The organism is Flavobacterium sp. C3NV (assembly GCF_046825355.2).
Classification (GTDB): Bacteria; Bacteroidota; Bacteroidia; order Flavobacteriales; family Flavobacteriaceae; genus Flavobacterium.
Genome location: NZ_JBKQBJ020000022.1, coordinates 1 through 57,671, shown reverse-complemented (window position 1 = coordinate 57,671; position 57,671 = coordinate 1). Strand labels below are relative to the sequence as shown.

At 35.0% G+C, this 57,671-nt stretch carries 36 protein-coding genes and 1 pseudogene (1 of these 37 running past the window's edge); 33 read left to right on the top strand and 4 right to left on the bottom strand.

Going from position 1 to position 57,671, the window contains the following annotated elements:
* The 3 genes from ACIDC4_RS23130 to ACIDC4_RS23120 form a co-directional block, all read left to right on the top strand.
* A protein-coding gene (locus ACIDC4_RS23130) for a bifunctional 4-hydroxy-2-oxoglutarate aldolase/2-dehydro-3-deoxy-phosphogluconate aldolase (protein ID WP_230039419.1) crosses the window boundary here: on the top strand, positions 1–241 show its final stretch. 431 nt of this gene lie to the left of the window's left edge; the window shows 241 of its 672 coding nt (coding positions 432–672); its start codon lies beyond the left edge, outside the window; it ends in the stop codon at positions 239–241.
* A gap of 205 nt (positions 242–446) precedes the next feature.
* The gene (locus ACIDC4_RS23125) at positions 447–1,889 is read left to right on the top strand and encodes a tagaturonate reductase (protein ID WP_412043549.1); all 1,443 of its coding nucleotides are present in this window, start codon (positions 447–449) and stop codon (positions 1,887–1,889) included.
* Between the two features lie 88 nt (positions 1,890–1,977).
* Positions 1,978–3,591, top strand: a complete 1,614-nt coding sequence (locus tag ACIDC4_RS23120; RefSeq protein WP_412043550.1) for a UxaA family hydrolase — start codon at positions 1,978–1,980, stop codon at positions 3,589–3,591.
* Between the two features lie 227 nt (positions 3,592–3,818).
* Here ACIDC4_RS23120 and ACIDC4_RS23115 read toward each other — a convergent pair whose 3' ends face one another.
* Positions 3,819–4,847 carry a LacI family DNA-binding transcriptional regulator gene (locus tag ACIDC4_RS23115; RefSeq protein ID WP_412043551.1) on the bottom strand — a complete coding sequence of 343 codons (1,029 nt, stop codon included), beginning with the start codon at positions 4,845–4,847 and terminating at the stop codon, positions 3,819–3,821.
* Positions 4,848–5,182: 335 nt separating this feature from the next.
* On the opposite strand from ACIDC4_RS23115, the gene ACIDC4_RS23110 reads away from it, so the two are divergent.
* The 13 genes from ACIDC4_RS23110 (at position 5,183) to ACIDC4_RS23050 (ending at position 25,839) form a co-directional block, all read left to right on the top strand.
* A complete protein-coding gene (locus tag ACIDC4_RS23110; RefSeq protein WP_230039415.1) occupies positions 5,183–6,571 on the top strand; it encodes a glycoside hydrolase family 28 protein in 1,389 nt (462 codons plus the stop codon).
* A gap of 36 nt (positions 6,572–6,607) precedes the next feature.
* Complete coding sequence (locus ACIDC4_RS23105) at positions 6,608–9,784, top strand: SusC/RagA family TonB-linked outer membrane protein (RefSeq protein WP_412043553.1); 3,177 nt, start codon at positions 6,608–6,610, stop codon at positions 9,782–9,784.
* Positions 9,785–9,795: 11 nt separating this feature from the next.
* Positions 9,796–11,502: a RagB/SusD family nutrient uptake outer membrane protein gene (locus ACIDC4_RS23100; RefSeq protein WP_412043554.1), complete on the top strand. Its 1,707-nt coding sequence runs from the start codon at positions 9,796–9,798 to the stop codon at positions 11,500–11,502.
* 116 nt (positions 11,503–11,618) lie between these two features.
* On the top strand, positions 11,619–12,551 hold the full coding sequence (locus ACIDC4_RS23095; protein WP_412043555.1) for an alpha/beta hydrolase fold domain-containing protein: 933 nt from the start codon (positions 11,619–11,621) through the stop codon (positions 12,549–12,551).
* 11 nt (positions 12,552–12,562) lie between these two features.
* On the top strand, positions 12,563–13,528 hold the full coding sequence (locus ACIDC4_RS23090; RefSeq protein ID WP_412043556.1) for a DUF4861 family protein: 966 nt from the start codon (positions 12,563–12,565) through the stop codon (positions 13,526–13,528).
* Positions 13,529–13,642: 114 nt separating this feature from the next.
* Positions 13,643–14,857 (top strand): glycoside hydrolase family 88/105 protein, encoded by a 1,215-nt coding sequence (locus tag ACIDC4_RS23085; protein ID WP_412043557.1) that lies wholly within the window; start codon positions 13,643–13,645, stop codon positions 14,855–14,857.
* Positions 14,858–14,879: 22 nt separating this feature from the next.
* A complete protein-coding gene (locus tag ACIDC4_RS23080) occupies positions 14,880–16,100 on the top strand; it encodes a glycoside hydrolase family 88/105 protein (protein WP_412043558.1) in 1,221 nt (406 codons plus the stop codon).
* A 119-nt stretch (positions 16,101–16,219) separates the two neighbouring features.
* On the top strand, positions 16,220–17,818 hold the full coding sequence (locus tag ACIDC4_RS23075; RefSeq protein ID WP_412043559.1) for a glycoside hydrolase family 43 protein: 1,599 nt from the start codon (positions 16,220–16,222) through the stop codon (positions 17,816–17,818).
* Between the two features lie 91 nt (positions 17,819–17,909).
* Positions 17,910–19,919, top strand: coding sequence for a pectate lyase (pelA, locus tag ACIDC4_RS23070; protein WP_412043560.1), 2,010 nt, complete (start codon positions 17,910–17,912; stop codon positions 19,917–19,919).
* Between the two features lie 230 nt (positions 19,920–20,149).
* On the top strand, positions 20,150–21,499 hold the full coding sequence (locus tag ACIDC4_RS23065) for a glycoside hydrolase family 28 protein (RefSeq protein WP_412043561.1): 1,350 nt from the start codon (positions 20,150–20,152) through the stop codon (positions 21,497–21,499).
* A gap of 253 nt (positions 21,500–21,752) precedes the next feature.
* On the top strand, positions 21,753–22,496 hold the full coding sequence (locus ACIDC4_RS23060; protein WP_412043562.1) for a rhamnogalacturonan acetylesterase: 744 nt from the start codon (positions 21,753–21,755) through the stop codon (positions 22,494–22,496).
* Positions 22,497–23,501: 1,005 nt separating this feature from the next.
* The gene (locus ACIDC4_RS23055; RefSeq protein ID WP_412043563.1) at positions 23,502–25,421 is read left to right on the top strand and encodes a hypothetical protein; all 1,920 of its coding nucleotides are present in this window, start codon (positions 23,502–23,504) and stop codon (positions 25,419–25,421) included.
* Positions 25,422–25,440: 19 nt separating this feature from the next.
* The gene (locus tag ACIDC4_RS23050) at positions 25,441–25,839 is read left to right on the top strand and encodes a hypothetical protein (RefSeq protein WP_412043564.1); all 399 of its coding nucleotides are present in this window, start codon (positions 25,441–25,443) and stop codon (positions 25,837–25,839) included.
* Between the two features lie 115 nt (positions 25,840–25,954).
* Here the strand turns inward: ACIDC4_RS23050 and ACIDC4_RS23045 are convergent, their stop codons facing one another.
* Positions 25,955–27,079, bottom strand: a complete 1,125-nt coding sequence (locus tag ACIDC4_RS23045) for a glycoside hydrolase family 88/105 protein (protein ID WP_412043565.1) — start codon at positions 27,077–27,079, stop codon at positions 25,955–25,957.
* Positions 27,080–27,101: 22 nt separating this feature from the next.
* Positions 27,102–29,903: a glycosyl hydrolase gene (locus ACIDC4_RS23040; RefSeq protein ID WP_412043566.1), complete on the bottom strand. Its 2,802-nt coding sequence runs from the start codon at positions 29,901–29,903 to the stop codon at positions 27,102–27,104.
* Positions 29,904–30,345: 442 nt separating this feature from the next.
* Here ACIDC4_RS23040 and ACIDC4_RS23035 point away from each other — a divergent pair, with 442 nt between their 5' ends.
* The 8 genes from ACIDC4_RS23035 (at position 30,346) to ACIDC4_RS23000 (ending at position 42,270) form a co-directional block, all read left to right on the top strand.
* A complete protein-coding gene (locus ACIDC4_RS23035) occupies positions 30,346–33,489 on the top strand; it encodes a SusC/RagA family TonB-linked outer membrane protein (RefSeq protein ID WP_412043567.1) in 3,144 nt (1,047 codons plus the stop codon).
* A gap of 6 nt (positions 33,490–33,495) precedes the next feature.
* Positions 33,496–35,022: a RagB/SusD family nutrient uptake outer membrane protein gene (locus ACIDC4_RS23030; RefSeq protein WP_412043568.1), complete on the top strand. Its 1,527-nt coding sequence runs from the start codon at positions 33,496–33,498 to the stop codon at positions 35,020–35,022.
* A gap of 162 nt (positions 35,023–35,184) precedes the next feature.
* Positions 35,185–36,717 (top strand): sialate O-acetylesterase, encoded by a 1,533-nt coding sequence (locus ACIDC4_RS23025; RefSeq protein ID WP_412043569.1) that lies wholly within the window; start codon positions 35,185–35,187, stop codon positions 36,715–36,717.
* A 260-nt stretch (positions 36,718–36,977) separates the two neighbouring features.
* On the top strand, positions 36,978–38,048 hold the full coding sequence (locus tag ACIDC4_RS23020) for a glycoside hydrolase family protein (protein WP_412043570.1): 1,071 nt from the start codon (positions 36,978–36,980) through the stop codon (positions 38,046–38,048).
* A gap of 160 nt (positions 38,049–38,208) precedes the next feature.
* Complete coding sequence (gene rhaM / locus ACIDC4_RS23015; protein WP_121320836.1) at positions 38,209–38,538, top strand: L-rhamnose mutarotase; 330 nt, start codon at positions 38,209–38,211, stop codon at positions 38,536–38,538.
* A 36-nt stretch (positions 38,539–38,574) separates the two neighbouring features.
* Entirely contained in the window at positions 38,575–39,864 is a 1,290-nt protein-coding gene (locus ACIDC4_RS23010) for a DUF4861 domain-containing protein (RefSeq protein ID WP_412043571.1), read from the top strand.
* Positions 39,865–40,446: 582 nt separating this feature from the next.
* Complete coding sequence (locus ACIDC4_RS23005; RefSeq protein WP_412043572.1) at positions 40,447–41,775, top strand: rhamnogalacturonidase; 1,329 nt, start codon at positions 40,447–40,449, stop codon at positions 41,773–41,775.
* A gap of 318 nt (positions 41,776–42,093) precedes the next feature.
* Positions 42,094–42,270: a histone H1 gene (locus tag ACIDC4_RS23000; protein WP_055095391.1), complete on the top strand. Its 177-nt coding sequence runs from the start codon at positions 42,094–42,096 to the stop codon at positions 42,268–42,270.
* Between the two features lie 196 nt (positions 42,271–42,466).
* On the opposite strand, the gene ACIDC4_RS22995 is transcribed toward ACIDC4_RS23000, so the two are convergent.
* Positions 42,467–43,966, bottom strand: a complete 1,500-nt coding sequence (locus ACIDC4_RS22995) for a rhamnogalacturonan acetylesterase (RefSeq protein ID WP_412043573.1) — start codon at positions 43,964–43,966, stop codon at positions 42,467–42,469.
* A gap of 533 nt (positions 43,967–44,499) precedes the next feature.
* Between ACIDC4_RS22995 and ACIDC4_RS22990 the strand changes: the two genes are divergently transcribed.
* From ACIDC4_RS22990 to ACIDC4_RS22950, 9 genes and pseudogenes are all read left to right on the top strand, one after another.
* Positions 44,500–47,907, top strand: coding sequence for a DUF4450 domain-containing protein (locus ACIDC4_RS22990; RefSeq protein WP_412043574.1), 3,408 nt, complete (start codon positions 44,500–44,502; stop codon positions 47,905–47,907).
* Positions 47,908–48,327: 420 nt separating this feature from the next.
* The gene (locus ACIDC4_RS22985) at positions 48,328–50,454 is read left to right on the top strand and encodes a hypothetical protein (protein WP_412043575.1); all 2,127 of its coding nucleotides are present in this window, start codon (positions 48,328–48,330) and stop codon (positions 50,452–50,454) included.
* A gap of 324 nt (positions 50,455–50,778) precedes the next feature.
* Entirely contained in the window at positions 50,779–52,632 is a 1,854-nt protein-coding gene (locus tag ACIDC4_RS22980) for a rhamnogalacturonan lyase (protein ID WP_412043576.1), read from the top strand.
* 278 nt (positions 52,633–52,910) lie between these two features.
* Positions 52,911–53,372, top strand: a complete 462-nt coding sequence (locus tag ACIDC4_RS22975; RefSeq protein ID WP_412043577.1) for a hypothetical protein — start codon at positions 52,911–52,913, stop codon at positions 53,370–53,372.
* Positions 53,373–53,387: 15 nt separating this feature from the next.
* Complete coding sequence (locus ACIDC4_RS22970) at positions 53,388–54,086, top strand: hypothetical protein (RefSeq protein ID WP_230039348.1); 699 nt, start codon at positions 53,388–53,390, stop codon at positions 54,084–54,086.
* A 6-nt stretch (positions 54,087–54,092) separates the two neighbouring features.
* Complete coding sequence (locus ACIDC4_RS22965; RefSeq protein WP_412043578.1) at positions 54,093–54,806, top strand: DUF1266 domain-containing protein; 714 nt, start codon at positions 54,093–54,095, stop codon at positions 54,804–54,806.
* A gap of 1,204 nt (positions 54,807–56,010) precedes the next feature.
* A complete protein-coding gene (locus ACIDC4_RS22960) occupies positions 56,011–56,610 on the top strand; it encodes an REP-associated tyrosine transposase (RefSeq protein ID WP_412043579.1) in 600 nt (199 codons plus the stop codon).
* An 81-nt stretch (positions 56,611–56,691) separates the two neighbouring features.
* Positions 56,692–56,904, top strand: coding sequence for a hypothetical protein (locus tag ACIDC4_RS22955; RefSeq protein WP_412043580.1), 213 nt, complete (start codon positions 56,692–56,694; stop codon positions 56,902–56,904).
* A 467-nt stretch (positions 56,905–57,371) separates the two neighbouring features.
* Positions 57,372–57,671, top strand: a pseudogene (locus ACIDC4_RS22950) (hypothetical protein); the annotation flags it as partial.

The following is a 57,671-nucleotide window of genomic DNA, read 5'->3' as shown; positions in this document are numbered from 1 at the left end:
TTACGGACCAGAGTTTATAAAAGCTATAAAAGGACCTTGCCCTTGGACGAATATTATGCCAACAGGCGGTGTTTACCCAACCGTAGAAAGTTTGTCATCCTGGTTAAATGCAGGCGCAACTTGTGTGGGATTAGGTTCACAATTAATTTCGAAAGATATATTAGATAAAGAGGATTATGATGGCTTAAAAACGAAAGTAAGCCAGGTTCTTGATATCATCAAAAATATTAAAAATAAATAAGGAGTAATCATACCGATCCTTATTTACAAGCGTTTTTTTAGATTTTAGAGATTGTAATTGAGCATTACACTTGAAAAATAAATTTTGTCATTCCTCACAGCAAAATTTACTTTCCTCACACAAGTGTAATGTTTCTTTTACAATGGAAGATTTAAAAGCTAATAAGGTTTTAATGTGGTTATTTATAACACTTTAAAGATTTAAAATGAAAGAGTTAAACAGAAAAAATACAGGATTAGAAAAATTACAGCCAATAAAAGTAGTTCAGTTTGGAGAAGGAAATTTCCTGAGAGCTTTTGTTGATTACGCATTTCACAAACTAAATAAAGAAGTTGATTTTAATGCCGGTATTGCAATGGTGCAACCTTTGAAAGACGGTATGGTACACCTGATTAACGATCAGGATGGTCTTTATACTTTGTTTATGAATGGTATTAAAAAAGGCGAAAAAATACAGGATATTGAGTTGATCACAAATATTGTAAAAGCTATAAATCCGTATACTGAATTTGCAGATTATTTGGCTTTAGCCAAAGAAGAAGAACTTCAGTTTATTGTTTCAAATACTACTGAAGCCGGAATTGAATTCATCGAAAGTGATACTCCGGATATGCAGCCGCCGGTTTCATTTCCTGCAAAGTTGACGGTTTTATTATATGAAAGATTTAAACATTTCAATGGAGATGCTTCTAAAGCAGTAACCATAATTCCTTGTGAATTGATTGATTATAACTCAGAGACGCTTAAAAAATATATTTTACAATATGTTGATTTATGGAAATTAGAGGATAAATTTAAAACTTGGGTATCAGATGCTTGTACGTATCACAGTACTTTGGTTGACAGAATTGTTCCCGGATATCCAAGAGCTGAAATTGAAGAATACAATAATAAATTAGAGTATAAGGACAATTTAATTGTTGCTGCAGAACCTTTCTTTCTTTGGGCTATTGAAGGTGGCGATGCTTTAAAAGCAAAATTACCTTTTGATAAAACAGATTTGAATGTAAAAATCGTTGATGATATACGTCCTTTTAAAATGATTAAAGTTCGTATTCTAAACGGTGCACACACGGCAATGGTTCCTTTTTCACTATTATATGGTAATAAATTAGTAATGGAAACGGTTAACGGAGATTTTACCGGAAAATTCGTAAACAGCGTTATTAGTGAAATTAGTGAAACGCTTGATATGGACAAAAATGAAATTACAGCTTATTCTGAAGAGGTAATGGACCGATTTAAAAATCCATTTATCAAACATGCGCTGGCTGATATTGCATTAAATTCTATTTCAAAATTCAAAGTAAGAGTTTTGCCTAGTTTATTAGGATATTATCATGCTAATAAAAAATTGCCTGTTAACTTAACTTTTTCATTAGCAAGTTTAATTCAGTTCTACAAAGGAACCTGGAATAACGAAGCATTACCTGTAAAAGATTCTCCGGAGATAGTTGAAGCATTTAACAACGCTTGGCAATTAAAAGATACAGATTTAGTTGTAGCTAAAATATTGGCTAATACTGAATTCTGGGGTGAAGATTTAACTCAGGTAAAAGGTTTATCTGAAGCTTTGGTACTGGCCTTAAATGAAATTGAAGAAAACGGAATAGAAAAAGGTTTTGCTAATTTTAGCAAACAGTATTAATTGGAATAGTTTCTAAAATTCTAAGTTTTCGGGACGCATCTTAGCGACTTAGCACCTTAGAAACTTAGCTACTTTAAAAAAAACGATCATGCAAAAAAAATTAATAAAAGTCAACCCGGCAGATAACGTAATTGTCGCTTTAACCGATTTGGTACAAAACGAACAAATTATATTTGAAGGAACTACCGTTTCGCCAACAACTGATGTTAAAGCAAAACATAAAATCGCAGAGAAAGATTTTGCAATTGGTAATGATATTATAATGTATGGTGTTTTGGTTGGAAAAGCTGCTAAACCTATAAAAAAAGGAGAAGTAATTACCACCGAAAATGTAAAACATCAAAGTGAAAAAGTTTTTGGTAAAAACGGAAATTTAGGTTGGACTCCACCAAATGTAGATCGTTGGAAAGACAAAACTTTCAACGGATACCACCGTACTGATGGACAAGTTGGAACCAAAAACGTTTGGTTGTTTTTTCCATTGGTTTTTTGTGAAAACAAAAATATCGAAAAACTGAAAGATATTTTTGAAAACGAATTAATGCCCAAAAAAGAAGTTTCTTATAAAAATTTGTTACGCTCTTTAATTGAAGAAAAAAGCGTAGAAGAAGTTTCGGATAAAAATTTAAATGAAAATCTTTTAGATAATGTCGAAGTAAAATTTATCAATCATCAAGGTGGTTGTGGAGGGATTCGACAAGATTCAGAATTGTTGGCAAAACTGCTTGCAGGCTATGTGAACAATCCAAATGTTGCAGGTGCAACTGTTTTAAGTTTAGGTTGCCAAAATTTGCAAGTTGATATTTTTAAAAAGGCATTGAAAGAAATGAGTCCGAATAGTGATAAAGAAATTTTGATCTATGAGCAACAACAAATTGGAACTACTGATCAAATGTTTCAAATGGTGATTAAAGATTCTTATGAAGCCATTAAAAGAGCCAACAAAATTGAACGCAAACCTGCTCCTCTTTCAAAGCTAAGTATTGGTTTAGAATGTGGAGGGTCTGACGGATTTTCAGGAATTTCTGCTAATCCGGCATTAGGAATTGTTTCAGATATTTTTGCAGCTTTGGGAGGGAAAACAATTTTGGCAGAGTTTCCGGAATTATGTGGCGTTGAGCAAGAATTGATGAACCGATGTGTGGACGAAGAAAAAGCAGATAAGTTTTTAACTTTAATGAAAGCTTTTGAAAAATCAGTTGTTGATGCAGGTTCAGGGTTTGATATGAATCCATCTCCGGGAAACATCAAAGACGGATTAATTACAGATGCAATGAAATCTGCTGGTGCGGCTAAAAAAGGTGGAACTTCACCTGTTGTAGATGTTTTAGATTACGGAGAATATATTTCAAAACCAGGATTAAATCTTTTAAATACGCCAGGAAATGACGCAGAATGTACCACAGGATTGGTTGGGTCGGGCGCAACAGTTGTTTTATTTACCACAGGTTTAGGAAATCCGATGGGAAATCCGATTGCACCGGTTGTAAAAATTTCTTCGAACACGGCATTAATTAATAGAATGTCTGATATTATCGATGTAAATGCCGGAACGGTGATTACTGGTGAAAAAACCATTACCGAGGTTGGAGCAGAAATAGTAGATTACATTATAGAATTGGCGAGCGGAAACGTGGAAACAAAAGCAGACCAGTTGAAACAAGATGTATTTATTCCTTGGAAAAGAGGAGTTTCGCTTTAATTAAAAGTTAACGATATAACAAAAAGCTCACCTGAACAGTGAGCTTTTTTGTTTTTTGCCATTAAGATATTAAGATAATAAAGCTTTGTGCTTATTGGTTTTTAATTTTTTCTAAGAGAATAAAACTTAATCTTTACTATGAAGATATAAGCTTTGAACTTAATTTTCTTAATATCTTAATGGTAAAAAAAAAGTTCATTATTAAATGAACTTATAGAGTAAAAAAATTATGAGTTAGATCTTGACGACGATTTACGGATGTGTAATTCAGGAGCGAGAACTACCTTTTTTTCAATTTTTATAGTGTCGGTTTTATCTACTTGTTCTAAGAAAACACGTGCTGACATTTTTCCCATTTCCAGTGGTGACTGATCTACTGAAGTAATAGATAATTCCATGAATTTGGTGAAAGGTTCGTTACTGAAACCTGCAACACAAAAATCTTTAGGAATATTAATATTTCTTGATCGTAGCTCTTGAATTGCCCCTAAAGCAGCGAAATCACTGGATGAAAATATAGCATCCGGTGGAGTTTCTAATTGTAATAAAATATCAACTGCGTCTTTTCCTGCATCAACAAAACTTTTAACGGGGATTACATATTCCTCTTTAAATTCCATTCCGTTGTCCAATAAAGCTTGTTTATAGCCTAAAAACCTGTTTTTGAAAATTTCGAGGGATTGATCTCCGGATAAATGAGCAATAGATTTACAGCCTTCGTCAATCAAATGCTTTGTAGTGATATATCCTCCTTTAAAGTCATTGATGGTTACTGAGCTAACGCCATCAATATGTTTGCTTCTGTCAAAAAAGATAAGAGGGACATTTTTTTGTAATACATTATGAAATGCACCATCGTTTTCTCCGGTCACATCGGTAACAGACATTAATATGCCATCTACCTGAGCATCTATTAAGGTATACAAGTTTTCGTTTTCTCTTTTCGTGCTTTCATGAGTCTGGCAAATGATTACCTGATAACCATGAGGATGAAGTTCCTCTTCGATTCCTCTAATGACAGATGCAAAAAAGTTGCTGTCTATACGAGGAACAATAACGCCAATATTATTACTACGTCCGCTTTTTAATGCCAACGCCAGTTTATTTTGCTTATAGTTCATCGAAGCAGCGGTTTTAATAACCAGCTCGCGTGTGCTTTCTTTTATTTTAGGATTGTTGTTTAAAGCCCTTGAAACAGTAGCGGCAGTGATATTCAGTTTTTCAGCAATATCGTAAATAGTTATTTTTTCGCTCATTAAAAAAGGTTTTCAGATTAATCTCAGACAAAAATACATTTTTTTTTATAACGTTACACAAATTGTTATCGATTACCATAATTTATAATTAAAACGTTTTCGGATCAACAATGATAATAAATTATAGGTTTTTTTACATTAAGTGTAATTATATTTCATAATAAAAATTAAATATATAAATTTTTTGCTAATTAATTTGGTGTGTAAGAACTTATTTTATACTTTCGTGTAATCGATTACATATATGTAATGGTTTGAAAGACTAAACAATAAATCCTTCACAAATGTTTGTAAATAAGATTATAGCACTTAGACCTTTTTTAATCTCCAGTATAATGGCTATAACAGTGTTGTCATGTGCAAAGCATGCTACTGTAGTTTCTGATTCAGATCCTTGGAAAAAGATGGAATTAATTATAAAGAGTATTCCTCAGACTCAATTTGCTGATAAAACTTTCAATATAAATGATTTTGGTGCCATAGCTGACGGAAAAACTTCAAATACACTGGCCTTCGAAAAAGCAATTAAGGCATGTGCAGGCAATGGCGGTGGAAGAGTTTTGGTGCCTAATGGAAAATATCTGACAGGTCCTATACATTTAGAAAGTAATGTGAATCTGCATCTAGAAGACAACGCCGAAATTCTTTTCAGTATAAATCCAAAAGATTACCCGATGGTTCATACTTCATGGGAAGGAACCGAACTCATGAATTATTCTCCTCTTATATATGCCAAAAATAAAACCAATGTTGCTATAACAGGAAAAGGAACTCTTAATGGTCAGGCTGATAATACGAATTGGTGGATTTGGTCCGGAGGAAAAGATTATGGCTGGAAGAAAGGAATTCCTTCTCAAAATGATCCTCAAAATCGCGAAGTTTTAATTGAAATGGCCGAAAAAGGTGTTCCGGTTGGGGATCGTATTTTTGGTGAAGGACGTTATTTACGCCCCAATTTTATTGAGTTTTTTGAATGTAACACGGTTTTAGTAAAAGATATTACCGTAATAAATGCTCCGTTTTGGATTTTACATCCCATAAAAACAAATAACATCATTATTGATGGCGTAACAGTAAATAGTCACGGGCCTAATAATGATGGCTGCGATCCTGAATATTCTCAAAATGTACTCATTAAAAACTGCACTTTCAATACTGGTGATGATTGTATTGCTATAAAATCCGGACGCGATGCTGATGGAAGAAGAGTGGCCATACCAAGTAAAAACATCATTGTTCAGAATTGTAAAATGATCGATGGTCATGGCGGAGTGGTCATGGGAAGTGAAATTTCGGCTGGTGTAAATAATGTTTTTGTAGAGAATTGTGTAATGGACAGTCCTAATCTGGATCGTGCAATTCGTATTAAAACCAATTCAAAAAGAGGAGGAATTGTAGAGGATATCTATGTGAGAAATCTTGAAGTGGGAACTGTAAAAGAATGTGTTTTGCGTGTAACGATGTTCTATAACGTATACGGTTCTCAAACAGGAAATTTTATACCTACAGTACGAAATATAAATCTTGAAAATATAACCGTAAAAAACGGCGGGAAATACGGAGTTTGGGCCGAAGGATATGAGGAATCTCCTGTCGAGAATATTACGCTAAAAAATGTAGTAATAGCCAAAGTAGGGGAACCTTACTTATTGAAAAATGTAAAGAATATCAATTTTATAAATACAAATGCGAATGAAAAAAGAGTAGAAACGATTAAAAATTAAAAACTATCAATTTAACCAAAACTATTTAACCAAACTATGAATTTTAAACAATTATCGAAGAAAAAAATAAAATACAATCTTGTATTTTTATTTTTCCTGAATTTCCTGTTGAGTACTACAATCTACGCTCAATCTACTGTGGTAGAAGGGAAAATTACAGATGCTGCAGGATTATCACTACCAGGTGTAAATGTCCAGGAGAAAGGAACTAAAAATGGTACCTCTACAGATTTTGAGGGAAGTTTTAAAATTAATGTAACCAGTAATAAAGCAATTTTAGTAATTAGCTATCTGGGTTTTCAAACACAAGAAGTTAGCGTTGCCGGAAAATCTAAAGTAAACGTAAGTCTTTCTGAACAATCGAACTCACTTAATGAAGTTGTTGTCGTTGGGTACGGTACGGCAAAGAAAACAGATTTAACAGGTGCAATTAATACTTTATCTGCCGCAAAAATTACCGAAAGAAATGTAACCAACCCTATGGAAGCTATTCAGGGAGGAATTGCAGGGGTTCAGGTAACTTCGAATTCAGGTCGTATTGGTGATGGTTTTAATGTCATTATTAGAGGTGCAAACTCCATTAATAAAGACGGTTCTAAACCTCTTTTTGTTGTCGATGGTGTGCCTACCGATAATATTGACTTTTTGAATCCACAGGATATCGCCAGAATGGACGTTTTGAAAGATGCTTCGTCTGCGGCAATTTACGGTTCCAGAGGAGGAAGTGGAGTTATTATCGTTACCACTAAAAGTGGAACAAATGCAAAGTCAGGAGTAACAGTTTCATTCGACAGTTCGTACGGTAATAAACAAGCGGTAAGATTACCTAAATTAATGAGCCCGGAAAAATGGTGGTATTACCATCAATCTGCATTTTTAGCGACTACGATTTCAACTTCAAATCCAACTTATAATGATATCGACGCAGCAGAACTAGAAACTGCTGTAGGTCAGGCGGGTTCTAATCCTCTTTTGTTTCAGAGAGTAGTAAAAAACAAAACTTACAATTGGCAGGACGGTATTCTTAAAGGAGGTATGACGCAGAATAACTATTTAAATGTTTCTGGTCGAGCTGATAACGGATTATCTTATAATGTAGGTTTGGGAGTACAAAAAGAAACAGGAGTTATTGATAATGAAGGTATTGATAAGTACAACTTTAAAGCAGGTTTGAATCATAAAGTAAATGATAAAATCTCATTTGGTGTAAACCTTACCATTTCTAAAACAAGTGAGCAGTTAGGAAGCCCAACTGCAATGCAGGAAGCTTTTAGGCAAAATCCATTTACTTCACCTTGGGCAATTGATGCAGCCGGTAACGACATTGTAGGTACTTATGCGCAACAGCCAGGTACATTAAAATATCCAAACGGAACATCTGCCATTAATAAAACAGGATCTTATAATCCGTTTTTAGAAATCGCTAATTCTTCTGATGAAATTGAAAGATTCACCACAATCGGTAACGTATTTGCAGAATACAAAGTGAATAGCTGGTTATCTTTTAAATCTACTTTTTCAGCAGGGAAAATGGATGCGAGAGAAGGAAGATCATTCGGTGCGCAAACAGATTTTGGACTTAAAAATAAAAGTTTGCCATCTGGTGACGTAACCAATGTGCAAAACTTTAATTATACCTGGGACAACCAGTTTAATATCAATTATACATTAGCAAAGGATCATGTTTTTAGTTTCTTAGGACTTCAGAGTTTTTATTCTAATACCACAGAAACTTATTTTGCAGCATCAAGAGAAAATCCTTTCGAAACCAGTTTTTATAATTTAGGATCGGGAGCTCAGTCTACTTATACCCTGACTCCGGGAAGTGGTACAATTGCGATAATACCTTCAGGAGCATTTGTCCCTTATTCTAAAAACACATTAGAATCGTATGCAGCTCGTTTTAATTATGCATACAAAGGACGTTATTTATTGACAGCTTCGGTAAGGTATGATGGAGCATCTGTATTATCAGAAGGCAATAAATGGACTTCATTTCCTTCGGTTGCTTTGGGGTGGAACATTCATGAAGAGTCATTTATGAAGAGCGTAAGTTTTATTTCTAATTTTAAACTAAGAGGAAGTATTGGATATACAGGAAATAATAATGTTAAACCTTATTCAAGTTTAAGTCTTTTAAAAACACCTGTTTATTATGATTTTAATGGTACGGTTGCAAATGGTTTTACAGCATCCAATTTAGCTAATACCGATTTAACTTGGGAAAAAACAAAAGAAGTGAATTTAGGTTTGGATTTTGGATTTTTTAATAATAGAGTTTCAGGTAGCGTTGATGTGTACGACAGAAAGTCCGAGTCTTTATTATTTCAACAAGCACTTCCTTTAGAAATAGGTGTTCCTATTGTTACGGCAAATGTTGGCTCTGTAAGCAATAAAGGTGTTGAAGTTGGTTTGGTTACTAAAAATATTCAAACTAAAAACGTTTCTTGGGAAACAAGCTTCACCTTTACTAAAAACGTAAATAAATTAGAGTCTATTTATGGACAAGATAAAGTTGATGATGTTGGAAACAACTTATTTATTGGTGAAAATGTTCACTCTTATTACAATTTTGTTTTTGATGGTGTATGGCAGGAAAATGAGGCTGCTAAAGCACTTTCTTACGGTCAGAAACCAGGTGAGGCAAGAGTAAAAGATTTGAATAATGACGGTAAAATAGATGCCAATAATGACAGAGCTATTTTAGGAAACTATGATCCTAAATGGTCAGGAAGTTTTTCTACGACATTAAAAGTAAAACAATTTGATTTATCATTGTCTTTAATCACCAATCAGGGAATGACTGTGTTTAGCGGATTCCACGATAATTTTGCTGATGTTACAGATAGAGGCCGTCAAAAATTAGATCTTGGTGACTGGTATGTTCCGGCAAACGGAGCAGGCCTTCCTTCTCAATATTCTAATACAAATCCGTTGCCACGTGGAGCAGGAGTTTATTATGATACTAACAACGTAGCGTTTTATAAAGATGCATCGTTTGTAAAAGTTCAAAACATTGCTTTAGGATATAGTTTTGATCAGGACTTAGTTAGTAAGTTAAAAATTAAAAGTTTAAGATTATATGTTAATGTCTTAAATCCTTTTGTATTTACGGATTATGAAGGATATGACCCTGAATGGGCAACTGCAGCTTTAGCAGTTAACCGCGTGTCTACAATGACGGTTCAGATGGGATTAAGTTTAAAATTTTAAATTAAAGAAAAATGAAAAAATTAATAATAGTTATAGCACTTCTGGCAACGACACTACATTCTTGTTCAGATTTTATTGAAGAAGAAAATCTTGCTTTTGGTTCAGCAGAACAATATTTTCTTACCTCTGCCGGGTTTGAATCATTGGTAAATACAAATTATTCAACCTTAAAAGATATTTATGGTGGTGATCCGTGGTTGTTTGAAGCAGGTACAGATATGTATTCTGAAGGAAGAAATCAGGAACCTGAAGGATTAGCCAAATATTTAACTTTATCCTCATCATCTGCAGGAGTTGATTTATTGTACAGAACTTGTTATATGGCCATTCAACAAGCCAATAAAGGGATTTATTATTCGACCCTTACAGAAAAAACAAGTACACTGGATACTAGAGTTGGTGAACTTAAATTTTTAAGAGCAAATGCTTATTTTCTTTTGGTTCAGACTTACGGAGGTGTGCCAATTGTATTAGATAATATCAATACAGCAGTAACCTCTTTTGACAGAAACACAGCAGAAGAAGTATATACTCAGATTTTTAAAGATCTTAACGAAGCCCTTCCGGCAGTTGCTGCAGGTGCCTACACAGGAAGAGTGAATAAAAGAGCGGTTCAGGATTTATTGGCAAAAGTGTATTTGACTAAAGGTTACGAAACTTTTGGAACACCAACAGATTTTACAACGGCAGCAACTTTGGCAGATCAGGCAATTGCAGGTCAGGCATTAAATGTATCTTTTGAAGATGTGGTAAAACCAGGCAATGAAATGAATGCTGAGACAGTATTTTCGGTTCAGTTTTCTTCAGCTTCTAATGCAACTGGAACAACTTCTCTTGGGAATTCTCAAAATTATTGGTTTGGCCCTTATTTAGGAGCTGCAGCTGCAGGAAATCCTTATCCTAACAGAAGTTATACACTTTGCCCTACTGTTTACGCTATTTCATTATATGAAAAAGGAGATAAACGTTGGGAAAGTACTTTTATGACAGAAATCTTTGCGAGATATTACGATTTGTATAGTACAACAGCAGATAAATCAGCTTCAAAAGTGACTCATTTCTATGAGCCAAAATGGTTTACTCCGACAGAAAGAGCTGCATATATTGCTTCTCATTCTAGTTTAGGAAAAATTACAGCTCCTTCAACAGTACCGGCAGGTTATCATATTTGGGGATCTTATTCTTCATCAGCTCCTTCAGGAGGAGATTATAATCTTATTCCGGTTAGAAAATTTGATGATCCTAGTGCTCCATATAGCGGCGCTACAAGTGCCAACTACAATACAACGCCAATTACTGCTGCTACAAACAGAAGCAGTACACGTGATTTTATTATTGCAAGACTTGGGGAAACTTATTTAGTTGCTGCCGAAGCTTATTTTAAAGCAGGTCAGCCTACACTTGCATTAGCACGTTTAAACGAAGTAAGAAGAAGAGCAGGTGGTGGTGTAGTAGGAGCAATTCCGGTAGTAACCACTATTGATATTAACACAATATTAGACGAAAGAGGAAGAGAGTTATTAGGAGAATACCACCGTTGGTTCGATTTAAAACGTACAGGAACATTAGTTGACAGAACTGTTTTGTACAATCCTAAAGTTACTAGTACAGCAGCTTTTGCAGGACAAAATGGTCAACAGAAAATTTTAAGACCAATACCACAATCTGCATTAGATTTAAATAGAAATAAAGATTTCCCTCAAAATCCGGCTTATTAAAAATCTGGTGTAATTAGTAATTTAAAAATTTTTGAGGTTTTGTTTTTTTGAAGAAGTTAGGAGGAGTTCGATCATGAATCGGACTCCTTTCTTAACGAAATAATAGTTCGCTTGAAATGAAAAGAATGTTGTTGGTATTATTGTTTGTTTGTCAGGGTATTATAGCACAAGGTTATAGTATTGATACGTCATATACCGTAAAAAGTACTTATGTCAAACTAATTAAGAAATATCCTTTTATAAAAATTGCCGAAGCAAATAAAGGAGAAGATGATGTTCAGATCGAGAATATAGTGTATTACAAGGAAAAAAACCGGGCATTACATTTAGATGCCTTTTTTAATAAAAAGGAAAAAAATAATCCAGGCGTAATCATGATTCATGGAGGCGGATGGAAATCAGGAAATAAAAATCAAATGCAGGTTTTAGCACAGGAAATAACTTCAAAAGGGTATTCTTGTTTTGCAATTGAATACAGATTATCGCTCGAGGCAAAATATCCGCAGGCGATTTATGATGTAAAAAACGCGATTAAATTTATAAAAGATAATGCAAAGAGATTTCATGTAGATCCAGACAAAATTGCGGTTTTAGGATGCTCCTCAGGAGGCCAAATGGCAGCTTTGATTGGTACAACAAATAGAGATTTAGTTTTTGAAGAGGCAAAATACAAGAGTAAGTCTTCTTCGAAAGTACAGGCAATTATCGATATAGATGGAATATTGGCTTTTAAACATCCCGAATCAGAAGAAGGAGAAATGGCCGCTTTTTGGTTGAACGGAACTTATGAGGAAAATCCGGAAAACTGGAAACAAGCGTCGGCATTAAGTCATGTTGATAAAAATACACCGCCAACACTGTTTATCAACAGCAGTTTTGACCGGTTTCATGCAGGGCGAGATGATATGATTGCGATTTTAAATCAAAATAAGATTTATAATGAAGTCAAAACAATCAAAAATTCACCTCATTCCTTTTGGTTTTTTCAGCCTTGGTTGGACGAAACAGTAGAATATACCACACAATTTTTAAACAGAATATTCAAATAATTTATAATAAAATGAAAACAAAGATCACATTAGCAACCTTATTTTTAGTTGGAGTTACAGCGGTTAATGCTCAAAAATACGACATTAAAACAGCGAAAACATATGCCGAAATATCTGCCAAGACTGATGGGAAATGGGAAGGACGTAAATATATTGGAGGAACTGTTTTTAAAAATGTCGACCGACTAAAATTAGCTCCGGAACATACAGATCATTCCTTTGATATTCGTTACGAAGGCCCGGGCTGGGAGAGTAACCGCATTGGATATCGTTTGTATCTGGACTGGAGAAATGCCATTGATATTTTTGGAAAGAAAACTTCAGCAAACATTTTGCCATTAGTAGGTCAGGATAATTTTGATTCATATCATGAGATGAGCGATTGGGGTGCAGATATTCTTAAAGCCGGAAAAGGAATCGGAATTGGGTCTATCGATCGTTATTTAAATGATGAAAAATTACACTTCCGTGAAGTAGACTCAACCATTGCAATTGTGGTAAACAAAACGAACGAATCTGGTGTAAAAGTGAATTACTACGGATGGAAAACGGCTTCTGATAAAATCGATTTTACATCGGTTTTAACCATTAAACCAGATCAGCTTTATACGCAACACACGATTCAGGCATCAAAAGAAATTAAAGGAATTTGTACCGGAATTGTAAAGCAAAAAAATGCTGACTTACTTAAAAAAGAAAGTAAAAATAAAAAATGGGCTTATTTAGCTACTTATGGTGAGCAATCATTAGTTCCGGATAAGTTAGGAATGGCTATTTTTTATCAAACCAATACAATCGAAAATGTTGCTGATACCACTTTAGATTACCTTTTGGTTTTTAAACCTACTACAAAAGCAACTTCTTTTTACTTTTTAGGCGCCTGGGAACAAGAGCCTAACGGAATTAAATCAAAAGAAGAATTCGTAAAGTATTTAGATCAAAAACTAGAAGTGCTGAACAAAAAAGGTAAAATGTAGTTTTGAAGAAATTAAAAATTAAAAATCTGCTTGATCTGCGAGAACAAGTATTAATCTTTTATCCGATAGCTATCGGGGTTTGTAAAAAGATATCCAGTGCTAAAAATTGAATATATGTCTAAGTTAGCTTTCATAAAAGAAAATTTCAATAAAGTTGTATTTACATTGCTACTCATTTTAAGTAGTAAAGCAATAGCGCAAGAAAATAAAACTGCTGTTCTTCCTGGCAATTTAAAATGGTCAGAGAGAACGGCACTTACTATTTTAAATACCTATCCTAAAGCTTCGCAGATCGACGGAACTAAAAAGCCAAAATGGGATTATAAAATGGGATTGGTATTGTTTGCTTTTGAAAAATTATATCAAAAAACAAACGATAAAAAATACTTTAACTATATAAAAGAATATGCCGATGAATTAATTGATGCTGAAGGAAATATTGCCGATTATAACATCAAAGATTACAATATTGATTGTGTAAATCCGGGAAAATTATTGTTTAATTTATATCATGAAACCAAAGACAATCGTTACCAAAAAGTAATAGAGCAATTGAGAGTTCAGATTGAGAGCCAGCCAAGAACGGCAAGCGGGGGATTTTGGCACAAACAAATATATCCCAATCAAATGTGGATAGATGGTTTGTATATGGCTGAACCTTTTTATACACAATATACAGTCAAGTATGAAAAAGGTAAAGCTTTGGATGATATTGCCAAACAATTTGAATTGGTGCAAAATCATTTGGTAGATCAAAAAACAGGTTTGGTGTATCAGGCCTGGGATGAAAGTAAAGAAATTGCATGGGCAAATCCCGAAACAGGAAACTCGCCAACCATTTGGGGACGCGGTATAGGCTGGTATATGATGGCTTTGGTAGAAACATTAGATTATTATCCAAAGACAAATCCAAATTATAAAAAGCTGGCAGACTATTTGAACCAGATAGCAAAAAGTGCAGTCGAACATAAAAGCGCATCAGGTTTATGGTATCAGGTAGCAGACAAACCTGATTTGAAAGGTAATTATTTAGAGTCATCTTCTTCGGCGATGATTATTTATAGCTTAGCAAAAGGAGCAGACAAAGGATATTTATCTTCAAATTATAAAAAAATTGCCCAAAAATCCTTTGATGCCTTCCGTACAGCGTTTGTAAAAAAAGATAAAAATGGCGAAATAATAATCTCAAATGTATCGTCGAGTGTTGGTTTAGGAGGAAAACCTTTTCGTGACGGAACAAATGAATATTATACCAATAGCAAAGCAAAAGACAATAGTTCACCGGCTTTGGCAACATTTTTACTGAGTGCAATAGAATTAAAAAAATAATAAAATTTAAATATATTTTAAAATGAAAAATACTAAAAGACATAGTTATTTTACATCGGTTGTTTTAGTTTGTTTAATAGCCTTTACAAGTTGCAAAGTGACTTCTCAGGAACCTGCAAAAAAAGAAATTGTAATTTCTAAAAGTTTAAAATGGTCTGATAAAATGGCTTTGACCTTAATGAAACGTCATCCTGAAGCCTATATGATCGACGATTCTAAAAAGCCGAAATGGGATTATGTTCATGCTTTGGTTTTGCATTCGATCGAAGAATTGTACAAGAAAAATCCGGATTCAAGATACAAAACGTACATAAGAGGTTATGTAGATGAGTTAGTACAAAATGACGGAACTATAAAAACCTACGAATTAGATAAATACAATATTGATTTGGTAGTACCCGGACGTTTGCTTTTTAATATTTATGCCGAGTCGAAAGAAGAAAAATATCTAAAAGCAATGCAGTTAGTGCGCAAGCAAATTTCGGAGCAGCCACGTACACAAAGTGGAGGATTCTGGCATAAAAAAATATATCCAAACCAAATGTGGTTAGATGGTTTATATATGGGAGAACCATTTTATGCACAATATACACTAACGTTCGAAAATGGAGATAAATTTGATGATATCGCAAAACAATTTGAGGTAATTCAATCTCATGCAACAGATCCAAAAACCGGTTTATTGTACCATGCCTGGGACGAAAGTAAACAAATGCCATGGGCAAATAAAGAAACGGGTAATTCGCCAAATTTCTGGTCAAGAGCTTTAGGTTGGTATGTTATGGCACTTGTGGATGTTTTAGATTATATGCCAAAAGATCATCCAAAACAAAAAGAATTGGTAAAATACCTGAACAATGCATCGGCTGCTTTGGCCAAATATCAGGATAAATCAGGTTTATGGTATCAGGTAACAGACAAAGGCAATAAAGAAGGAAATTACCTTGAAGCTTCTGGATCATCAATGTTTGCTTATGCTTTTGCAAAAGGCGCCAAAAAAGGATACCTTCCTGCCAGCTATAAAAAATTAGCGAACAAAGCTTTCGACGGTTTGACGAAAAAATTAATAAAAGTAGATGCCGATGGCGGAATTACTCTAACGCAAGCTTGCCAGGTTGCCGGTTTAGGCGGAACTCCATATCGTGACGGATCATACGAATATTATGTAAACGAAAAGAAAAAAGACAATGATCCTAAAGCTACCGGACCTTTTATTCTGGCTGCTTTAGAGTTGAATAGATAATTTCTATTAAGGTTAATCAACCAGTTTGTCTCTTTCGTCGAATTGACAAAAAAACGCTATAAACCCGACAGGTTTTAGAAACCTGTCGGGTTTAATTGGAAAGCATAATATATACCAAAATGAAAAATATAAAAGCCCTCTTTCTTTTATTAGCCCTATTTTCGATACAAAAGAATTTCGCTCAGGTTTGGGTGCCGGATAATGGAGACGGAACGTATACAAACCCTATAATTCATGCCGATTATTCGGATCCTGATGTGGTACGCGTAGGGGATGATTTTTATATGACAGCATCATCTTTTAATTGTATTCCCGGATTACCAATTTTGCATTCTAAAGATCTTGTAAACTGGAAGATTTTAAGTTATGCTTTGCCCAAACAGCCTCCGTTTGACTTTTTTAATAATGTACAGCATGGCAATGGCGTGTGGGCTCCAAGTATTACTTTTCATAATAATGAATTTTATATTTACTATCCTGATCCTGATTTTGGAATTTACATGATTAAAGCCAAAAAAGCAGAAGGACCATGGTCTGAACCTCTTTTGGTAAAAGAAGGTAAAGGACTTATCGATCCTAGTCCTTTGTGGGATGATGACGGGAAAGTATATCTTGTTCATGCCTTTGCCGGAAGCCGTGCGCAAATTAAGAGTCTGATTGTAGTTTGCAGTATGAATGCCGAAGGAACAATTGCCAATAATGACGAAGTAATGGTTATTGACGGTCATGAAAGTGAAGGTACAATCGAGGGACCTAAATTTTATAAACGAAATGGTTACTATTACATTTTTGCTCCTGCCGGTGGGGTTTCTACAGGTTGGCAAACTGTTTTAAGATCAAAAAATGTTTTTGGACCTTATGAAAAAAAGAAAGTTCTTGAGCAAGGAAAAACAACCGTAAATGGTCCGCATCAGGGTGCATGGGTACAAACACAAACAGGAGAAGACTGGTTTATTCATTTTCAGGACAAAGGTGCTTACGGAAGAATTGTACATCTTCAGCCTATGAAATGGGAAAAAGACTGGCCGGTTATGGGACAGGATTTTGACAAAAACGGAATTGGAGAACCGGTTACAACATTCAAAAAACCAAATGTAGGCAAGAAATTTCCAATAGAAACTCCTGCAGAATCTGATGAGTTTAATGAACCAAAATTAGGTTTGCAATGGCAATGGCAGGCGAATTCTCAAACCAATTGGGGTTTTCCGACAAGTTTAGGATATCTTAATTTATTTTGTTTACCAACAATTAAAGAAAGCAATAAGATATTTGACGCGCCTAATTTATTGCTGCAAAAATTTCCTGCCGAAGAATTTACCGTAACGACAAAAATGACATTTAATACCCGTTTAAATGGCGAATCGACTGGACTAATTATTATGGGATTGGATTACAGTTATTTGAATTTAAGAAACGATAACGGCAAATTATATTTGAACCATAAAACGGGAACTTTCGATAAAAAAGTTGCTGAAAGCGAAACCACTCCGATTTTAATAAAAAACAATATTATTTACCTTAGAGTAAAAATTAAAAAGGGCGGAATCTGTAATTTCTTTTATAGTTTAGATGATAAAAAATATGAATCGATTGGTTCTGAATTTATATCGAAAGAAGGGAAATGGATTGGTGCCAAAGTAGGACTTTTTGCCTTGAGCGAAAAAGTAACAAACGATTCGGGAAATGTTGCGGTAGATTGGTTTAGAGTAACAAAGTAATAAAAAGGTGCAAAGGTGCAAAGGGACAAGGTTCAGAGGTTTTTTTTAAGTGTTGAGATAAAATCGATCCAACGAAAATAAAAATATACAAATGGTTTTATTAAAAAAATATATAGTATTAGGGCTTTTTAGTATTTGTTTTGCTGTAAACGCGCAAAACACCTACAAAAACTGGCCGGATATTATTCGCAAAAACGATGCTGGCTGGTTTGGTACAGAAGAAGCAAAAAAAATAGCAGAGAATGTTTTGTTGTATCAAAGAGATATTGGCGGATGGCCAAAGAATATACAGATGCAGCAAGAGTTAACCCCGCAGCAAAAAAAGGATTTACTGGCGCTTAAAAAGTCAACAAAAGAAATTACTACAGACAATAGTGCAACCTGTCAGGAAATGCTTTTTATGTCTAAAATGTACGCACAGATTAAAGATGAGCGTTATAAAGAATCTTTTTTAAAAGGTTTGAACTATTTATTTGAGGCGCAATATAGTAATGGAGGCTGGCCTCAGTTTTATCCATTAAAAAAAGGATATTACACACACATAACCTACAATGATGATTCGATGGTGAATATTTTAAACATCATGAAACATGTAAGTGAGGATACTGATTTTTACAGCATAAAACCATCAGCAGCAATTGTAGAAAACGCTAAAAAATCTTTCGATAAAGGAATTGATTGTATCCTAAAAACGCAATACAAACAAAACGGAGTTTTAACGGCCTGGTGCGCACAACACGATGAAGTCACTTTTGCTCCGGCAAACGCAAGAGCTTTTGAACTGGCATCTTTAAGCGGTTATGAATCGGCTAAAATTGTATTGCTTTTAATGTCGATAGAAAAACCTTCGGCAGAAATAATTACAGCGGTTAAAAGCGCTCACGCATGGTTCGAAAAAACAAAAATCACCAATCTTGAAGAGAAACGTATTTTAAACGATGAAGGGAAAATTATAGACAAGAATATGATTGTCACTCAAAATGCTGCACCAATTTGGGCAAGATTTATGGAGCTGGATAACAATGAACCATTTTTTAGTGATCGGGACGGAGTTAAGAAAAAATCTCTTGATGAAATTGGTGCAGAACGCAGAAATGGCTATTCCTGGTATACTGATGCACCAAAAGAAGTATTGAAAAAATTTCCTGCATGGGCAATCAAAAACGGAGTAAAACTTACTTCTGCAGCGTCTGTAGATAAAAAAAAAGCTAATTTCTTTACCGTTGCTTTAGACGGTTCAGGCGATTTTACAAAAATTCAGGAGGCTATAAATGCTTGTCCTTCTTTTCCGTATGAAAAAGTTACTGTATTTGTAAAAAACGGAATTTACAATGAAAAGATCCGAATTCCCGAGTGGAATACTCATTTAGCACTAGTGGGAGAAAGTAAAGAAAATACCATTATTACTTTTGATGATAATTTTTCGAAAATCAACACGGGAAGAAACAGTACTTTTTTTACCTATACAATTTTGGTTGAAGGGGATGATTTTTCAGCATCAAATTTAACGATAAAAAATGCTTCAGGTGATAATGGTCAGGCTATTGCATTATCTCTTGTAGCCAATCGCGCTCAGGTATCAAATTGTAATATTTTAGGCAATCAGGATACTTTGTATTTGTCTGGAAAAAATGCCAAACAATATTTTAAAGATTGTTATATCGAAGGAACAACAGATTTTATTTTTGGAAGTGCTACCGCTTTATTCGAAAATTGTGAAATTAGAAGCATCAAAAACTCTTATATCACGGCAGCTTCGACACCACAGGATACCACTTTTGGATTTGTTTTTAAAAATTGTAAACTTACGGCTGAACCGGCTGCAACGGCAGTTTATTTAGGAAGGCCGTGGCGTATTTATGCTAAAACCGTTTATATCAATTGTGATATGGGAAAACATATCAGACCTGAAGGCTGGCACAATTGGTCGAAACCGGAAGCTGAAAAAACTACTTTTTATGCGGAGTATAATGGCAAAGGCGAAGGATTTCAACCCACAAAAAGAGTTTCATGGTCACATCAGCTTTCAAAGAAAGAATCTGCAAAATATACAATAGAAAATATCTTAAAAGATTCGATTGCTAATTGGTATTCGAAGTAAAAAAATATTGCCCACGGATTTTAACGGATTAAACGGGTTTTCGCTGGTTTCTTTTCTTGTTTTTTTTATCAAAAAAAAGCGAAGATCTGCTTAATCTGCGAGACTATTTTAAACGTTAGCTTTTTGACTAATTAAACAAATTTAGTTTGCGTTATGTAATAAAAAAAATCTGCGAAAACCCGTTTAATCCGTTACAACCCGTGGGCCAAACCAAAATAAAATATAAAATTATGAATTTTAAGTATCTCATTTTTCTATTGGTTTCCTGGACTTCTTTTGCGCAGCAGACTGAATTTCCATCGGCAAAAGTAGATGCTATTGTCAGTAGAATTCAGCTTCCTGTAATTCCTTCTTATCAAATAAATGTTTTGAAGTTGGGTGCCAAAGGTGATTCTGTTACCAATAACAAAGCTGTATTTGATAAAGCCATGGCTTTGTGTAAAAAGAATAATGGCGGAACTATAATTGTGCCTAAAGGGATTTATAAAATTAATGGTCCAATTCATTTTGTCAGTAACGTTAACCTTAAAATTGAAAAAGATGCCAAGATTAAATTTAGCGACAAACCTGAGGATTATCTGCCAATGGTTTTAACGAGTTGGGAAGGGACAATGCTTTACAATTACAGTCCGCTAATATACGCTTACGAATGTTCGAATATTGCCATAACTGGCGAGGGAACAATTGATGGAGAGGGAGGTAAGACCTGGAAAAGCTTTAAAGCCAAAGAAGGAGCAGGAAAGAACTTAAGCCGCGATATGAATCATAATAGTACTCCAATTATGGACAGAAAATTTGGAGATGGTTATTTTTTGCGTCCGCAGATGATTCAGTTTTTTAATTGCAGGAATATTTTAGTCGAAAATATCAGGATCGAAAATTCACCTTTCTGGTGTTTACATTTATTAAAATCACAAAGTATTACAATTCGCGGAGTGAGTTATAAATCATTAAATCATAATAACGACGGGATTGATCCTGAGTATGCAAAAGATGTTTTAATCGAAAATGTAACCTTTGATAATGGCGATGATAATGTAGCTATTAAAGCAGGACGAGATCATGAAGGAAGAGCAAATGCAGCCACACCAAGTGAAAATATTGTGATAAGAAATTGCAATTTCAAAGGATTGCATGGCGTTGTAATAGGAAGCGAAATGTCTGCCGGAGTTCAAAATGTTTTTGTAGAGAATTGTAAAACAGTTGGCTACTTAAAAAGAGGAATTTATTTGAAAACCAATGCGGATCGGGGTGGTTTTATTAAAAATATTTTTGTTCGGAACATTCAGCTCGATGAGGTAGAAGATTGCTTGTATATCACGGCAAACTATCATGGAGAAGGAAAAGGTTTTCAGTCTGAAATATCAAATGTTTCCTTTTCGAATATTACCTGCAATAAAGCCATGGCATCAGGAATTGTCATTCAGGGATTTCCGGATAAAAAAGTTCGAAATATCTCTTTAAACAACATAGATATAAAATGGGCAAAAAATGCCATTTCAAGTTCAAATGCTGAAAATGTAGTATTGAACGAAGTTTTTATAGGAGAAAAAGCTACGGTTCCTTCGGCAGCAAAATAGTTTTTTTTTGAGGTTCAAAGGGACAAAGGTTCAGAGTGGCAAAGGGTTAAATGTTTTCTTTAGAGTCGCACTGAAGTGCGTCTATTGTAACCGTAAAACAACCACAATATTGTCATCCTGAGCGAAGTCGAAGGACACATAAGTAGCTCGACAAAGAAGAAAAACAATAACAGTGAAAATCCGTATAATCTGTGTGGCATTAACCATATAGTAACCAATTCAGCACAATCTAACAATCCAACAATCCAACAAAATGAAATATTATCTATTTATTATCTGCTTGATTACCACAGCAAGTTTCGCCCAAAAAACAACTTTATACACTATTGGAGATTCTACAATGGCGAACAAAAAGGACCCGGACAAAAATCCTGAGCATGGATGGGCACAAGTTTTACAACCCTTTTTTAAAGATAATTTTGTTGTCGAAAACAAAGCGGTAAATGGCAGAAGTACCAAAAGTTTTATCAACGAAAAGCGTTGGGATTCTATTTATAAAAAGCTTAAAAAAGGCGATTATGTTTTTATTGAATTTGGACATAATGACGAGAAAATAGAGGATTCTACACGATACACAAATCCGCATACGAGTTACCGTTATAATTTAATTCGGTTTGTAAAAGAAAGTCGTGAAAAAGGAGCAACGCCTATATTGCTAACCTCTATTGCAAGACGTAATTTTAATGAAAAAGGTGTCTTAGTACCAACACACGGAGATTATCCGTTAGAAACAAGATTAGTTGCGCAGGAATACAAAGTTCCTTTTATTGATCTGGAATATTATACAGAATTATTAGAGCAATCTTATGGTCCGGAAAAATCAAAGCAATTGCATTTGCATTTTAAGGCAGGAGAAAATCAATATTATGATAAAGACAAGGCAGATGATACACACCTTTCATTAAAAGGAGCAACGGCTATTGCTCAAATTGTTATTAATCAGATTAAAAAGTTAGAAGATCCTTCTTTAGAAAAGCTTAAAAAAGGAATTAAATAATAAGCTAATTTAAAGATTGTCTTAAACTGTAATTCTAAAATCTTTTAGGGGCAAACTCTTTTTATATTGATTACGAAATTTGTAATCAATATTAAGAAACTTTTGTTAGAAGTAAATTGTTTTTGTTTATTCTTAGTATTCTATTTTAAATATTTTGATGATTTTTTTTAAGAAAGAGAAAGCGAAAGTTTTCTCTTTTTTTATTGGTCTCAGATTCGCGTTTAAAACCCTGCAATTTATTGCAGTACTTTAGTAATTTGAAAAAATATAATCTTGCGACTTTTTTAGTATTGATAAAAAAGTTTTTAAAAGGTGAAAGACTTTTTTGTCAGTCAAATTCTTCAATAATATCTTTTTAACTTCCAAGAAAACACATTTTCTGTCGTTTAAAACTAAATTTAACATTTTAAATTTAATCTGGTTTAGTCAGTTCATTTTTGTTAAATGTTTAATTAATGAATATTTCCGAGCCCTTGTGATTACAGAAAAAGCATGTTAATTTATTTTCTTATTATAATTAAAAAATATTGAAAGTGAGAGTGAATTTTTATAATAAAATTAGTTCGAATTAACAAATTTTTTTATTTTATTCTGTTTTTAATTGAAATTCAGTAACTTAGCTATTGTGAAAGCACCAGTACTATTTATATTTAATTAAATAGTTTTTTTTTCTAAGATAATTATCTACGTTATCTTATCTATCCGCCGTGTTAAATTTATTTTAAACAGTGATGCCCTTTTTAATCAATAGCAATTTTTTATAAGATGTTTTTTTAAATTAGTACCTACTACTAATTATGCGACATGATTTTGTAAGGCAAATTTAATAGGTTTCATGAGGAACCTGGCAAAGAGATCTCTGTTACATTGTCATGAATAGTATTGAAGATTTGTAAACAGACTGATTTTTTTTAAATGTTTTTCTTTCCTTCTTGTTTTCTTGTCTGTTTTTAAATAGAATTATTGTGTTCAGATTTAAATTGTTTAATTTAATTGAGAATGATTATGAAATTAAAAATTACTCTTCTTTTATTATTAATTACGGCTCCTTTTATCAATTATGCGCAAACAGTATCCGGTGTGGCGACTACTACAGGTTGTCCAAATGGAGGTATTGTAACAGCCAGTAATTCGGCTTCATGGACAACACCCCAATACCAATTGCTGAAATCTGGTGTAGTAGTAGCTCCGGTTCCTAATGATGCCAATCAATTTACTACCAATGCAGTTTTTACTGGTCTGGCTACGGGTAGTTATACTGTTAAGGGTCGGGACACTAATGTGGGAACCATTTTTACCAGTACTGCAATTACAGTCAATGATGGGTATACAGCCATGATTATTTCAACTCCAACAAAAGTTACAGGTTGCGTGGGAGGTACAACCCCTCTTACTACAACAATTACAGGAGGTAAACTGCCTGTAACTTATAATATTGCCTTGCAATCCAGCCCTGGAGTTAGTTTACAAAATAGTGGGGCAATAAATGTAAATAGTTTTTCTTTTAATGCTCTGCCTGTTGGTAATTACATTGTAAGTGTTACCGATGCTTGTAATCAGACCGTTACAGGAGCGACTTCAATTGCTAGTCCCACAACATCTATAAATGAAATTAAAACCTATCTTACTCCTTATCCAACCCGTGTAGGGCTTTCCTGCACTCAGGCAATTCGATTAAAAATTGAAGGAGGCTTTAGATACATTGCATCAAATAGTCCGGTATCAACGGCTGATGCAGCATTATTTACCTGGAAGATAAAATATGAAGGACAATTATACGGACAAGATATTAATGGGGACGGTTATGCTGATTTAGCCGGTCCCGGATTTCCATTATCCAGTACAAATCCTGTCATGCCGCTTGTTGCTACCAGAGATGGAGTGACAGCAGATATACCCAATATGAAAGTCGTTTTACTGGATAATTGTGGTAATTCAAAAGAGTTTTCTGTTTTAGATTATAACAAACAAATATCCTATTTGTCTCTTGGTAATTGTGGAGGAACAGGAATACTAAAATCCTCTATAGCAGAGGGATTAGATTGTCTGCCTATTACCTTAACGCTTACAAATCAAAGCAATGCTGCCGAGGTTCATAATTTTACAGTAACAGGTAGCGGGCAAACGTTTACAGAAGCTTTAACACCTGGAGCGTTTTATAATGTAACTTATGTGGATGCAGAAGGCTATACAACCGGGTTGTATATGCCCTCATCTAGTTTATTGCAATTTAGTGCGACATCCACTTTTACAGTAGCTCAAAATTTCTCGGCAGGATACACGGTTAGTTTAAATGACTTAGATTATGGGTATCTTCAATTAAAACTTGATCCTATACAATCTACTGATATTTTGACATATACAGTTTCGGCTTCGGGTAATTCAAAAGTTCCTGTGGGATATACTTATAGTGCCGCATTGAGTACGTTTCAAAATGGGACAACAGGATTTCCTTTGCTTCCAAGACCAAATCCGTCAGATCCTGCACCATTTTGGCCTAAAGGTAATTATACGCTGCAAGTAACCACTCCTTGCGGTACAGCGCCGGTTGATGTGGTGGTTCAGGGACGAACAGCGAGCTTAAGTGGTAATACTATAACGCCTATTTGTGGAGGATTTAATTATGTAATGAATGGCTCATTTGATGTACAAAGTGCTTATCAGGTAATTGTGGTATCCGGACCTTCTAGTGTTGGTCAAACAAGAGATCTGGCAAGTACAACAGCATCTTTACCTTTTAATGGCTTGCCTTTTGGAACCTATGTTTTTGGACTACGCATTAAAGGAGGGGCGACCAATGTACTAACACAAACCGTAACCTATGATGCTAGCAATGCTATTCAGGTAAATAAAACAAATACAGGAGGTTATGTGTGTTCTGTAGGAGCTACAGATGGTACATTGACTATTACGGCCACTCGATAATAAAGGAGTTTTTTTAAAGATGTTTAAAAGAAGGTTCAAAAATGAATTTGATTTTTTTGAAAACTCATTTTTGTATAAAAATGAAAATGAATCAACAGAATTCGACCGATCTATATTTGTAGTTTATGAGAAGTCTGAACTGGTAAATTTTTTGCAATTAGATAAAAAAGGAACAAACGATTTAGTATGCTTATTTGATAAGCAGCTGTATGATAGCTTATCTTTTTTAGAAGACGTCAAAAGTTTAATTTTATTAGATAGTTCTAAAACAAGGTTCGAAATCATCAAAGAATTAAAACAATATTTTACAGGAAAGCCCGATGCAGTAACAGAAAAGTCAGAAATGAATTTTCAGGCCTCGGCTATACTTTCAGCAAAATTTGATAATTTTTATAAAGCTTTATTTTTTCTAATGTAAATTAGGTTATTATAATTCGATTTTCAACTAAGTAGATGTAGTTGGAATAAAAAAATGCAGGAATCTTATTTAAGATATCCTGCTTTTTTTATGAAAAATAGGTAGTAAAAAGAAATTACTTCATTTTATATATTTCTGAACCAGCCAGTAAAAAACAACCTAATCCGTAATCTTCAAAATCAGGAATTTTATCATAAGATAAAGGCTGACCATCTTTTGGTTCTTTTCCCGTCGATTGCAAATAGCCCAAAAAGCCATTGGTGTGCAAACTCTCCGTTGTCATAGCATTCCATGCTTTCTGAATTACAGGCAGGTAAGTCTCTTTTTTCAAAATGCCGCTGTTGATTCCGTATGCCATTCCATACACAAATAATGCTGTTCCTGAAGTTTCTTTTTCTCCAAAATTAGTAGGATCATGTAAACTTACATTCCAGAAACCATCAGCTCTCTGGATAGGCACCAAAGCTGCGGCCATAGCTTTTAAATCTTTTACATATTGCGCCCTGTGAGGTGCGTTTTCAGGAATAATAGTAAGCACTTTGGCCAGAGCTCCAATTACCCAGCCATTTCCGCGGCTCCAGTAGCAATCTTCTCCGTTTGGTTCTTTGTATGGAGGATCAAAATCGGCATCACGCCACCATAAACCATCTTTAGGATTATAAAGTCCGTGATCGCCATGTTTGTCTCTAGAGTACATATACATTTGATACATTTTCTCGAAATAGCGATTGTCTTTTTCTAAAACGCCTAATTTTGCAAAAACCGGCATACCCATTTGTATCGCATCAATCCACGACCAATCGTCTAATTGAGGCGTATTCAAAAGCATGTTGATATTCGCTTTTGTATTCTTCAATTTTTTGGCATCCGGCTCCAGATTATACAAATCGATATAAGTTTGTGCAGCACAATAGTTATCGGCATTTCGGGTTGTATTTCCGCCATTAAAACCCCATTTATGAAATTCAGACCAGGCAAAGGCATAATCGTAATAAGCTTCTTTAGGATAAATTTCGTGTAATGCCATCAATCCTTCATAATAAACCCCGCGCGTCCAGATATTACTGGGACGTTCCTTATTGGTAATTATCGTTTTGCCGGTCTCAGGCCATTTTTGCATGAAATAATCATTGGCAAGCATCATTTGTTTTAATACTAATTTTTTATCAAATGCTTGTTGTGCACTTGCGGAGTTAGTATAGGAAAGGCATATAGCGAAAAATAAAAGCAGCTTTTTCATTTTAATATTCGTTATTTAATAATTAGTTTTCTTGTTTTAATGGCGTAATCGTAACAGGGCCTAATAATCCCGAAGGCATAGGTTCCCATTTTGTGGCATCGAATTTTTTATAATCTTTATCGACCATATTGATTTCATAAAAAATCTTCCATTCTTCGCCTTTTAGTTCTTTATCCCTGATCCTGTTGGCAGAGAGATTCGTAACCTGAATCTTCAAAGTGTTTTTTCCGGATTTTAGTTTCTTAATATTCAATTGATAAGGAACAGACCAGGCTGTACCAATAAATTCATCATTGATCCAGACCTTGGCACTTTCGCGAACATCTCCCAAATTGAGACTCCATTGATCTGCTTTAGAATTAGGTTTGTCAAATTCTAAAGTATAAGTCGCAGTTCCGGAGAAAGCTGCTGCCTGAGGACTTAATTTGGTCCAGGATGCTAAAGAAGATACTGTTGCATTTGCAGGAAGCTCCGGACCGCCTTTGTCAAAAGCTATTTTCCAGTTTCCTTTTAAAGAGATAGCATCAGCAGTAGGCTCATAATAGTGCCATTTTTTTTGTGATGCCGTATTTTCTGTTTTTAAAAAGTACGATTGTCCCGGTTCTATTTTAAGTTTAACCAATGTATTATTGGCATTTTTCGTAACAACAGCATTGCCATATGCACGGGTTAACGGATCGAAAATGACAACTTCTTTATTCCCAATTTGAAGCGGGATAAAGGTATCTATCGTTTTTGGGGTATGATTGACCAAATAATAAATTTTTTCCCCATCAATATCTCTTCGGGTATATTTTAAACCTGTATCTACAAGTGATTCAGGATACAGTTTTATATTTTCTAAAGCCTTAAAAAGATCTGATGCAGGCTCTACCAATGCTGCATTTGCTGTTAAAATATTTTGGAGCTCTTTTTCCTGTTTTTTATAATCATTAAATCCCGGAACCGATTCAGGTAATCCTTCAAAGATTATAGCTCCGCCGGCTTTTTTGAGTTCAATTAGTTTTTGCAGAGTAGCAAGTGGCATTTTTTTACAAGACGGAATAATCAGCGATTTAAAACTGCCGCCGGGTAAAACAATTTTGCCATTAACCACTTTTGCATCTGCTATAAAATTATCAGAGATAAAATCTACGCCATATCCTTTTTTCATTAAACTTTTGGTAGTGTCATAAAACGAGGTATCGTACAGCCATTCTGATAAAGAATGTATTTTGAACTGAAAGAATAAAGTACCTTTTTGATATTTGTCCCATGTATCAAAAATAGGCCAGTACAAAAGGATTTTGTTATCAGATTTCCCCTGTTGCAAAAGCGACTGACAGTTTGAGATATAAGAGAAAAGGGCAGGAGCATCTTCCCAAATGTTATTATTGGCATTAAAATTTACAGAAGCATAAAATTGCCATCCCGGCCATGCAGCTCTGGTTGGCGAATACGTCGATCCATGAAGAAAAACATGATTGACTCCGTTGAGCATTAAATCTTCGACCTCAGGTTTACATTGCGATAATGCTGTTTTAAAATGTTCTCTCAGCCAGGTAAAAGTCTCTGATGAAACTAAATTTTTGCCTGCTATATGAGCCGCTGATGACGAAAACTTTAACATTACCGGATCAGCATCGCCTTCGCGAATATCCTCTTTCTCACGTCTGAAACCCGGAATATCAAAGGGCATCGAGCCAAAAGTTTCGCATTCCGGAATATCTGCGGAAGCGTATAAATCGATAAGGTTTCCGGGAGATCCGTGCGCCTGAAGTTTGGTTTTAAAGTTTTTAGAATGCGCCCATTTGGTCCATGATTTGTCAAATTTATTCAATAACAAATCACTAATCGTTTGCCTGTAATCACTTCTTATTCGGTTAGCTTGTTCATTATCTGTTTCATTCAGTAAAAGAGGTAATTCTTTTTTAAGATCATAACCACGAAGGGCTTTAAATTCTTCGAAAAAATTGGGTGTAAAATCAGTTCCGTATACCTCAAAACTATCATTAAAAATGGCTCTTATTTTTCCTTCACGACCTTTAAAAGCGGTATTAAAAGGAACCACGTAAGCATTCAGAGCTTCCTCAGAATAATGGTCTAAAGTATAGCCTTTTCCTCCCGGAGCAGCTCTTTTTACCTCTTGTCCCGTTTTTCCGCTAAAAACAGCATAAATAGTATAATCAGTTTTAGTGGCTTTCCAGTTTAGTTTATTAGGTTCTGCCTGATTCGGCAAGGCAACAGGATTGCCTTCGATACCTTTATCTTTAGTAGTAACTTTATTCTTTTTTAACTGATCGGTTAAGTTGATGTAAGTACCGTCGCTGGCGTAGGCTACAACATATAAAAGTTCTGCTGGTATTTTTTCTTTACTGTTGCTAAGGGTAATATTTTTATCGAAAGTTTCATTCTTTTTAAGCGGATATTTCTCTACAATGAGCTTTGAGGCAGCATAAGGCAATGTTACATGCGAGCCTCCATAAGGCCAGCCAGTTCCTAATACCATATCAACCTGCATATTAAGACTATCGGCAATATGAATCGTATAATCTAACATCTCCATCCATTTTGGAGATAGATAATCGATAAAGTTATTTTCTTCGCCTTTTACACCATAGATTGGCGTAATCTCAACACCGCCAATTCCGGCTTTATAAAAGTCAACAAGGCTCTTTTTCAGGTTGGGTTTATCAACGGCGCTTCCCATCCACCACCAACGCGTCCAGGGCTGATTTATATTGGTAGATTTTGGCCAGGGAGAACTCGGGCTTTCTTGCGCAAAAGTACTAAGAGCGCAGGAAAAGAATAAGGTAATAAAGAGGCTGGATTTGGTTAGTTTCATTATTTACTCAAAAAGTTTTAGTGGTTACTAAATTAATCACTTCACATCATTAAAAAATTATGCAGGACAATTTTTTAGTAGCAGTAATGAAGTAAAAGTATTAGTAACGTATTAAAAGGCTATCCTGTAGCATCCTGTTTTTGGTAATTATATTAAAAAACAGAATGTTTAATCAATGTAGTTACTTATTTTATAATTCTCTGTTTTTTGTAAAAATAAATATGAAATGATAAAAAATGGTTTAATTAAAATTTTAATATGATATTTATTAATCTTTCATTTTTTTTAAGGATTGTAAATCAATCAGTTGTGAGATTTTTGTCTTAAAATAAATATAAAAACAGTATAATGTGTTGAAATCTAACAGGATACTACAGGATGCCACGCAAACAAGTTCTGGATAAATTTGAAAAACTATTAAACTAACCAAAATTTAACTTTTATGAAAAATAAGCTTAATCTTTTGCTGATTATAGCCTTCTTTGCTTTATTGCACGGATCGGTTTATGGGCAAGAAAAAACGGTTACAGGAACAGTTACTGATCCGTCCAAACTCTCCATTCCGGGAGTTAACGTAATCGTGAAGGGAACCAATAGAGGAGCGAGTACTGATTTTGACGGGAAGTTCAGCATAAAAGCATCCGAGGGAGAAACTTTGGTTTTTTCTTTCGTAGGATTTTTAAAGAAAGAACTAAAAATTGGAGCTTCAACTACTTATAATGTTTCTTTAGATGCAGAGAGTTCAAACTTAAATGAAGTCGTAGTTATTGGGTACGGAACCCAAAAGAAAAAATTAACTACAGGAGCTATTTCAGGAATTAAAACTGAAAACTTTACCGAAAGACCTATTTCGAGAATCGATCAGGGTTTAATTGGGCAGGTAGCCGGTGTGCGTGTAAAACAAACAACAGGTTTGCCAGGTCAGCCTTTTAGTATCGAAATCAGGGGATCAGGATCGATTACAGCGGGAAATGAACCGTTGTATGTTGTAGATGGATTTCCTATTTATACCGAAGGATCAAATAGCAACGGAGGATTTTCAAGCGGAAGCCCTTTAGACAACATGAACCCAAATGATGTAGAATCGATAGAAGTATTAAAAGATGCTGCGGCAGCTTCTATTTACGGATCAAGAGCCTCAAACGGAGTTGTATTGATTACCACTAAAAAAGGAAAAAAAGGCAAAACAAAATTTACGTTTAATATGTATGGCGGTGTAAACAAAGAAGCCAACAGGGTAGATATGTTATCAGCTCAGGGATGGATCGACAGGGCAAAAACCATGATCGATTCGCAATGGGTAGGATCAGGAATTACAGGGGCTTCTGCGAGCCAGAACAATGCCGAAAGAATTGCAGCTTATAATGCGAAAAATCCAACAGCACCTCTTAATACAGCCAATACAAGATATTATACTTATTTGTATGATGACAGATGGGATATGCCGGGACATCCTGGATTAGATTATATCGACTGGCAGGATAAAGTTTTCCGTACAGGAGAATTCAATAACTATCAATTATCAGCTTCGGGAGCTACAGATGTGGTGAATTATTATGTGTCTGCCAATTATCAAAAAAATACAGGATATATTGTTGGTACAGATTACACCTTATTTTCAGCAAGAGCTAATGTTGATTTTAAATTATCAGAAAACTTTAAAACAGGAATAAACATTGCGCCTTCATATTCGATCAAAAATGATCCGGGTGTAGAAGGAAAAGACAATACTTTATTTAAAGCTCTTACAGCAACACCGGTTTTTGAAAGTGTCTCTAATGCAGCAGGAGAAAAATATACCACAAGATATGCCTGGGGTAGCAGCACCACAAATATGCTAAATGCATTGGCCAGAACTGGAAAAAACTCGATGTACAGAACTTTGATTTCTACCTATGCAAGTTATCAGTTTGCAAAAGGATTTACCTGGAAAACGACATTGAATTTTGATAACTCAGACAATACAACAGAGAGTTATACTCCAAATGATGTTCAGGCAAGTATTAGAGGAGCTTATAACACGTACAGAAGACAAAATTTAGTAAATGAAAATACTTTGAACTGGGATAAATCATTCGGAAATCATAATTTCAATGTGCTTTTAGGACAGTCTTTCAGTTCCTATGAAATCATGAGATCAAACTTATCTTCGGGAGCATTATATAACAGTTCAACTGTAGAAACATTGCCAACAGGATCACTAGGATCTACAAATGCAGAAAAAAGTACCTTACTATCTTATTTCGCAAGGCTGCAATACAATTACAAAGAAAAATATATTTTATCTGCAAGTGTAAGACGTGATGGTTCTTCAAAATTTGGATCAGACAGAAAATGGGGAGTTTTCCCTTCGGTTTCCTTAGCATGGAGAGTAAAACAGGAAGCGTTTATGCAAAATATCGACTGGCTTAGTGATTTAAAACTAAGAGCAAGCGGTGGACTTAACGGAAGTAATAACATTGGCAGTTACGCTTCTTATGCAACATTGGCTACGTATAATTATTCTATTGGCGGAGCAGCTGCAATAGGGCAAGGTGCATCATCAATAGCAAATCCTGACTTGCACTGGGAAGAATCAAGAAGTGTCGATTTTGGATTGGATTTCGGAATTCTTAAAAACAGGGTTTCAGGAACATTTGAAGTATACAGAAAAAACAACAGCGAATTATTATTAAGAGTGCCTATCGTTGGGGCTACAGGATTTACAAGTTATTTGACGAATGTAGGTGAAGTACAAAATCAGGGTTGGGAATTTGAATTGAGTTCATTAAACGTAAAGACACCTAATTTTGAATGGAGAACATCAGCGAATTTAAGTCACAACGAAAACAAAGTTTTGGCGCTTGGACCTGGCCAGAGTAAAATTGAAATTAGTAATGCCTATGATGGTGGAGTTCCTTTTGTAAAATTAGAAGTTGGAAAACCAATGTATACTATTTTTGGATTACAGCAAAACGGAGTAGTGAGTCAGGCAGATATTGATGCAGGAGGAACTACAATTGGAGGTAACAAATTAGTTTTGGGAGATCCAAGATATATTGATCAGAATGGAGACAAGAAAATCAATGCAGATGACCGTGTAGATTTGGGTAATCCAACTCCAAAATATACCTGGGGAATCACAAATACTTTCAAGTATAAAGATATCGATGTAAACATTTTGGTTCAGGGACAAAACGGAGGAACAGTTTACGGATTAACCGGAAGAGCGATTGACCGTACCGGAATGGGATCAGTTGAAAATTCATTAAATGTAGATCCTTCTGTAAGAGGAAACTGGAGAACATCTTTTGGATATCAGGCCAATTCAGACTGGTTGTACAAATCAGATTATGTGAGTGTTAGAAATATCACCATTGGATATAACCTGAGACAAGCCATAAAAGGTTTAAGCCGAATCGATAATATGAGATTGTACGTAACAGGAGAAAACTGGTTCTACTGGAACAAATATAAAGTAGGTTTTAATCCTGAAGCGGTAAATACGTCAGGAAGTTCAAACAGCGATTTTTCTGTACCGGTAGATTATGGAGGAGCTCCTTTGGCAAAATCTTTAGTGATAGGACTTAACATTAATTTTAATTAAAATAAAATGAAAAAATATATTTATTTACTAACAGTAGTATTGGCAATGACATCCTGTACAGATGAATTGGATCAATTGCCATTATCTCAGGGAACAATTGAGAATTTCTATGCTACACCAGGCGATTTTGTTCAGGCGAGAAACGCAACGTATTCTGTAGCTTTTCACGGAATGGGAACGTACGGTTATGCCAACAGGGTTTTGAATTTAAGCGAAGTAAGATCAGATAATTTGCTGGCAACCACTCAGGCTTCAAGAGATTGGGAAGGAATTAATAGTTTTTATACCTCGATAAGTTCGAACACTTACGTGAAAGAAGCCTATTTGAGTAATTATAATGCTATTAATAAAGCCAATCAGTTATTAGAAAAAATAGCCGAAAAAGGAGATCAGATTTTTACCGATCCGGCTGAGAAAGCTTCTATGATTGCCGAAACTCGTTTTCTTAGAGCATTCTGTTATTTTGATTTAGTAAGATGGTTTGGAAGAGTTCCGTTAATGGAAAAAACAATGACCGCTACCGAAGCTGCAAAAATACCAAGAACGCCGGTGGTAGATGTTTATAAACTGATCATTTCAGATCTTGAACAAGCTATTCCTAATCTTGCTCCCTCATACGACGCTGCAAATTTTGGTCGCGTTACGAAATATGGAGCAAAGGCATTATTAGGTTTAGTGTACATGACACGCTCAAGCCCAACATACAGCATTGATGGTGCTACATTAGGATTGAACGAATGGGACAAAGCGTATCAGCAATTAAATGATATTAAGTTAAGTGGTTTATATGCGTTTAATACAGATTACGAACCCATTTTTAAAGTAGAAGGAATTACCAATAAAGAAAATGTATTAACGATTGCTTATACTCAAAGTTTACCGCTTGCCGTAGGAGGTAATTTTATGGTAGAGTTAGGTTACGAGCCTTATTTTGCCTCATTAAATTTATCAGCGCAGGGAGCTCTTGAAGCAAAACCAATTTCGACTGGCTTTTTGAACTTATTTGAAGCAACAGACAAAAGAAAAATTTATGGTATAGCAACCAGTTATACCGTTGCGACAGGAACCTATAAAGGAAGTTATACATTACCTGTTTTCAAAAAATATATTGATGCCGCGAGATACGGAAACGGTCGTGAAGACTGGGGTGTAGATTTTATGGTAACACGTTATACAGATGTATTGATGCTAATGGCCGAGTGTACGCTTCACGGCGGAGGTGGATCGCAGGCAGAAGTAGATGAGATTGTAAATAAAATAAGAACAAGAGCAGGTGTTGCAGCAAATGCATCTAATATTACGCTGGATGAATTGTTTACAGAAAGAAGAAAAGAATTCTTCTCAGAAGGAACAAGATGGTTCGACCTTATTAGATCAGGAAAAGCAGTAACTACAATGAACGCCTGGAAAGCGGCAGAAGATACCGAAGGAAAAATTAGAACAATCGACAACAACTCATTGTTATACCCAATTCCGTTATCAGAAATCTTAGCAGTTCCTGGTCTTTATACTCAAAATCCGGGTTACGATTAAGAAATATTTGCTCCCAATTTTTTTTATTTTTTTTAAAGGAGTTGTCTTTTTTTTAGACAGCTTCTTTTTTTATTTTTAATTTAAAAATAAACAGGAAAGCACAGGATAGATTCACCGTTTAACTGTTTTAAATTTAAAGTTTTAGTATTTAAAAATATTCCAATGATATACTTCAAAAGACTTCTCTTAATTCTACTGATTTTTAGTGTAAAATACTCCGTATGGGCACAGGTTAAATTGCCCGCTTTAGTCGCTGATAATATGGTATTGCAGCAAAACGCAAAAGTTAATTTGTGGGGATGGGCAGCTCCAAACGAAAAAATAACCATTCATTTAGGATGGAATAATCTTCCCGTCGAAATATTGGCTGATGCCAATGGAAACTGGAAAACAGCAGTAAACACACCAAACGGAAGTGACAAAGCCTACGACATTACCATCAATGCATCAAATAATATCTCTTTAAGAAATATTTTAATCGGCGAGGTTTGGCTTTGTTCAGGTCAATCGAATATGTTTTTTCCTGTGGGAAGAGAAGATAAAACCTGGAAAACCGGAGTTAAAAATTACGAAGAAGAAGTAAAAAACGCTTCTTCCCCTAATATCAGATTGTTTACCGTTGCCGTAAATGCGACACAAACACCACTTGAAGATGTTACCGGAAGCTGGAAAGTGTGTACGCCTGAAAGTATTCAGACATTTTCTGCCGTAGCCTATTTCTTTGGCAGGGATTTATATCAAAAACTAAATGTACCCATCGGATTAATCTCGACTTCATGGGGCGGAACAAAAGCAGAAGCCTGGACCGCGCAAAGCGTTTTAGAACAAGATGTTGCCTTTTTGCCCATTTTGCAGGAAGATGCAAAAAACGAAAAAGTATATCAGGAAAAACTTGAAACCTATTATTTAAGTCTTACTAACGAACGAATTGCGGCTGCTCAAAACGCTGAGAAAGGACAATTGAAAAAGCCTAAAAAAGAAGCCAACAAAACCTCGTATGTATTGTACAATGCAATGCTTCATCCTCTGGTAAATTATACGATAAAAGGTGCTATTTGGTATCAGGGCGAAAGCAATTCAGGAAAAGCCTATTTGTACCGGTCTTTATTTCCTGCCATGGTAAAAAGCTGGAGAGAAGAATGGAAACAGGGAGATTTCCCTTTTTATTATGTACAAATTACACCTCACAAAGGACAAAATGCCGAAATACGTGAAGCACAATTAATGTCCTTAAAAACAATCCCAAACAGCGGAATGGTTGTGACAACAGATGTTGGAGATGCCAATAACATTCACCCAATAGACAAGCAAACCGTGGGTTACAGACTCGCTTTAATTGCCCGCGCTAAAACCTATGGAGAAAATAAATTGGTCTATTCAGGGCCAATTTTTAACCAAATGAAAATTAAAAAACAAAAAGCAAAATTGTTTTTCGATTATGCAGAATCGGGTCTAAAACAAAATGGAGACCATCTAAAAGAATTCGAAATAGCAGGAAACGATCAGGTTTTTTATCCGGCAGATGCCAAAATTGAAGGCAAAACAATTGTAGTTTCTTCTTCAAAAGTAAAAGAACCCGTTGCTGTTCGTTTTGCATGGAAAGCCATTCCGGAGCCTAATTTATTTAATAAAGAAAATTTACCCGCGTCACCTTTTAGAACAGATGATTGGGAAATTAAAACAGATAAAAAATAGGTTTAGTGCTTTGAAGCTTTGTCAAAGTTTTAAACTTTGACAAAGTTTGTATAGTATGCCATTTTGAGAACCGCATCAACATTACTGAGATTAACAAAGTTACCATAAAGTTTGTCATTCCGAGGAACGAGGAATCTCCGTTAGTAGTTCGGCAAAGATTGTTAACTTACTTTATCGAGTTTCTTGCGAAGATCCCTCGTTCCTCGGGAAGACAAAAATGTGTTTACCAAAAGAGTAGCAAATCTTAAATTCAAAAAAAAATGAATAGAAGACAATTTATAATCGGAAATTCTCTCGCTGCTATAGCGATGTGTCTTCCATTTTCGGCGAAAGCCATTACTTTATGGGATGATCCAAAGCTTTCTGATTTCGAAAAAAGACTTCGACCAGTTGGACGCGCATTAGAATTCGAAGATTATTATGTTTGGTGCAACAGTCCTATAGAAGGTCCGGATGGTAAAATTCATGTGTTTTTTTCCAGATGGCCCAAAGCAAAAGGAATGAGCGGATGGATTAACAGTTCTGAGATTGCCCATGCAGTTGCCAACAATCCTGAAGGACCATATGAATATGTAAGTACAATTTTAGCACCGAGAGGCGAAGGTTTTTGGGATGCCACAACCTGTCATAATCCAAGTATTCATTTTGTAGACGGAAAATATGCGCTCTTTTTCATGGGAAATTCCAACGGAAAAATGAATACCAAACGTATTGGTTTAGCCACTTCCGATTCTCTTTTTGGACCCTGGCAAAGACCTGATGAACCATTATTGCTTCCGGGAAAAGAAGGCGAATGGGATGATCTTTTAACCACAAATCCTTCGTTTTTAAAACATCCAAACGGTGAATATTGGCTGTATTATAAATCATTGGATACAGAAAATTACGAACATCCAAAATTTCCCGTAAAAGGCAACAGAAAATACGGACTGGCAATTGCCAAATCGCTTCACGGACCTTATAAAAAATACGAAAACAATCCGGTAATTGATTTCTCTAAACTGGGAGATAATAAACAATGCGAAGATGCTTTTGTATGGTATGAAAATAACAAATTCAAAATGCTGGCAAGAGATATGGGCGTTTTTGGGATCGATTACGGATTGTACATGGATTCTGATGACGGGAAGAATTGGAGTGATCCTCAAATTGCCTATCAGCCCTTAAACAAATATATCAATCAGCCTGAAGCGCCCAAACATTTGAATCGGTATGGTCGGGTAGAACGTCCGCAGTTATTGTTCCAAAACGGGAAAGCGACTTATTTATTTACCGCTTCGCAAGGAGGAAAATATGAAACGGCTTCGGCATTTATTTTTAAAATAGTTTAAAAGGTGCTGAGGTACAGAGGAACAAAGTGGCAAAGGTAAAAGTGGTAAAGCTATTTGAATTGAAACAAGTGAAACACCTTTTTGAGACATTGCAAAAACCTATGCATCTAAGTGTTTAAAAAATTACGCCCAACAAAAAAAACAAAAATCATTAGAAAAAATGGAAAATAATACAACAGTGAGAAATGCCTTTACAATGAAATTAAAACCAGGTTTTGAAGCCGAATATAAATTACGCCACGATACAATCTGGCCGGAATTACAAACCTTACTTTCAGAAAGCGGAATTCAGGATTATAGTATTTTTTTAGACGAAACAACCTTAACACTTTTTGCAGTTCAGAAAATCAGTAAAGATTTTGATACGACTTTTTTACCTAATCATCCCATTGTAAAAAAATGGTGGAGTTATATGGGGGATATAATGGAAACCAATGCAGATAATTCGCCGAAAACTATTATGTTAAAAGAGGTTTTTCATTTGGATTAAATGATTAAATTGTCCCTCAAATAAAAATAAAAAAGAATGAAAAATACTATAAAATTTTACGCGCCTATTGCATTATCAGTATTGATTTTTGCGAACTGTAATGCACAGAAAAAATCAAACGGAAATACCATTGTTTTAAAAAACACTTCTAATATAGAGGTGCCTCAAAAGGCAATTTCGATAAAAAGAAACCAACTTTCCCTAAATAACCCAACAGGAACTTATCCTATTTTAATATATAAAAACGATACAATTCCGGCACAGGTTAATGATTTGGATGGAGACGGAAAATGGGATGAATTATTTATCGTTACTGATTTTTCGCCAAAAGAAGTAAAAACGGCAACTTTAAACTGGTCAGATACAGATCCTAAATTTCCAATAAAAACAAGTGCAAGATTCGGAAAGAGAGAAGCCAAGAACCTGCCTGTTCATCCCGCAACCGATGAAGTGTTGATGGCCAATCAGGTACATAAAAAATTAGGTTACCAAAAATATCAAACCGACGGCCCAAGCTGGGAAAATGACAAAGTAGGTTTCAGGCATTATCTGGACGGAAGAAATTCAAAAGATGTTTTTGGAAAAAAAATACCTGCCATTACACCAGAAGATGTTGGTATAAACAGTAAAGGAGCTGTTGAAGACAATTATCACGTGATGTACGATTGGGGAAGAGATATTTTTCCTGTCGGAAATTCAGCCGGACTTGGAGGTTTTGCTTTATTAATCGATAATAAAATCAACAGACTAGGAATTATTGGTAGCGATACCATAAATAATATCGAAAAAACAACATTCAAAATAGTAAGCGAAGGTCCGGTAAATTCAGTTTTGAGCTATAACTATCAAAATTGGGAAGCTTCAGGAAATAAATATCAGGCACAGGAAACTACATCGATTTGGCCTGGAATGTACGGTTATAAAAACACTATTTCGGTTAATGGCTTAAAAGGAAAAGAAACACTTGTAATTGCATATTCGAATTTAAACAATCAAAACCCTTTGCAGGTAATTAATGCCGGAGATTTTGTATGTTTCATAATGCATGATAAACTGACCTACGAACGCCAATGGATTTTGGGAACTGCTGTAATTGTACCAAAAGCATTATATAAAGGCTACATCGAAGCACCAAAAACAGGAAAACTAACAGATTCTTATTTGATAAAACTTTCTGCAAAAAACAATCAGCAAGTGAGTTATTACCCAATAGCCGGCTGGGAATTAAGCGCAGACAGTAATTTTAAAGATTCAGCATATTTTACCAATTACGTCACGACTTTGGCCAAACAATTATCGGCTAAAATTAAAGTTGAGGTGAAGTAAACGCCAAGTTTGTCATTCTGACGCAGGAAGGATCACACAAGAAACTCGACAAAGAATGACCGTTCAGTTTGTCATCCCGAAGAAAGAGAATCACGCAAGAAACTCGACAAAGAATAAGCGTTCAGTATGTCATCCTGACGGAGGAAGGATCACACTCGAAACTCGACAAAGAATGACCATTCAGTTTGTCATCCCAAGGAACGAGACTCGAGCAATAGCAAGCAAATAAAGTAGATCACACTCGAAACTCGACAAAGACTAAACGTCCAGTTTGTCATCCCGAGGAACGAGGGATCTCCGCAAGAAACTCGACAAAGTAAATCGCTAATCTTTGCGGAATTTCTTGTGTGATCCTTCCTCTGTCAGGATGACAAGATTGCGGAGAACTTTGTCAAAGTTTTAAACTTTGACAAAGTTGAATAACGACACAATTAGACGAAAATATTATTATGAAAACTAATGCCCTAGCCCCGATAGAAGTGGAAATCCTTTTGTGTTCGCCGGGGCGGACAGAAAAGATTGGAACGAATAGCGGGATTAGCTCCTAAAAAAATAACTAACTAACACTAACACATAACCAAAATGAAAAATATTTTTAAAATTTTAATCTGCATCATAGGATTTTCACAGACATCCTTTGCGCAGAATTATGCCAATGATACATTTCCGGATGGAAGCGAAATCACCAATTGGTTTAAGGATTATTCTAAAATTCAGTTGAAAGACCTGGGCAAAAAATACACCATTACAGATTTTGGAGTAGGAAAGGACAGTACCAAAATTCAAACCGTTGCCATTCAGAAGGTAATTGATAAAGCCGCGGCAAATGGAGGTGGAGTTATTATAATACCAAAAGGAGTTTATTTAAGCGGTGCTTTATTTTTTAAACCTAAAACTAGATTATACGTTTCAGAAGGCGGAGTTTTGAAAGGTTCTGATAATATCGCCGATTTCCCAATAATGCCATCGAGAATGGAAGGGCAAAATTTGGATTATTTCCCTGCTTTGGTCAATGCATACGGAGTCGATAATTTTTCTATTTCGGGAAAAGGAACCATTAATGGAAACGGAAAAAAGTATTGGGATGCTTTTTGGGCGCGACGCAAAGAGAATCCAAAATGCACCAATCTTGAAGTTTCAAGACCGCGATTGGTTTTTATATGGAACTCTAATAACGTGCAGCTTCAGGATGTAAGACTAATAAATTCCGGTTTCTGGACGAATCATTTTTATAAATGTAATAATGTAAAACTGCTTGATCTTTATATTTTTTCGCCTCACATCACCTCAAAAGCGCCAAGTACAGATGCGATCGATATTGATATTTGCACTAACTTTTTGGTAAAAGGCTGTTACCTTTCGGTTAATGATGATGCAATTGCTTTAAAAGGAGGGAAAGGACCTTACGCAGATCAGGATAAAAACAATGGACCCAATGCCAATATCATCATCGAAGATTGCAATTTTGGATTCTGTCATTCGGCACTAACAAACGGAAGCGAATCTATTCATAACAAAAACGTAATTATGCGTAATTGTAAAATAGACGGCGCTTCGAGATTATTATGGCTAAAAATGAGACCTGACACACCACAGCGATATGAATACATAAGAGTAGAAGATATCAAGGGAGAAGCCAAAACCTGTCTGGCTGTGTTTGCCTGGAAACAATTTTTTGATTTAAAAGGACGTCCTGATGTTCCGTTGTCTTACGGAGACCATGTTACTTTAAAAAATATCGATCTTAAGTGTGATACTTTTTACGGAGTAGAAAATGATCCAAATGTTCGTTTATCCAATTTTACATTTGAGAATTTAAATATTCAGGCAACGAAAACCGACATTGATAAAAGCATAATAAATGGGGTGAATTTTAAAAATGTTTACGTGAATAAACAGTTAGTTGAGTAATATTTCCTCAAATTCTCATCTTTTTCCAGGTTGTTTATTGCCTAAAAGTTAAAATTTGAGACTGTTTTTTAAGATTTGGAGAAAAAAAATAAAATTATTTTCAACAGCTTTTTACACGTCGTGTAAGCCTCTCTTTTTAGAGTTGGATAAATAAGTGATTGATTAGTAGTTGTTTGGTTCTTCTATACTTCAAGAAAAAAAGTGAAGTAAATTTAATGTTAACCGGAACCCCGAAAAACACTGATAATTTTAACGTGAAATATGTTGTAACTATCAATCAAACTTTTATTTTTGCGGCTTAATTTAATCATTATAAGCATGAAAGATCTATTAGTAAAAATCAACGCCGAAATTGACACATTTAGAGCAGAAGCTGAATCTTTAACAGAAAAAGGTGTTAAAGCTGCTGGACCAAGAGCTCGTAAAGCTACTTTAGAAATTGAAAAACTTTTAAAAGAGTTTAGAAAAGTTTCTATCGAAGAATCAAAAAAATAATATTTTTATTCAAAATAAAACCTCGTTTAAGCAATTAAACGAGGTTTTTTTTTATGGGAGAAATTTGAGGTTAGAAGTTAGAGGTTAGAAGTTAGAGGTTAGAAGTTAGAGGTTAGAAGTTAAAAGTTAGAAGTTAGAAGTTATGATGAATAAAAATTGTCAAGCAACCCATAACCCATAACCCATAACTCAAAACTCATAACACATAATCCCTAAGTCCACAGTCTTTTAATTTTTTAATGCTTTCCGCTATGGTCAATGCATTGAGATTAGCACCTTCTGCGCCAGTGTGCGTATGATCTTTTGGAAAAAAAGCTTTTACATTGTCTTTCCCTAAAGCTTCATATTTAAGAGCAACTATTTCATTCAAATCGATATAGAATACTTTTTCCTTTTCGGCAGCTTCTTTCGACCAATTTCCGTACGTATCACTTCTTCGTTCTACTTTATCGTTTGGCCATTCATTTCTTGGCGTTTGGCTTAAAACAATAGGTATAGCACCTTTTTCTTTGGCTTCGCGAATAAACTTGGTCATGTACCATCCAAAAGTATGTACAATTTCTTTCGAGCCATCTGCAAGAGTAACTTCCTGCGTTTCTTCGCCATTTCCTTTAAGGGAACCTCTAAATTTTTCCTTATCAATAGCCCCCGCATCATTATGCCCAAACTGAATTAGTATATAATCTCCGGGTTGTAACTGATTTTTAACTTCATCCCAAAGGCCTTCATGATCAAAAGTTCGGGTACTTCTGCCACCTCTCGCTTTATTAATCACTTCAATTCTGGTTGTATCACAATACGCAGGAAACGGAACTCCCCAACCCACGGCATTTTGATCGCCATTATTGTTGGCCATTGTAGAATCTCCAACTAGATACACTTTCTTTTTGGCAGGAAGCACAATTTTTGGGTCTTTTAAGATGTAATTTTTCAAAGAGTTTTTGCTTTCTTTTAATTGATCAATAATTACCGAAGCAGAAAGTACCGCACCTTTTGCTGAGGTATGCGTATGGTCTTTTTTATAAAAGTAAGTTCCCGTTACTTTTTGTTCGCCTAGTTTTTCCATTTCCAGAGCCATTTTATCATTCAAATCGATAAAAGTCACTTTCTCTTTCTCTGCAATTTGTTTGGCCCATAAACCATATGATGTATTGTTACGAGGTACTTTTCCTTCTTTCCAGTCGTTTCGCGGAATCGGAGAACAAACAATCGGAATCGCTCCTTTTGATTTTGCTTCACGAATTACCTTTTGAATGTACCAGCCGTAGCTGTGAACAATTTCATGTTTTTTGGTCAGGATATTATCGATTTCCTGAGTTTCGTTTCCGATTCCTTTGATCGTTCCGCGTGCACGAAGACTATCGTTTAAAGGCCCATCATCATTATGCCCAAACTGAATCAGGACGTAATCTCCTTTTTTAAGTTTATTTAAAACTGCAATCCACAAACCTTTATCCTGAAAAGTTCGGCTGCTTGTACCGCCCAAAGCATGATTTTCGATATTGAGTTTTGTAGTGTCTAAAAATTGCCCAATATAATCGCCCCATCCCCAAAGTCCGCCGGAACCATCGCCTTTGCCATTTTTTACAGTAGAATCGCCCACCATAAAAACAGTTGGTTTATTTTCTTGTTTTAATGTGAAATTGAAAAAAAGGAAAGCCAGAGATAACAGGGCTAATAGTTTGATTGATTTCATGAAATATGATATTTTATTTAAAAGTAATTGTTTAATAGGTTTTAATAATCGTAACTCAAAAAGACTAAACAAAAGTTCGACTTCGCTATCAATGAAGTTTTAATTTTTAATTTCAAGCCACTCGTTTCATCTGCGTACTTTTTTCGCAATCCCTTAGCGACCTCAAAGCAAAGCGAAATACAAAACAAAAACCTTGCGAACTTAGCGTAAACCTTAGCGCTCTTTGCGGTAAAAGTCATTTACATTTTCAGGCTAAGCGAAGCGAAAGCCTTATCAGGAAACCTGAAACTTTTTTGTAGCATAGTTAATTTGATGTTATTTCAAAACTAGGAGTTCTGTTTTTATAAAGTATCCTGTACTATGATGTTAAAAAATAAGAATATTATAAATTATTATATTGCGAAAATCAGGTAGGTACAGGATACTATACCACTAAAAAACAAAGAAATTGCATCCACGTTACAGCATTCATAAAATTAGAACAGAATAATTATATTATCCGAATTTAAGGATAATTCATTTTTTACAACGCTATGAAAATTAAAAAACAATCTATTCAAACCCTGGCAGCTTTATTAATGTGTTCACTCGTTACGTTTGGACAAGAAAATAAAACACCACGCAAAATACACTACGCGCCGGAAGGAAATAGTTTTGTTTTAAAAAATGGTACCCGAAAATTCAACAGAGCATTGTATGGTTCTTATACAGGATTTAGGGTAGAAACAGGCGATTTGCCTGAGTTTGCAATGTATATGCCAGGTATGGGAGGAAACTTAAAGTTAGGTCTCGTAAACGGAAACGAAAGCAAATGGATTACTGAAACTTCAAAAATTGATACCCGATATGTTTTAGGCACGATGCATTATACCATTGAAGACCCGATTTTAGGAAACGGAAAATTATTTGTAGATGTCGTCGCCTTAAAAGAAAGCGAAGGTTTTATCGTAAAAGTATATGGTAAAAACGTATCAAAAAATAGCAGTTTGATTTGGGCTTTTGGCGGAGCAACCGGAAAAAAGTTTAGCCGTGACGGCGATATTGGTGCCGATCCTGAATCGGTTTTTTATCTGCAGCCTGATTATTGTATCAATAATAAGTACACGATCAAAAAGCAATCATTTCTGTTAGAATATGGTTCAGAAAGCAACAAACAAAAAACAGGAAACAATAAAAGCCTTAGCGGATTTTTCCCGGAATCTGTAACACATTTGGCCAATGCAAAGTCTCAGAAAACCCCATTAGAACTTTACAATTCAAATCCCGAATCACTGAGTCTCATTACAGGAAAAATAAAATCAATCACAGAAAAAGGTGATTATTGGCTGTTTTTGGCAGAAGATTCCCAAACAAATTACAACCAGAAAAATATAGCACAACTTTACGAAAAGTCAGTTCAGCAAACACAGTTTTTGGCCAATAGAGTAAAGGTTTCGACTCCGGATCCTTATATCAATACTTTAGGATCTGCCCTTGCCATCGCTGCCGACGGGATTTGGGAAAGTCCAGCCTATCTTCATGGTGCCATTGCCTGGAGAATGTATCTAAATGCGTGGCGAGGTGCTTATACTGCAGATCCTTTGGGCTGGCATGATCGTGCAAAAACGCATTTTACCAGTTATAGCAATTCGCAAGTGACAAGTCCGGAAAGTGGCCCGATTGTGTTGGATGAAGAAAGAAATTTAGCCCGCCAAAAAGAAGAAATAGGGACATCAATGTTCAGTAGCGGATATATCAGCAGAAGTCCGAATAAGAATAACGTTGCCCATCATTATGATATGAATCTGGTTTTTATAGATCAGATGCTCAGACACTTTAAATGGACGGGTGATACGGCTTTCATAAAGGAAATGTGGCCAACCATTCAAAGACATTTAAATTGGGAAAAAAGAAATTTCGATCCAGATGGAGACGGATTATACGACGCATACGCTTCAATTTGGGCGAGTGATGCCTTGCAATACAGCGGGGGCGGAGTCATTCATTCTTCGGCGTACAATTATTACGCGAACAAAACAGTTGCCCAAATTGCAAAGAAAATTCAACAGGATGAAAACCCTTTTAATAAAGAAGCTGATAAAATTCTTAAAGCCACAAACAGTGAGCTTTGGGTGGCCAATAAAGGAATTTTTGCCGAATACAAAGACGCTTTAGGAAACAGGTTATTGCACGATACACCGGGAATCTGGAGCATTTACCACACGATCGATTCAGAATTATCGAATCCTTTCGAGAGTTATCAAATGCTGGATTATGTGAACAATCAGATTCCGCATATCCCGATTTCGGCAGAAGGATTGGATAAAAAAGACCTTTATGTTATTAGTACCACCAACTGGCAGCCTTATACATGGTCGACAAATAATGTGGCTTTAGCCGAACAATTGCATACTTCATTGGCATTTTGGCAAGGCGGACAATCAGAAAAAGCTTTTACAATGTGGGAAAGTGCTCTGGTAGAAAGTATGTATTTAGGAGCTTCTCCCGGAGGTTTCGAACAGCTTTTGTATCAGGATGCGATGCGTGGCGAATTGTATCGCGATTTTGCCGATCCTATTGGTATGGCTTCAAGAACTTTGGTCGAAGGACTTTTTGGGATTCAGCCGGATGCTTTGGCTGAGGTCTTAACCATCAAACCCGGATTTCCTCAAAAATGGAATGAAGCTTCTTTACAAATTCCGGACATCTCGATTGATTTTAAAAGAGAAAATAAAGAAGAAAAATATCAGATCAAAAATCAGTTTTCGGCTAAAATGAATTTAAATCTGGTTTTGAATTCGTCTTATGAAACTGTAGAAAATATTACCGTTAACGGAAAATCAGTTTTGTGGAAATCAGTTTCCGAAAACATCGGCAATCCAAAAATAAGTATCGAAGTTCCTTATAATGCCTCTTATGAAATTACCATTAAATGGAAAGGCGATTTGATAGAAGAAGTAACTTCAAAAGAAAATTATACTGTAAATGAAATAGTAGAATTGAAAACTTCTAAAGCTAAAATAATTTCAGTTTACGATCCGCAATTAGTTTTAAGTGAAATTTCCAAAACAGAAAATTCGCTCAAGGCAAAAGTGAATTCGGCAGGTGATAAACTCTTTTTTGTAGAATTGAAACAGGGAGAATTATCCTGGTGGAAACCCATTCATGCAAATGTAAAATCAGATAATATATCTAACAAAGAAGCTACAAACTGGGACGCGCCATTGGACAAATCCAAACGTGCAGAAACAATTTCGTTAGCATCATTTTTTAACTCAAAAGTGACGGATATTTTCAATTATGAATATTTATCGCCAAGACCGCAAACGGTGACTTTACAATTACCCAAACAAGGAATCGGGAATTGGTGTTATCCGAATATTTCCGTAAAAATCGATGACAAAGGTTTACGCGAAAAAGCAAAAGCAAACGGACAGATTACAACTCCAAACGGAATTCCGTTTCAGACACCTTCTGATGAAAATCAAAAAAATATCATCTTCACATCTATGTGGGATAATTTTCCTGAAAGCATCAATATTCCCTTAAACGGAAAAGCGTCACATGCGTATTTCATGCTCGCAGGAACCACAAACCCAATGCAAAGCCGCATCACAAACGGAGAAATTACCATTAATTATACGGACGGAACTTCAGAAATTCTGCTTTTAAAAAACCCCGAAAACTGGTGGCCCATCGAGCAGGATTATTTTATTGATGGCTTGGCTTTTACAACCGATGCCCCAAAACCGCCAAGAGTTTATTTTAAAACAGGAGAAATTTCGAGAGATTTCAAAGATTTTAAAACCATAAAAGGATTCACGAGTTATGGAGTCGATGGTGGCGCAGGAACGATTTTAGATTTACCATTAGATAAAAATAAAACATTAAAAAACCTGACTTTAAAAACTATTGCCAACGATGTGGTGATTGGTTTGATGAGTTTGACTTTGGTGAGGTGATTTTTAGATTTTAGAATATAGAATATAGAGTATAGAGTATAGAATTTAGAATATAGAATGTAGAATATAGAGTGTAGAATATAGAATGTAGAATATAGAGTGTAGATTTTAGAATATAGATTTTGGATTTTGAAATAGAAATTTTAAGCTCCAGAGGAGCGATATATTTATAGAAACATTTATAGCTACTATCATTCGAGTCCCGTAGGGACGACATATAAATCGAGCCAATAATAAAATTAGATGACCTATTAAAATAAAAACATGAAACCGCTTAAAATTTTACCGCAAAGCACGCAAAGCTTTGTATTGATAAAGCTTTGCGAACTTAATTTTTTAACAAATATTGGAGATAAAAACCTTGCGCACTTTGCGGTTAATTTTTTTTTTATCTCAACCTGAAACTATAAACCTAACCAAATGAAAAAACATCTATTAATAATTATATCATTATTCTCGATTTCATTGTCGGCTCAGCAGAAAATTGATCGAAAAGCATTAGTAACAAGGCATAATATACAAATTACGGCTATCGATACTTTGGCTTCGCTCACTGTGGGTAACGGTGCTTTTGCTTTTACTGTTGATGCTACCGGTTTGCAGACTTTCCCTAAAAAATACCAAAACGGAATCCCGTTAGGAACACAATCAGAGTGGGGTTGGGACAGTTATAAAAATACCAATAATTATAAATTTTCGGAAACCCTGAGAGATTACAAGCAATATGGCAGGGATATTTCATACACGGTTCAGATAAAGGAACCAGCCAGAAAAGTCGAAGCGGTGAATTGGTTTCGCCAGAATCCGCATTTATTGCAATTGGGAAATTTAGGATTTGAGATTACTAAAAAAGACGGAAGTCCGGCAAAACCCGAAGACATTAAATCGATTGCCCAAAAACTGAATTTATGGACAGGAGAAATCGAAAGTTATTTTGAAGTAGAAGGTATTCCGGTTACCGTTCTTACGGCTTCTCATCAGGAAAAAGATGTCATTGGAGTAAAAGTAAAATCAGATTTATTACAGCAAAAACGCTTAAAAATTAGTTTAAGAATTCCGTTTCCAACAGGAGATTGGGCAGATATGGGAACAAAATACGAAGGCAAGCAGGATTATAAAAGTACTCTTGTCGAAAAGTCTAAAACAGAAGCCGTTGTTACCCATGTTATGGATAGTATTTCATATAATGTGAATTTGAACTGGAAAGGAAATGCACAAATTAAAAAAACTGCAGATCATTATTTTGTGATCGAAGCAGCCAATACAAATACTTTAGAATTAAGCTGTCTTTTTGCTTTAGCAGATAAAAAAATATCCAATTCTTCTTTCGCAGAGATTCAAAATAGTAGTATTAAAGGATGGGAACAATTCTGGAAAAGTGGCGCTGCCGTAGATTTTTCAGGAAGTACAGATCCGCGTGCCAAAGAATTGGAACGTAGAGTAATCCTTTCGCAATATTTGACTAAGGTGCAATGTACAGGAAAAGTGCCGCCTCAGGAAACAGGTTTAACGTATAATAGTTGGTACGGAAAACCGCATTTAGAAATGCATTGGTGGCACGGTGTTCACTTTGCACTCTGGAACCGACCAGAATTGCTAGAGAAGAGTTTACCGTGGTATCAGAAAGTTTTTGAAAAAGCCAAAAACATAGCAAAAAGACAAGGTTTTGAAGGCGCAAGATGGCAGAAAATGGTAGATGCAGACGGGAACGAAAGTCCGTCATCTGTAGGTTCATTTTTGATTTGGCAACAGCCACATTTTATTACCTATGCTGAATTGATTTATCGTGCCATACCTACCACAGCAACTTTAAATTTATATAGCGAGCGTGTTTTTGCAACCGCAGATTTCATGGCTTCTTTTGCCCATTACGACAGCAAAACAGATCGTTATGTTTTAGGGCCAGGTGTTATTCCGGCTCAGGAACGTTTTAAGGCAATGGAAACTTTCAACCCAACTTATGAATTAGCCTATTGGAACTGGGCTTTGAAAACAGCAATCGCCTGGAAGAAAAAATTAAACCAAACAGTACCGGAAAAATGGGAAAACGTTTTGGCAAAATTATCTCCGTTACCAGTTTTAGATCAGGTATATCTGGCCACAGAAAGTGCCAAAGATTCGTATACCAATCCGGAATTCAAAACCGATCATCCGTCTGTATTAGGAACTTTCGGGATGCTTCCGGAAACATCGCTTTTAGATAAAAAAATCATGAAAAATACTTTCGATCTGGTTTGGAAAACGTGGACATGGGATAAAACATGGGGATGGGATTTTCCAATGACAGCCATGTCGGCAGCGCGTTTACAAATGCCCGAAAAAGCTGTTGATGCATTATTTATGAATGTAACGACAAATACGTATTTAAAAAACGGACACAATTATCAGGCAGAAAGATTAACACTTTACCTTCCCGGAAACGGAGGATTGTTAACCGCTGTTGCCATGATGTGCGCCGGTTGGGATGGAAGCACAGAAGAGAATCCTGGTTTCCCAAAAGACGGAACATGGAAAATACAAAGCGAAGGATTTAAAAAGATGTTTTGATTTGATGGGCCACGGGTTAGACGGGTTTGAACGGATTGTCGCAGATTTTTTATTTTAATTTTTAGAGCTTAAATATTCTCCACAAAGGCGCAAAGTAATAAACTTATAAAACAAACTTTGCGCCTCTGCGTCTTTGCGAGAGATTAAAAAAAAATCAGTTCAAACTAGTCAAAAAACCGTGTAATCCGTGTGCGATGATAAACAATATAAAAATAAAAACTTTGCGCCTCTGCGTCTTTGCGAGAGATTTAAAAAAAAATCAGTGCAAACCAGCTAAAACCCGTTCAATCCGTGGCCAATAACTAACCATAAAAAACACCAATCATGAAGAATAAAATTTTAATATTATTTCTTTTATCAACTTTAGTTTCATTCGCTCAAAGGCAAATGGAAAACCTGGATCGGGGCGTTATTGCTGTAAAAGACAAAGGTCAGTTTTTTATAGGATGGAGAGTTTTTGGAACTGATTCTGACGATTTAGCATTTAATTTATACCGAAAAAGCGGTACTAAAAAAGCTGTTAAACTTAATGATAAACCTATTCTGGGTGCTACTAATTTTGTAGATACCAAAGCCAATAGTCAGGAAGAAAACACCTGGTTTGTAAAAACAGTTCTTAAAGGAAAAGAAACTGATGCAAAAGGAAGTTTTAGCATTGCTGCACAAAGTCCGGATAAAGATTATTTATCTATTAAACTAAAACCGGTTGAAGGATATATTCCAAATGATCTCTCGGTGGGGGATTTAGACGGAGACGGAAGATACGACCTGATTGTGCACATGACCGGAAAGGCGCACGATAACTCACATACCGGAATTACAGACCCACCCATATTTCAGGCCTATACTTTAGACGGGAAATTTTTATGGCAGATTAATCTCGGAAAAAACATTCGCGAAGGCGCACATTATACACAATTTATGGTGTATGATTTAGATGGTGACGGAATTTCAGAATTTGTCTGTAAAACGGCTGACGGAACTACCGACAGTGAGAATAATGTGGTTGGCGATGCCTCAAAAGACTGGGTAGAACGCGACCCCAATTCTCCTATTTTGGGTAAAATTCTAAAAGGCCCTGAATACCTTTCGGTTTTTGACGGAAGAACAGGAAAACTAATTACCACCGTCGATTATATTCCGGAACGCGGTGATCTTGCCGGTTGGGGCGGACATGGCGGAAGTGGAGGAAATGATACCAAAGGAAACAGGATTGATCGTTTTACAGCTTGTATTGCTTATCTGGACGGCGTTCATCCAAGTGTGGTAATGTGCCGTGGTTATTACGGAAGAACCGTTTTGGCAGCCTGGGATTTTAGAGATAAGAAATTGACTTCAAGATGGGTTTTTGATAGTAAAGATGCTGAGAATCCGTACTCCGGAATGGGAAATCACGGATTAACGGTTGCAGATGTGGATAACGACGGAAAAGACGAAATTATCTACGGATCGATGTGTGTCGATGATGACGGAAAAGGTTTGTATACGACAGGTTTTAGACACGGAGATGCACTTCACGTTTCAGATTTTGATCTTGATGTTCCCGGTTTAGAGGTTTTTGGGATTCATGAAATAGAAAACGGAACGACAGGGCCGGGTGTAACACTTTTTTCTGCTGCTGACGGAAAAGTATTGTTTACCGGTTCTATAAACGAAGATGTTGGGCGAGGAGTTGCAGACAATATAGATCCAACCCGAAAAGGCGCGCAATGCTGGTGGTCAGGATCTCCTTTTTTGCATGACATGAAAGGAAATGAAATAGGAAAAGCACCAAGCTCTATCAATTTTTTAATTTATTGGGATGGAGATTCTTCAAGAGAATTACTGAACTCAAATTACATAGACAAATACAACGCAGGCCGATTATTTACTGCAACAGGAGCGGCATCAAACAATGGTACAAAATCGACACCGGCACTTTCTGCAGATATTTTAGGGGACTGGCGCGAAGAATTAATATTAAGATCTGAAGATAATACAGAGCTTAGAGTTTATTCGACTACAATTCCAACCGAAATAAGACAATATACTTTGATGCACGATCCGCAATACAGACTAAGTGTTGCATGGCAAAATGTGGGATATAATCAGCCGCCACATACCAGTTTTTATATGGGAACAGGCATGAAACCTGCACCAAAACCAAATATTGTACTGGTTAAATTACGGGATAATTAAATGGTATTTTTCGTGAATATTAATTTTTTGTAACGTTAAGTTTAACATTAAAACAAAAAAGAATATACATTTTAGAAATTAGATTTTGTGTTTTATTAAAATGCAAAATCTAATTTTTTTTATTCTATATTGTAAGAAAAATTAAATATATTTGAACAAAAATGTTAAAGAAGCTTTTAATAATATTCTTTTTTTAGTGTTTTAACATATCATTTTTTGTTGTTGCAAATTGAATACTAATCCAAATAAACCCAAAAAAAATACTAAACCAATAAATAATGACTTACCTGAAAAAAATTCTATTAACAACGATTATTACTTTCTGCTCTTACAATTTGGCTTTAGCCAAAGCAAGAATACCAATTGGAAAAATTGACAAATTAGAAATTGTATCAGATTTACCCAATACAGACGAATACCTCTCAAAAGAAGAATCAAATACACATTTAGATCTTGCCCGATTGCATCAGGAATATAGTATTGCCTGGATTCCGGTTTGGATCACACAGGAACCAAAGCTGGTATTAGCAAAACCGGATTCTGACAGATATTACGAACTCTCTGATGAACAGCTTGAAAAAATAATCAGCACCAATAAATTAGATAAAGAACAACTTTTAAAATCAGGATTTTATACGCAATATGGCGGAAAAATAATTCTGTTTTTATTAGTATGCTTGATTCTGTATGGCATTTTTGGAAAAGACAAAAACAAAGACGTAAAACCAATTAACCTTTAATAAATAAATTAAATTATGAATCCACTTTTTTTAATTCCTGTTGTACTAGTAATTGCCGGTATCATTTTTATGGTATACATGAACAAAAAACATGCAGCCGCAAAATCAGAAATTGACTTAGATCTTGAAAGAACAAAATACGATCTTCATAAAGAAGAAGTTTTAAAACAAGATTTTCAGCAATTAACACAATGGTTAAAAGGGAAATCGATAGATGCTTACACCTCCGGATCTGTTCCTCAGACCAAAGCCAATAAAGTTCAGGAAGTTGTAACTGACGGAATAAAAAATGTGGCACTTTCTGCTGTAGGCGTAAAATTGCAACGAGTAGAAACTGAATGTTTCTGGGTTTTGAGTGGTAATGATTTGCATTTTTTTAGCACTGATGCTGTTGGAGAATTAGACGAGCACGTTGTTTTTGATAATTTCCGTATCGAAGATGCAAAACTTGAATATGGCGGTATTCTAAAATCACAATTAGGATTGTACTCAAAATCTTCTGAAGAATATTTACCAAAAACTCATATCATTACATTCAATATAGATGGAAATCCTTTGGCACTTGAAATTCACGACAGATTGCATTATGTTCCGGATCCAACAGATATTTTTAATTTGAATAAACAATTATTAACAAGAGCAAAATATCAGGTAGTAGGAGAGAATTTCGTAAAAGTATTGCAAAACAAGTTTCCAAATCTACAAGTAGCATAAAGACAAATGGGCATATTTTCAAAGATTTTCAATGCGTTTAAAAGCATTCGATTAAATGATAAAAATATAGTAGTTGGCCAGCAATTGGACTATTTATTAGTTAGTGCTATGTATGCTGAACAACAATCTGCTTATCTTAATTCGTATGAAACCGGACTTAGTAAATCGACATTAAAGACGCTTTTAGAAGATTATTGGGGTATCTATGATAAAGAAGGTGCAGCAGAAATACTTTTGGATCTGCAGGACAGAAATCAGGATCAATATATAGATATCGTTTATGATGCTTTCGAAAATAAAGAGAACTATGTTACGATTTTAAAGTCGAATTTACCTGCAGAAGAAGACATTTTCAGGAAGTATCTGGATGTATATCGTAATCTTAACAATGTAGTGCCTGAGCTTATAGAGCAAAATGTGATTAAAGATTTAGCGCAAATAAAAAAGATCAAAGATGCTGCATGGAATTACGGCAGAGGAGCATTTTTATCACGTTGTTGTTATGAGGCGGGCTATCTTTCGGAATTAGAGATGAAAGAATATCTGAGAAAATCATTTACTGAACTGAAAAAATATTGTACTACATGGGAAGAATATACCATTAGTTACATATTTGGAAGAGCACTTTGGGGAGGCCCAAACAACAGCGGAATGATTCAAATTGCAGATGATCTGCTTCATAATGTAAAAAGTCCTTTAAAAGATAAGAAGTATTTGTAAACGCAAATTCGTCGTTTTTTAAAGAGGAAAATGATTAATCAAAAAAAAGAGTCGCAAAGTAAAGTGGTTTACACGAATAACTTTGCGACTTTTTATTTTATGATTCAGGATTATTAGAAATTGAAAAAGTTGATAATCCAATAGTAAATGTTTTAGATCCAAAATCTTTAACTCTATATAATTTATATTAAATTCAGTATTAAAGTCGGAGACTTTCAGAGTTTTTCGTTTTTCAGTTACATTTGTTTAAAATGGCGCAAAGTCAGAGACATTTGCGCAGCTCGAATAAGGAAAACTTCGCAGAGCGGGGGCAAAGTCAGAGACATTTGCGCAGCTCGAATAAGGAACACTTCGCAGAGCGGGTTTAAAATATATGATTCGGTATCGAAAGGAGAAACACCAAAACTCTCGGATGCCATTTCGTTTGCAAGTGGAACAGTTAGTGTCGTAACAACTTTTCTAAAAGTATCTAATCCAGTAGGGATTGCAATTGGAGTTGCACAAATAAGTTGGGGATTATATTGAATGTCTCAATAAATAATAATAATAATAATAAATACATGATAAAAATATATTATAAAATTTGGGTAAGTTTATTTCTTAAAATTAGTAGTGCCCAAAATGAGAGTAAATTTTCTTTGATATTATCACTTATAGTTTTAACAAGTATTAATATTTTAAACTGTTTTTTAATTTGTCTAATATTAATTACGGCATTTCATGTTGACTTTGATTTTCTTCATGCATTTTATTCAAAGAGCAGATACCTAACTATTATTTCGAGCTTTTTAATTTTCTTGTTGCCAAACTATTTTTTATTAATATTCAACGACAAGCATCAATTACTTTTAGATTTCTATCAAAATAAAAACATTAAAAACTTAGGGCTTAATTATTTTTTGATTAGTGGATTAACTGTAATTGTATACATATTTATTTTAATTCTATTTCCAAGTTTTTTTGGTTTAGTAAATACAAATTAAATACGATGCCCGCTCTCCGAAGTGTTCTCATGAAAAGCTGCGCAAACCCGCTCTCCGAAGTGTTCTCATGAAAAGCTGCGCAAATGTCTCTGACTTTGCGCAATTTTTTTTATCTAATGAATCTTACATCTAATAAAAGTCTCCCGACTTTTCACTGTAAGCTTTCTAAAAATATTTTTTGTAAGATAAAAACGATTATTTTTATACGAAAAAAAAAATAAATGAAAGAAGGATATATAATTCGAGATCAAAAATTACCTCATTTTATAACATCAACAGTTGTAGACTGGATTGATGTTTTTACGCGTCAAACGTACAGAGACATTGTAATTGACTGTTTCGATTATTGTATTAAAAATAAAGGAATGATTTTGTATGGCTATGTTATTATGAGCAATCATATTCATTTAATTGTTCAGTCTGAAGAAGGGAAATTGTCAGATTTAATTAGGGATTTTAAAAAGTTTATTGCAAAAAATATTTTAGATAAAATTCAAAGTAGTCCTGAAAGCAGAAAAGAATGGATGCTGGAACGTTTTAAACTTGCAGCTCAAAAACATCAGCGTAATAAAGAATATCAATTCTGGCAATATGGAAATCATGCAGAGGAAATTTATTCAACAGCCTTTATGTGGTCTAAATTGCATTATATACATTTGAATCCTGTGAGAGCCGGATTGGTTGCAAAAGCTTCGGAGTATATTTATTGTAGTGCAGGTAATTATGTTAATGATTCAGGATTATTAGAAATTGAAAAATTTGATAATCCAATAGTAAATGTTTTAGATCCAAAATCTTTAACTCTATATAATTTATATTAAATTCAGTATTAAAGTCGGAGACTTTCAGAGTTTTTCGTTTTTCAGTTACATTTGTTTAAAACGGCTCAAAGTCAGAGACATTTGTGCAGCTCGAATAAGGAACACTTCGCAGAGCGGGGAAAAGGCGGCGATGCCGCGATAAGACTAACAGGTCTTGCGGTTGGCCAGATTGCAGGTTCGCAAATTGACAGTAAGGTAACAAACGAAGCCGTTAAATTGGCAGCAACCTCTATAATTGACCAAAGTATAGATACGGCAAAAGACCAAGCATTAAAACAAAATAGTAATCCATGAATCTTTTAAAATCACTCGCATTTATAGTCGCAGGTATTTTCGTGATAATTTATACATATAAAAATCCGAATAAGACTTTTCCTGCGCATACTTTTGGAGGTTATATGGCTGGAATTGGTTTTATCATTCTTGGGATAATGCTGATGTTCGGAGCCATTTCCTTATAAGAAAACCCCACTCCCCGAAGAGTTCTCATGAAAAGTTGCGAAAATGTCTCAAAGTTAATGATTTAGGATTATTAGAAATTGAAAAAGTTGATCATCCAATAGTAAATGTTTTAGATCCAAAATCTTTAACTCTATATAAATTATATTAATTCAGTATTAAAGTCGGAGACTTTCAGCGTTTTTCATTTTTCAATTAAATTTGTTTAAAATAGCGCAAAGCCAGAGACATTTGCGCAGCTCGAATAAGGAACACTTCGGAGAGCAGGGGAAAATATTATAACGCTGATTAAAACAAAAAAAATGAATGCATATAAAAAGGTCATACTGTTAGTATTTTTTATTTTATTGTCATGTAAAAAAAATACAAAAGAAATTATTCAATATGATGCAGAAGGAAAAATAGTTTCGAAAATTTATGGGAATCCAGCAGAATTTATTGATTCTATTTTTTATTATAAAAATGGTGTAATAGATTCAAAAATGGTAACTAATAAATTAAATAAATTATCGTTTTACGTAAAGTATTATGATGGGAAAAATATAGTTTCAGAGGGAAATACTATCAATAAGTTAAAAGATAATAAATGGAAGTATTATAAT

Coding starts and splice junctions, on each gene's coding strand:
- ACIDC4_RS23125 (WP_412043549.1), top strand. CDS start 447: ATGAAAGAGTTAAACAGAAAAAATACAGGATTAGAAAAATTACAGCCA.
- ACIDC4_RS23120 (WP_412043550.1), top strand. CDS start 1,978: ATGCAAAAAAAATTAATAAAAGTCAACCCGGCAGATAACGTAATTGTC.
- ACIDC4_RS23115 (WP_412043551.1), bottom strand. CDS start 4,847: ATGAGCGAAAAAATAACTATTTACGATATTGCTGAAAAACTGAATATC.
- ACIDC4_RS23110 (WP_230039415.1), top strand. CDS start 5,183: ATGGCTATAACAGTGTTGTCATGTGCAAAGCATGCTACTGTAGTTTCT.
- ACIDC4_RS23105 (WP_412043553.1), top strand. CDS start 6,608: ATGAATTTTAAACAATTATCGAAGAAAAAAATAAAATACAATCTTGTA.
- ACIDC4_RS23100 (WP_412043554.1), top strand. CDS start 9,796: ATGAAAAAATTAATAATAGTTATAGCACTTCTGGCAACGACACTACAT.
- ACIDC4_RS23095 (WP_412043555.1), top strand. CDS start 11,619: ATGAAAAGAATGTTGTTGGTATTATTGTTTGTTTGTCAGGGTATTATA.
- ACIDC4_RS23090 (WP_412043556.1), top strand. CDS start 12,563: ATGAAAACAAAGATCACATTAGCAACCTTATTTTTAGTTGGAGTTACA.
- ACIDC4_RS23085 (WP_412043557.1), top strand. CDS start 13,643: ATGTCTAAGTTAGCTTTCATAAAAGAAAATTTCAATAAAGTTGTATTT.
- ACIDC4_RS23080 (WP_412043558.1), top strand. CDS start 14,880: ATGAAAAATACTAAAAGACATAGTTATTTTACATCGGTTGTTTTAGTT.
- ACIDC4_RS23075 (WP_412043559.1), top strand. CDS start 16,220: ATGAAAAATATAAAAGCCCTCTTTCTTTTATTAGCCCTATTTTCGATA.
- pelA (WP_412043560.1), top strand. CDS start 17,910: ATGGTTTTATTAAAAAAATATATAGTATTAGGGCTTTTTAGTATTTGT.
- ACIDC4_RS23065 (WP_412043561.1), top strand. CDS start 20,150: ATGAATTTTAAGTATCTCATTTTTCTATTGGTTTCCTGGACTTCTTTT.
- ACIDC4_RS23060 (WP_412043562.1), top strand. CDS start 21,753: ATGAAATATTATCTATTTATTATCTGCTTGATTACCACAGCAAGTTTC.
- ACIDC4_RS23055 (WP_412043563.1), top strand. CDS start 23,502: ATGAAATTAAAAATTACTCTTCTTTTATTATTAATTACGGCTCCTTTT.
- ACIDC4_RS23050 (WP_412043564.1), top strand. CDS start 25,441: ATGTTTAAAAGAAGGTTCAAAAATGAATTTGATTTTTTTGAAAACTCA.
- ACIDC4_RS23045 (WP_412043565.1), bottom strand. CDS start 27,079: ATGAAAAAGCTGCTTTTATTTTTCGCTATATGCCTTTCCTATACTAAC.
- ACIDC4_RS23040 (WP_412043566.1), bottom strand. CDS start 29,903: ATGAAACTAACCAAATCCAGCCTCTTTATTACCTTATTCTTTTCCTGC.
- ACIDC4_RS23035 (WP_412043567.1), top strand. CDS start 30,346: ATGAAAAATAAGCTTAATCTTTTGCTGATTATAGCCTTCTTTGCTTTA.
- ACIDC4_RS23030 (WP_412043568.1), top strand. CDS start 33,496: ATGAAAAAATATATTTATTTACTAACAGTAGTATTGGCAATGACATCC.
- ACIDC4_RS23025 (WP_412043569.1), top strand. CDS start 35,185: ATGATATACTTCAAAAGACTTCTCTTAATTCTACTGATTTTTAGTGTA.
- ACIDC4_RS23020 (WP_412043570.1), top strand. CDS start 36,978: ATGAATAGAAGACAATTTATAATCGGAAATTCTCTCGCTGCTATAGCG.
- rhaM (WP_121320836.1), top strand. CDS start 38,209: ATGGAAAATAATACAACAGTGAGAAATGCCTTTACAATGAAATTAAAA.
- ACIDC4_RS23010 (WP_412043571.1), top strand. CDS start 38,575: ATGAAAAATACTATAAAATTTTACGCGCCTATTGCATTATCAGTATTG.
- ACIDC4_RS23005 (WP_412043572.1), top strand. CDS start 40,447: ATGAAAAATATTTTTAAAATTTTAATCTGCATCATAGGATTTTCACAG.
- ACIDC4_RS23000 (WP_055095391.1), top strand. CDS start 42,094: ATGAAAGATCTATTAGTAAAAATCAACGCCGAAATTGACACATTTAGA.
- ACIDC4_RS22995 (WP_412043573.1), bottom strand. CDS start 43,966: ATGAAATCAATCAAACTATTAGCCCTGTTATCTCTGGCTTTCCTTTTT.
- ACIDC4_RS22990 (WP_412043574.1), top strand. CDS start 44,500: ATGAAAATTAAAAAACAATCTATTCAAACCCTGGCAGCTTTATTAATG.
- ACIDC4_RS22985 (WP_412043575.1), top strand. CDS start 48,328: ATGAAAAAACATCTATTAATAATTATATCATTATTCTCGATTTCATTG.
- ACIDC4_RS22980 (WP_412043576.1), top strand. CDS start 50,779: ATGAAGAATAAAATTTTAATATTATTTCTTTTATCAACTTTAGTTTCA.
- ACIDC4_RS22975 (WP_412043577.1), top strand. CDS start 52,911: ATGACTTACCTGAAAAAAATTCTATTAACAACGATTATTACTTTCTGC.
- ACIDC4_RS22970 (WP_230039348.1), top strand. CDS start 53,388: ATGAATCCACTTTTTTTAATTCCTGTTGTACTAGTAATTGCCGGTATC.
- ACIDC4_RS22965 (WP_412043578.1), top strand. CDS start 54,093: ATGGGCATATTTTCAAAGATTTTCAATGCGTTTAAAAGCATTCGATTA.
- ACIDC4_RS22960 (WP_412043579.1), top strand. CDS start 56,011: ATGAAAGAAGGATATATAATTCGAGATCAAAAATTACCTCATTTTATA.